Source organism: Vibrio sp. 2304 (assembly GCF_033339475.1).
GTDB lineage: Bacteria > Pseudomonadota > Gammaproteobacteria > Enterobacterales > Vibrionaceae > Vibrio > Vibrio alginolyticus.
Window position 1 is genome coordinate 57,672 of record NZ_JAWOUQ010000013.1, and the last position, 57,671, is coordinate 115,342.

Here is a 57,671-nt window from a genome sequence, read left to right on the forward strand (position 1 = left end):
ATATGCGATACGAGTCATGAAAGCGCCACGGTCGCCAGTTAACTGTTCATACACCAAATCAGAGATACGGTGAGCGTACTCACGCATACGAGGCCCTTGAACAGTGGCTACTTTATTGAACAGCACATGATCTTTTGACAGGACTAATTCACCGTCACTACCAAGCGCCTTACTCTTCCCACCTGTTAACTGACCACGCACAATATCAACAAGTTGATAGTTGATAACGTAGTCACCTTGGTCGTTTTGCTTGATTGAACCAGTCAATAGCGCATCCACACCTAAATTGGTCCAAGCATCAAAATTAACTTCTGATTCACTGAACGGTGTTTGTGGCATTTTGCTCGTTGGAACTGGGCTGAATTTACCACTACGTTGTAAATCCGAGGCGATAACAGCAGAAACATCCGTTGGAAGCGCTTGTGTGCCCTCCCACTTAAACGGAACAACAGCAATTGGTCGTGCTGAATCAATACCATCGGTAATGACCAACTCTAATGCGGCATTCGCCACATTTGTCATACTGCTAAACAGTACAAACATTCCTAGTAAAAGGCGTCTAATCACGTCTTATTCCTTTTAGTCCAAAGCAACAGTTATGTTGATGTCTTTTAGTCTTTCATTGACCGCTGATTCTGAAGATTTAGGGAACGTCCCTACCTGAGCTATTGCTCGCTTCGCCGCAGCACATACTCGAGTATCGCCACTCAAAACGGTAACACCAGAGACCATCATATCAGTTCCTGTCGGAATCAATTTGATGTTTACCCTACACTCCTTTCCCAGCAAGTAGTCATCCTTAATCAGCTTTTGCTGAATATTTTGAGTATAGATGGATGACATACGAGAAAGTTCGTCGTCAATAAATTGATTGCGCGCAGCACTGTTTTTACTGACCTCATCCTCGAGACCCGCAAAAATATCATCTAACGCGGCTTCTTGAGCTTTACGCTCACGCTCGGCACGCTCAGCTGCTTCTCTCGCTTTACGCTCTCGCTCCGCTGCCTCTTTTGCCGCTTTCTCTTTTGCAATGCGCTCTTGTTCAGCTTTTTCAGCAGCTTCACGCTCACGACGTGCTTTTTCTTCCGCTTCTTTTGCTGCTTTTTCACGAGCCAAACGTTCTTGCTCAGCTTTTGCTATAGCCGCTTCTTTTGCTAAACGCTCCTGCTCAGCTTTACGCACGGCTTCTTCTTTTTCCTTGCGCTCTTTTTCTAGCTTAGCAGCTCGCTCTTTTTCTTTGCGAACACGTTCTTCTTCCTGCTTGCGCTCTTGCTCTTTTTTCTTACGTGCAGCTTCTGCTTCTCGCGCCGCTTGAGCATCTTTCGCTTGCTGCTCTTTCAACTTGCGAATTTGCTCTTCTTCAGCTTTGCGGTTTTTTTCTAGCTGCTCTGCTTCGCGTCTCAGTTTATCAAGACGCTCTTGTTCTTTTTTCGCTGCCTTTTCGCGTTGCTGGCGAATTTCTTTCGCTTGTTGCTGCACAAGTTTTGGATCGATGACAACAGCTTGAACCATTTGCCCTGTAGGCTCTGGTTTAGACATGTTGAAGTCCGTCCCCCAAAGCAGGGCTGCAACTAGAATTGCATGCAAACCAACCGATATTGCTATCGGTTTGGCGTATTGGTTGGGTTTCTTCTTGTGATCTTTCATAGATAATTGATGTCTATTCCCTGATATCGGTCATTAGACCTACCTTAGGGATACCAGCTCGACTTAGTTCATCTAGCAATAGAACAACATCGGCATATGGTGTTGCCGCGTCGCCACCTACCGCAACTGGTGAATCCGGCTTAACCTCTCGCTCCGCTTTCACTCGCACAATAACATCTTGCAACGACAAACCTCGCTGAACTTCTTCATCATTTACGCTTAGGCCTAAATTACCCTCGCTATCAATTTCGATGATAATAAAGCTACTGTCAGTCTCGCCAGCAAGGTCTTGCATAGATTCTGCGGTCGATGTTTTCGGAAGATCAACGTCGACGCCTTGAGTCACAAATGGAGCGGTCGCCATAAAAATGATCAACAGTACGAGCATTACGTCGATATACGGAACAACGTTGATCTCCGCTGTCATTTTTCGCTTTTTAGGTTGATAACCCGCCATGCTTTATTCCTTATCCGCGCTGTCTCGGCCAGCCATCGCTTGACGATGAAGGATGCTGTGGAATTCTTCAGAAAATGTTGCGTAAGTGTGCTCTAGTTTACTCACTTTATTGCTTAGGCGGTTGTACGCCATTACTGCCGGAATAGCCGCAAATAGCCCCATCGCTGTCGCGATAAGTGCCTCGGCGATACCCGGTGCAACCATAGACAACGTAGCTTGCTTTACTTCACCCAGCGCAATAAAGGCGTGCATGATGCCCCAAACGGTACCAAATAGGCCGATATAAGGGCTTATAGAACCGACTGTTGCCAAAAACGGTAAGCTTGTTTCTAGCTCATCTACTTCACGAGAAACAGCAACGCGCATTGCGCGGCCAGTGCCTTCCATGATGTAAGCTGGTGAATTTGCGTTGCTCTTACGTAGGCGAGCAAACTCTGTAAAACCTGCGTAGAAGATTTCTTCTGTGCCTTCAATTTCGTCTTTACGCGCTTTTACTTTTTGGTAAAGCTGAGAAAGATCAGTACCCGACCAAAATTTGTCTTCAAACTGCTCTGCATTTTTTGATGCTTGAGAAAGCACTTTGCTGCGCTTGATGATCATTGCCCATGACACAATTGACATGCCAAGCAACGTCAGCATCACAAGCTTTACCAACAGACTGGCCTGAAGAAAGAGATCTAAAATGGAAATATCAGCAGTCACTATTTGTTAGCTCCGAATTTATAAAGGTTGGAATAGCTATTGGTTTCATTTTCTTATTATCGATACATGCTACCTTAACCGAGGCCTTGCACAATATCTTGCCTTGATCATTGACCAACTCTTGACAGAATTGCAGAGAAGCACGTTTTATTTCTGACACTCGGGTTACGACTGTCAGATGCTCGTCCAGCCTAGCGCCTTGGTTGAAATCGATATCCATGTGTCGGACAACAAAGCCGATATTTTGTTCCAGTAACACATGTTGAGAAATGCCTTTAGCACGTAACATCTCTGTCCGTGCGCGCTCAAAGAATTTTAGATAATTAGAATGATATACAACACCGCCCGCATCAGTGTCTTCATAGTACACAGTGATCGGCCAGTGAAAGAGATTTGATGTGCCTTGCAAGGGAGTACCAATATATTCAATTCTTTAAAGTAATTACTATAACTGAAGCGACAGCAATTGGTACCGAGCTAAGGAAATATTTTTGAAATTTGTAGAAAAAATAAAAGCTAGGCGAGATACCTAGCTTTTATTCGGTGATTTAGTAACCGACTTTATTACAGCATATTTCAGCCTAAATGAAATAAAGTGCCGTTAGATAAATTAAGATAGCTAACGAGAAATAAGGACTAAACAAAACTTGCCAGTACCAGTTTCTTGGCTTGAAGCCCACCCCATACACCATGCTTGAACATACAGACCAAATCAGTGCTGGTGCGATGATTGAGTTAAAACCACCAATTGCTTGATGGTAAGCTTCAGGGTCCCACATCACCAATCCTACGTGCATAAAGCCAAGGATGAGAGATAAGACTCGTAGCAGAGTCTTATCCATTGGTGCGTGAAGTTTCGCTACCTTATCAGCGAGGTTACTCACTGTCTTTATCCATCATTTCTGAGTGCTCTAGCCAAAGAGCGTTGATGATACCGAATGCACAAGCAAGTAGTACACCTAGAATCCATGCGAAATACCACATAGTAAATGCTCCTTAGTAAAGTGAGTTTTTGTTGTCTTCAATGTACTGGTCATCAAGGCGACCAAACATCTTGTAGTAAGTCCAAGATGTGTAACCAAGGATGATTGGCACCATAACAAACGCAACGCCTGTCATTAGGTTCAGAGTCAGCTCAGATGACGTTGCATCCCACATTGTTAAGCTGTGGCTTGGCATTAAGTCTGAAGGCATGATGAATGGGAACATCGCAAAACCTGCAGTAAAGATAACACCAGCAACACCCAAGCTTGAAGTAATGAACGAAATCGCACATTTTTCAAGACGAGATGCCAATACAGCGAGAAGCGGCATTGCAACACCTAGTACAGGAGCAGCCCATAGTAGTGGGTAGTTTTCAAAGTTCTTCATCCACGCACCAGCTTCACGGATAACCTCTTTGTTTAGAGGGTTAGAAGCAGCGTTAGTGTCGATACCGCCAACAATGACGTAGCCATCGATATTTTGGATCCAGAAACCAGCCGCTACAAACGCAGCAACCGTCAGTAAACCAGCCAACTGAGCAACGTTGCGCGCACGCACATGCACTTCGCCTGTTGTTTTCATTTGTAGCCAAGTAGAACCTTGCATCAAAATCATGAACAAGCTTACTAGACCACACAACAGTGCAAATGGGTTTAGTAGACCAAAGAATGAGCCATGGTATGTTGGCATCAAGAACTCACTCAATTGGAATGGTACACCTTGTAGAAGGTTGCCAAACGCTACACCAAAGATGATTGGCGGAACAAAACCACTGATTGAGATACAGATATCCCAGGTATTGCGCCATTTTGGATCTTCGATTTTAGAGCGGTAGTCTAGGCCCAGAGGACGAAGCCATAGCGCTGCTAGTGTCAAAATCATCGCTAAGTAGAAGCCTGAAAATGACGTTGCGTAAACCAAAGGCCAAGCTGCGAACAGTGCACCACCAGCAGTGATAAGCCAAACTTGGTTACCATCCCAGTGAGGAGCAATTGAGTTAATCATGACACGGCGTTGCGTGTCGTTTTTACCGATGATAGGTACAAGCGCGCCTACACCCATATCGAAGCCGTCTGTTACTGCAAAACCAACTAGTAGAACACCGATTAGTACCCACCAGATGAGTCGCAAGATTTCGTAATCAAACATCTTGTTATCTCCTTACCTTACGCTTCTACTTGGCGACTAACTTTGTCTTCAACAGAGTCAGCATTTTGCTCGAAGTGGTAGCGACCCGTTTTCAGGCTACTTGGGCCTTTACGAGCGAATTTCAACATTAGGTAAACTTCTGCAATCAGGAATACCGTGTATAGCGCCAGAATTGCGAAGAGTGAAGTCCAGATTTCACCTGCAGTTAGCGCAGAAGCTGCAACATGCACTGGTAGAATTTCACCTACAGCCCAAGGCTGACGGCCGTACTCAGCGACGAACCAACCCGCTTCAATTGCAATCCAAGGTAGTGGAATGCTAAATAGTGCAGCTTTTAGAATCCATTGTTTCTGTTCAATCTTCTGACGACACGTTTGGATAAACGCCGCACCAAAGACAAACAACATGATGAAGCCACAAGCAACCATGATACGGAATGACCAGAATAGCGGCCATACTGTTGGGATTGAGTCGTCCGCAGCAGCTTGGATTTGCTCTTCTGTTGCATCAACAACATTGTCTGTGTAGCGTTTTAGAAGTAGACCGTAACCTAGGTCACCTTTCACTTCATCAAACGCAGTCATGTTTTCTTCTGACTTGTCGCCCGCACGAAGCTTCTCTAGAAGTTCATAAGCGTACATGCCGTCACGAATACGATCGACGTGTTCATCACGTAAATCACGAAGACCTGTTACTTGCTCATCAAAAGAACGTGTCGCGATAATACCCATTACGTAAGGGATCTTAATTGCGTAATCGGTATGCATCGTTTCCTGGTTAGGAACACCAAATAACGTAAATGCGGCAGGTGCAGGTTCAGTGTGCCACTCTGCTTCAATTGCAGCGAGTTTCACTTTTTGAACTTCACCAAGCTCGTAGCCAGATTCGTCACCAAGAACGATGGTAGATAAGATAGCTGCAATACCGAAAGAAGCAGCAATAGCAAACGAACGACGAGCAAACGCAATGTCACGACCTTTTAATAGGTAGTATGAACTGATGCCTAGAATAAACATTGCGCCACAAGTGTAACCAGAAGCAACCGTATGCACGAACTTAACCTGAGCAACTGGGTTTAGTACAACCTCAGAGAAGCTCACCATTTCCATTCGCATGGTTTCGAAGTTGAAATCTGCGCCTACTGGGTTTTGCATCCAGCCGTTTGCGATAAGAATCCAAAGAGCAGAGAAGTTAGAGCCTAGTGCCACAAGCCAGGTAACCGCTAAGTGTTGGCGTTTAGATAGACGATCCCACCCGAAGAAGAATAGACCAACAAAAGTTGACTCCAGGAAGAATGCGACAAGTGCTTCGATCGCTAGCGGTGCACCGAAGATATCACCTACATAGTGGGAGTAGTAAGACCAGTTCGTACCAAACTGGAACTCCATGGTAAGGCCTGTCGCCACACCAAGTGCAAAGTTAATACCGAATAGCTTACCCCAGAACTTGGTCATGTCCTTATAGATTTGCTTGTTCGTCATTACGTACATCGATTCCATAATGGCCAGAAGGAAGGCCATACCAAGGGTCAATGGTACGAATAGGAAGTGATACATCGCTGTCAGTGCAAACTGCAACCGCGATAGATCAACTACGTCAATCATGGTAACTCCTATGTGTCGGCTGAATGACACTCTCTACATATTGCAATCCATATTCAGGTGTTATTTACACTTGAAAAATGTTGAATTATCACAACTCATTGTTGCAAAAATGTGCTTCATTGGTTAGTTAATTGTTAAGCATCAGCTAATATAGCTGGGGCTAATATTACTTGTAAAAACAGATTGTTTCAAAAGGTTTATAGCCGTAACGCGCTTTGATATACATCAATGTTTATGCGCGGAATTTGCACAAAAATCCATCACATTGATCTAGATCAACCAGTATTGGATACGGATGTTAAGAGAGAGTAATCAGGAGAGAAATTAACCAGTTGCAAGCAAACATCGAGTTAACAATCAATGCTTTTTACTTACTAAACCAGTATGAGAAAAAATTCAAAAAATGTGAGTTTGGTCAACTTTAATGAAGCGCTGGGCAACAAAGGCCCAGCGAGGGAATCTTATTTTTCAATTCCGAAATGCAAATACGCACGATCTGTCGCGATTCTTCCACGCGGAGTGCGTTGTAAATAACCTTGCTGAATAAGATAAGGTTCAAGAACGTCTTCAATAGTGTCCTTTTCTTCACCTATCGCCGCTGCCATGTTGTCGAGCCCGACAGGACCACCACCAAATTTTTCCATAATCGCGAGTAGTAGCTTACGGTCCATGTAATCGAAGCCTTCGGCGTCCACATCAAGCATATTCAACGCCTTATCGGCAACATCGGCACAAATGTGACCATTGCCTTTTACTTCCGCATAATCACGAACACGGCGTAGCAAACGGTTAGCAATACGTGGTGTGCCACGCGCACGTCTTGCCACTTCCAATGCACCTTCAGGTTCCATTGATAAACCTAAACAATCCGCGCTTCGCTGCACAATATCTTGGAGGTCTTTTATCTTATAAAACTCAAGGCGCTGAGTAATACCAAAGCGATCGCGCAATGGTGACGTCAAAGAGCCCGCTCGGGTCGTCGCACCAATTAACGTAAACGGTGGTAAATCGATCTTAATAGAACGAGCGGCCGGACCTTCACCGATCATAATATCCAGTTGATAATCTTCCATCGCCGGATATAGCACCTCTTCAACCATCGGACTCAAGCGGTGAATCTCATCGATGAACAACACATCGTTTTCTTCAAGGTTGGTTAACAGCGCGGCCAAATCGCCTGCTTTCTCAAGTACAGGGCCTGAAGTAGTGCGAATGTTCACTTCCATTTCATTGGCAACGATATTCGCAAGTGTGGTTTTACCCAAACCTGGGGGACCAAAAATCAAAAGGTGATCAAGTGCTTCGCTACGTAACTGAGCAGCTTTAATGAAGATCTCCATTTGGTCACGGACATGGTCCTGACCTTGGTAATCCGCTAATTTTTTTGGCCGAATAGCACGATCAATGACATCTTCATCACGAAAGGCAGGGTTTTCTGGCGCGATTAAACGATCGGCTTCAATCATCTTTTTACCTTGAAAAATGGTTACCTGAGAGAATAATGCCGCTCGTTTAACAGCAAGTGGCATATTTCTATATCTCGTCATCCTGTACAGCGACGAAGGAGCGTGATACAGGATCTTCTATCCGAGCGATTTATGGTCAAATTGTTTCATTAACCGCTCAGCGTGCTGCTATTAGATTCCCAGTCTCGCCAGGCTCGCTGGAATGACACAAAAAACATCGTTAAGCGATTGGCATTAACCTTAGAGAATGAGTTATCTTGAACAAATATTCACTGTGCAACCAGCGTTACACCATTGATTTTAGAGCTTCACGGATCATTTGCTCACTGCTCATGTCCGGTTTAGCGATCTGAGATACCACTTTCGACGCTTGAGTCGGCTTGTAACCTAGAGCTAGAAGCGCACTGATTGCCTCTTCTTCCGCGTTGTTGGATGTCGCACCAGAATCCGCAGGAGCAGCATCCGTAAATGGTGTAAATAGATCGCCAGCGCCCCACCCTTTCAAGCGGTCTTTCATTTCAACAACCAATCGCTCTGCGGTTTTCTTGCCAACGCCTGGAAGCTTAACCAGCGTAGAAACGTCTTCATGTTCCACACAAGTAACAAATTGCGTTGCTGTCATACCAGAGAGAATACCAAGACCGAGTTTAGGACCAACGCCATTGGCTTTGATCACTTCACGGAAAAGTGCTCGTTCTTTTACCGTGTTGAAACCGTATAGCAATTGCGCATCTTCACGGACAACAAAGTGAGTATAAATAATGGCTTCTTCGCCAACATTTGGCAGTTCGTAAAAACAGCTCATTGGCATCTGGACTTCATAGCCAATGCCATTAACTTCAATTAATACTTCAGGTGGTTGCTTTTCAATCAGTATGCCACGAAGACGTCCAATCACTATAAATACTCTTTGGAAATGAATTTGCGACAGGATAATAAAGAACTGGATAGACATCCAGTTAATTTTAACGGTAGCGCCCTTTTCTGGCACTGGTTGCTTTGCCCGCTAACGCAACGAGAGTCTTGTTAGTATTGGCATGACAAATCGCCACACCTAAAGCATCGGCTGCATCCGCTTGAGGCTTGGCGGGCAATTTAAGCATCTGCTGAACCATATGCTGAACTTGCGCTTTGTCCGCGCCACCAGTGCCGACGACAGCTTGCTTAATAAGACGAGCCGCGTATTCAAATACCGGCAACTCCGCATTCACCGCAGCAACAATTGCACTGCCACGAGCTTGGCCAAGTTTTAGCGCTGAATCCGCGTTTTTGGCCATAAACACTTGCTCGATCGCGAAAACGTCCGGTTGAAACTGGGTAATGATTTCCGTGACGCCTGCATAAATCTGTTTAAGCCGACCCGGAAGTTCTTTTTCTGAAGTACGAATGCAGCCACTACCAAGGTATTGCAAGTGGCGTCCATTTTGACGAATGACCCCATAGCCGGTAATGCGCGAACCTGGGTCAATGCCCAAAATAATTGACATGAATGTTCCTAAAAATGAGGCCTAATTCGGCCTCAGTCTTTTTATTATTACTTGCTAACTTCGGAGCAAATACCGCTCCCGACACCTTGAGTTTAATCTAGCGTAGCCGCAACGTCGTCAGAGATATCACCATTGTGATAAACCTCTTGAACGTCGTCCAGATCTTCCAAAGCGTCAATCAAACGAAGTAGTTTTGGCGCAGTATCCGCATCCAAATCTGCTTTCGTAGATGGGATCAGCGACACCTCAGCGTTCTCTGCCTCAAACCCTGCGGCATCAAGGGCATCTTTTACGAGTCCAAAATCGCCTGGGGCCGTGTAGACATCAATCGAGCCATCTTCTGCCGTTTCAATGTCATCAGCACCACTTTCTAATGCTACTTCCATTACCGCATCCTCATCTAAACCTGGGCCATATGAAATCACGCCTTTCTTGTCGAAAAGATAGTTGACGCTACCATCCGTCCCCAGATTACCGCCTGACTTTGAGAATGCATGGCGTACGCCAGATACCGTACGATTTCGGTTATCCGTCATACATTCGACCATGACCGCCGTACCACCTGGACCATAACCTTCATAGATCACGGTTTCCATGTTGTCGTCGCCTTCACCACCAGCACCTCGGCTGACAGCGCGGTTGACAGTGTCACGTGTCATGTTGTTAGACAGTGCTTTATCAATTGCTGCTCGCAAACGTGGGTTATTTTCTGGCTCACCGCCCCCCTCTTTTGCCGCAACAACGATTTCACGTATTAATTTAGTAAAGATTTTGCCGCGCTTCGCATCTTGCGCTGCTTTACGGTGACGAATATTCGCCCATTTACTATGACCAGCCATAATTCACCTTTTAATGTATTTTGACGCTTAATAACAAAACATGTTCTAAAAGCGTTGCTTGGGAAATTGCTTTGGAAGTTTCTTGGGTTTATTTAAACAAAAACTCCCGCAGTTGCGGGAGTTTTCTTCAAATGTTGTGCGCTTATTCTGCGTCTTTTTCTTTCGCTGCAGTTACTGCGATTGCTAGCTCTTCTAGCGCTGCTGTGTTCGCAATACTTGGTGCGTCTGTTAGTAGACACGCCGCTGCTGTTGTTTTAGGGAACGCGATAACATCACGGATGTTCTCTGTGCCACATAGCAGCATTACTAGACGGTCTAGACCAAATGCAAGACCAGCATGTGGAGGCGTACCGAATTTCAGCGCATCAAGCAGGAAGCCGAACTTAAGCTGTTGCTCTTCAGGTGTGATGCCTAGAATATCAAATACGGCTTCTTGCATATCTGCGTTGTGGATACGAACAGAGCCGCCGCCCACTTCGTAGCCATTTAGAACCATATCGTAAGCGTTAGAATTTGCCGCAGCAGGGTTTGCTTTTAGCTCTTCTGCAGTCACACCTAGAGGCGATGTGAATGGGTGGTGCATCGCGTGTAGGTTGCCTTCGTCATCTTCTTCGAACATTGGGAAGTCAACAACCCATAGTGGAGCCCATGCAGACTCATCCGTTAGCTCTAGGTCTTTACCTAGTTTCAAACGTAGCGCACCCATTGCTTCTGCAACGATACCCGCTTTATCAGCGCCAAATAGAATAATGTCACCAGATTCCGCTTGAGTACGATCTAGAATGCCGTTGATCACGTCTTCATTTAGGAACTTAGCGACTGGAGATTGGATACCTTCCATGCCCGCTGCACGGTCATTAACCTTCATCCAAGCTAGACCTTTCGCACCGTAGATGCCAACGAATTCACCGTAGCCATCAATTTGCTTACGAGTCAAAGATGCACCACCTGGAACGCGAATAACGGCAACGCGGCCTTTTTCATCGTTTGCTGGACCTGAGAATACTTTGAACTCAACGTCTTTCACTAGGTCAGCAACGTCTACTAGTTCCAGTGGGTTACGTAGGTCTGGCTTGTCAGAACCGAAACGACGAATCGCTTCGCTGAACGGCATTACTGGGAATTCACCTAGGTCAACGTTTAGTAGCTCTTGCCACATTTCACGAACCATTTTCTCAGTCGTTGCACGAACTTGGTCAGCCGTCATGAATGACGTTTCGATATCGATCTGAGTGAATTCTGGTTGACGGTCAGCACGCAAGTCTTCATCACGGAAACACTTAACGATTTGGTAGTAACGGTCAAAACCAGACATCATTAGAAGTTGTTTGAATAGCTGTGGAGACTGAGGAAGCGCGTAGAAGCTGCCTTTGTGAACACGGCTAGGTACTAGGTAGTCACGAGCGCCTTCTGGAGTCGCTTTTGTTAGGACTGGTGTTTCGATGTCTAGGAAACCGTTGTCATCTAGGAAACGACGAACAAAGCTAGACGCTTTAGCTCGTAGCTTGATGCGGTCGCTCATTTCTGGACGACGTAGATCTAGGTAACGGTACTTCAGGCGCTGCTCTTCAGAGTTCTTTTGGTTGAAGTCTAGAGGCAGAACATCAGAACGGTTGATGATTTCAAGACCTTTCGCAAGGATCTCAACTTCACCTGTTGCCATGTCTTTGTTTGCTTGGCTCTCTGGGCGAACGCGCACTTCACCCGTTAGTTTGATACAGAATTCATTACGAAGTGTGTTCGCCACTTCATACGCATCCGCCATATCTGGATCAACAACTACCTGAACGATACCTTCGCGATCTCGCATATCAATAAAAATAAGACCGCCTAAATCACGACGACGGTTAACCCAGCCGCAAAGTTCTACAGTTTGTCCTGCAAGGGACTTGTTCAGGTGACCACAGTAATGGGTACGCATAATGAAATTCCCAATCTCTCAAATGTTGTTAACTACACTCTGTCAGCCTCATTGCTAAGCAGAGTAAAGATTCAGTTATACGCTGAATGTCCACGAAAATCGACTACTCAACATACAATTACGTGTGTTTTATCATTCACTGGTGCTTTTTAGTACAACAAATGTTCAAAAGCGCACCAAAGCGAAAAAATTGGGGAGGATTATAGCGTGAAATTACCTATTTCAGCAAAACTCTCGTAAAGTATTCACACGAGTAGCAAGCAGTAAAGAATAATGGATAACTTACCTCTTCGACTTGGATTGACGATGTGGTCGCACAATCAATGGCAACAAAGTTTTTACGGCAGCGGGACAAAGCCCGCTGAACGTTTAGAAAGGTATGCGCAAGTGTTTCATACCGTGGAAGGCAACACGACATTTTATGCCACACCGACGCTCAATACAGTGCAAAACTGGAGAGCCGCAACCCACGATGATTTTCGCTTTACTTTCAAACTTCCTAAAGCCATCACTCATGAGCAAATGCTAAGAGGTTGCAGCGAACAACTGAGAGACTTCATGAAAGTCATGGAGCCTTTGCATGACCGTGTGGGCCAATGGACAATTCAATTACCAGCCGCATTTGGTCCTGAGCACCTTGATCGGCTGAAAAAGTTCTGTGCGAACTTTCCACCTAACTTCCCTCTCGGTGTTGAGGTTCGCCATATGGCATTTTTCTCCAAAGGCGAAGAAGAGCGAGCACTTAACCAATGGTTAGTAGAGAATAATATTGACCGCATTATTATGGATAGCCGCCCAGTCTTTGCCGCTAAGCCCGACAATGAGGCGATTATTGATGCACAAATGAAAAAACCACGAGTCCCTGTTCACGCCATTGCTACCGCTTCACACCCTTTGATTCGCTTTATTGGTCATCCAGAAGAACAGCAAAATTACGAGTTTTTTAAACCATGGCTCAACAAGTTGCCACAATGGATTGCCGAAGGTAAACAGCCATATGTCATGATCCATACCGCAGACAATATAATTGCGCCAGAGTTGGCCGCAAACCTATATAAAGACATACAAAAGCGTATCACACTCCCTGAGTTATCACCTTTCCCAGCTGACGATGGCAACTCGCAGTTACAGATGTTCTAACGCAACACATGACAGAGGCGCGAAATTCCCATAAAATACGCGCCTTTTTTGGTGCCTGACATTTTCAGGCGGCTTGTATGCAGAGACTTAGTTATGAACCCTAAGAGCAATCCAGATACTATTTTTTCGGCTCCAATCGATAAAATTGGGGATTTCACGTTCGATGAACGCGTAGCGGAAGTATTTCCTGACATGATTCAACGATCGGTACCGGGTTACAGCAATATCATTTCTGCAATCGGTATGCTGGCAGAGCGTTTTGTAAAACCTCACTCAAACATCTATGACCTTGGCTGTTCTTTGGGTGCTGCAACATTGTCTATGCGTCGCCATATCAAACAAGAAGGTTGCCAAATCATCGCAGTGGACAACTCTCCTGCGATGGTTGAGCGTTGTAAACTTCACGTCAACGCTTACCGCAGTGACACTCCTGTGGATGTAGTAGAAGCAGACATTCGCAATATCGAAATTGAAAACGCGTCAGTGGTGGTGTTGAACTTCACTTTGCAATTCCTCTCTCCAGAAGATCGTTACTCCTTGCTCGAGAAAATTTACGCAGGCCTGCGTCCAGGCGGCATTTTGATTCTATCGGAGAAGTTCGTCTTCGAAGATGAAGTTTCGAACGAACTGTTAATTGACCTTCACCACGACTTTAAACGTGCGAATGGTTATAGCGAACTAGAAATCAGCCAAAAGCGCAGCGCGATAGAAAACGTAATGCGCCCAGATTCAAAGAAAGAACATAAAGAGCGTTTCGCTAAAATTGGCTTTTCTAGCTACGATGTTTGGTTCCAATGCTTTAACTTCGGCTCCATGTTCGCGATTAAATAGACCATGCATACAAAGCCTGAACCATACCGATTTCGGCTTTTGTTAATAATTTATACCCATCAACTCAGCGATTAACTAACTATGTTTAACTTTGCAAATTTCTACCAATTGATTGCCCAAGACACCCGTCTTCAACCTTGGCTTAATGTGCTTCCACAGCAGCTAACGGATTGGCAAAATGCAGAGCACGGTGACTTTGGTCGCTGGTTGAAAGCCCTGAACAAAATCCCAGCGGGTAGACCGGACAACATCGACATTGTTGATTCTGTCACGATTTCAAACAATGAGCCGATGCCTCAAGGGGAACTTAAAAAGCTAGAAAGCTTACTTCGTACATTCCATCCTTGGCGCAAAGGCCCATACCACGTACACGGCATCCATATTGATACTGAGTGGCGCAGTGATTGGAAATGGGACCGCGTGCTTCCACATATTTCTCCATTAAAGAATCGCAGCGTACTCGATGTAGGTTGTGGTAACGGCTACCACATGTGGCGCATGCTAGGCGAAGGTGCACGCTTAACTGTCGGTATCGATCCATCTCACCTGTTCCTGATTCAGTTCGAAGCAATTCGTAAACTAATGGGCGATGACCAACGTGCACACCTACTGCCATTGGGCATTGAACAACTACCTAAGTTGGAAGCGTTCGATACGGTATTCAGCATGGGCGTGCTTTACCATCGCCGCTCGCCTCTCGATCATTTAGTGCAACTAAAAGATCAATTGGTATCTGGAGGTGAACTCGTATTGGAAACACTCGTGATTGAAGGTGATGAGAATGCAGTACTGGTCCCGACTTCTCGTTACGCGCAAATGCGTAATGTCTATTTCTTCCCTTCAGCAAAAGCCCTAAAAGTGTGGCTAGAATTGGTCGGTTTTGAAGATGTTCGTATCGTTGATGAAAACATCACGTCCGTAGACGAACAACGTACCACAGATTGGATGACGCATAACTCTCTACCTGACTACTTAGATCCGAACGACCCAAGCAAAACTGTAGAAGGCTATCCTGCCCCTCGCCGCGCGGTTCTTGTCGCTCGCAAATCATAATTCGCTGAGATTCCTGACATTGTCTTAACTCATTTTACGAGTTAAGACATTACCCTCTTTCCTCGTAATGAGCGAGTTTGTTTTTTGAATCCATTTTTCACGTCAAAATATAAGCACGCTCTAAATAAGGATGCGCTTTTATGTCCTTGATTTTTGGCTTTTCATCACTATTCCTCAAACAATAAGTAATAGAGAAACATTCTTACTTGTGAGGCTTTATCGATATAAGCTAAACTCCTAAAAAATAAACAACTTAATCCAATCCCAAGGTTTTCAATGTTATTACGATTGACCCCGATTGTTGCCATCGCCTTACTATCTGGATGCTCACTAACCAAAGGCGAACAGTACCACCAAGAAACGTTAGCGGCGATTCAAAATTCAGAAGCGAATGTCAATAATCGCATTACCAACCTAGAGCTACAGCTCAGCAACCAATCGGACTATATCGACAGCCTTGAAGAACAAGTCGATAAACTACAGGTTGAACTTCTTACATTTCGCGATGAAGCAATGGCAGAAGTAAAAAAACCGAAAGAGCCGATTATTGTCCAATCTCCCGCTCCTGTGGAACCAACCCCAACTCACGATATTGTCCTTGGCTCTATCGAAAAGGTCACTGTAGAGTCGATTAAGCAAACTTTTGATGCACGTATCGACACTGGTGCCGCGACGTCGTCTTTAAATGCCGTTGATATTGAAGAGTTCGAAAGAAATGGCAAAAAATGGGTCCGATTCCACTTAGCAGACACCAGTAAATCCGAAGAAGAGAAAAGTACTTGGATCGAAGCTCCTGTCATTCGCTACGTCAAAATCCGCCAGGTTACCAGTGAAGAGTTAGAACGCCGCGCTGTGGTAGAACTTTGGGTGCGCGTTGGAAAAATTCATGAAAAAGCGCAATTTACGTTGGCAGATCGCTCACATATGAACCATCCTATTTTACTGGGTAGAGAATTTATGCGCGACATAGCACTTGTCGATGTAAGTCGTACCTATATCCAAACGGACGAAGATAAAAAATAATAAGGTAGATTATGACGTCAAAAATACCGTTTTACCTTTCTATCATCTTATTGGTGATTGCGGGCATTGCTCTGAGTGTTTTCAGACATGAAAACTACGGCGTGCCTTGGACGCCAGGCGAAACTCGCCAGGTGTGGGATGTAGAAGCTCGTATTGAGTTCAATGCTAGCGGCAACGAAGTAAAAGCGTCACTTGCAGCACCTCATACACAAAGTGGTTACACACTTATCGGTGAATCTGCTTCCTCATCAGGTTATGGCGTTTCCTACATCAATGACGATTCAGGCCGTCGTGCAGAATGGTCAATTCGCCAAGCTCAAGGGCCACAAACCATATACTACAAAGCTCAGTTCTTAGTAGACCCTCAGGCTAAAGTCACTCCTTTACCGCCAACGGAAGACATTACGCCACCAACGCTTTCAGCACCACAAGCAGCAGCGGCAAATGCCCTTATCGAACGTGCGATGAGTCGCTCAGCCGATAATGTGACGTTTACTCGTGAGCTTATCAAAGCGCTTAATGACCCTGATAGCCAAAACTCGTCGCTACTACTGAACGATTTCAGCCGTACTGACGCACTGCATAACATTTTGCTTACCGCAGGTATACAGAGCAAAACCGTCGGTGTTATCGAACTAGAAGATGGTCGTCGACGCCAAACAATTCAACCAATGGTTCAGGTTTGGTCAGGTAAAGATTGGGTACTGTTTTCGCCAAAATCCGAACAAAAAGCAGTGAAACCCAACTTGTTAGTGTGGGATGAATCAAACGTATCCTTACTTGACCTTGTTGGTGGTAAAAATAGCCAAGTGCATTTCTCGATGATTAAGCAAGAAATGACACCACAACAAGCTACAAACAACAAAATAGAAGCAGATGGATTACTGAATATTTCAATTCATAGCTTACCTTTGGAAGAGCAAGCGATGTTCAAAACCATTATGCTCATCCCTATCGGTGCTCTGATCGTTGTGTTCTTGCGTGTGATTATCGGCCTGAAAACATCCGGTACCTTCATGCCTGTGTTGATTGCCGTTGCTTTTGTTCAAACTCAACTATTAACGGGTATTGTCGGTTTCTTGCTAATTGTAGGTACAGGCCTGATTATTCGAAGCTATTTGTCTAGGTTGAACTTATTGCTGGTAGCAAGGATATCTGCGGTCATTATTACCGTTATCATGATCATCTCGGTGTTCACCGTTGTTGCGTTTAAGATGGGCTTAACGGAAGGCCTAACAATTACCTTCTTCCCTATGATCATCTTGTCTTGGACGATTGAACGTATGTCAATCCTATGGGAAGAAGAAGGTGCGAAGGAAGTTGCTCTGCAAGGTGGTGGTTCATTGCTGACAGCGGTATTAGTTTACCTTGCAATGACGAACTCATACATTCAACACTTAACCTTTAACTTCATTGGTCTACAGTTGATTGTTCTGGCCGGTATTCTATTACTAGGTACTTACACAGGTTACCGCCTCACTGAGCTACGACGCTTCAAACCACTAGCGGAGGACTAAACGATGTTCGAAAGTTTTACTTCGCCGTCTAAGCTTCGCCATAAAGGCATTATGGGGATGAACAAGCGTAACCACAGCTATATTGGCCGTTACAATGATCGTTCTAAATACCCACTTGTCGATGACAAGCTAAAGACCAAAATTATTGCACAGGCAGCAGGAGCAACAGTTCCTGCCCTGATCGGTGTCATTCATAACCAAGCTGAAGTTAAGACTATCCACAAAATGGTTGAGAACTGGCCTGGTTTTGTGATCAAACCTGCACAAGGTAGTGGCGGTAAAGGCATTCTGGTTGTTACGTCTCATAAAAACGGGGTATATACCAAACCCTCCGGCTCTACAATTGGTAGGGATGAGGTCGAGCGTCACATTAGTAATGCGCTTGCTGGCCTTTTCTCTCTTGGTGGTAAAAATGACGTTGCTGTGGTTGAAAACTTAATCAAGTTTGATGACTGTTTTGATGGCTTCAGTTATGAAGGCGTACCAGATGTTCGGATCATCGTATTTAAAGGTTATCCAGTTATGGCGATGATGCGCTGCTCTACAGCGGCTTCCGACGGCAAAGCAAACCTTCACCAAGGTGCGGTAGGAGTAGGCATTGACATCGCGACAGGTAAAGCCGTCAGAGCGGTGCAGTTCGATCATCCAGTGACTCATCACCCTGATACAGGTAAAGACCTTTCGACCCTTCAAGTACCGCATTGGGAGCGCTTGCTGGAGCTTGCGTCAAGTGCCTGGGAAATGACAGGTTTGGGATACATGGGTACGGATATGGTGCTGGATAAAGATGAAGGACCTATGGTTTTAGAGCTTAACGCTCGCCCTGGTCTGGCAATCCAAATCGCTAATGGTGCAGGCTTACTTCCTCGTTTGAAACACATAGAGAGCCTTGGCACACCTGCTGAGTATCCAAAACCGATTGAACGCGTCGCTTACGCGGCAGAGCAGTTCGGTGTGAAGCCGTTGTTCTAACCCTCCGACATAATGTTCGTTATTACTCGCCAGTAATTGTCATGATTACTGGCGTTTTTGTTCCCGCATCCAAAAACCTTGCACTTACTCTCCTTATTAAACACATCCTTCTCATATATAAGTTGAATCAATGATCGAGCTAACAAAATCAACATAGATCGTTTCTTTTCTACTTTGCCTTTTGAGTATGATGAGAGCTCCCCTTACTCAACTTGAGAGGTTGGGAAATGCTAATAAAAGAAACAAATAATGATGAACCAGAGCTTGAAGAACAAGAGAGCTTAGACCAACACCTACAACGCTTGTCTGAGCTTTCTGTCCAAGCACTCGAAGAGCTTGCTGAAATGATCGAAGTCAGGGACGATATTCCAGAGGAATAAACGTCGCTTCCTCGTGAAGTTCCGCTAATAAGCCGAGACTGCCGTCCTACAGTCTCGGCTTGTCTTATGTTGTTCGAAGCCTACCTCGTAAATAGATACAAAAACGCCCGCGTTCATTGCGGGCGTTTTATTAGATTCGGAGTTTACGATTCAAACTCTTCAATCATCTCTTGCGCTTCAGTCTTAGGCTTATCCGTTTGACCAAAACCACGCAGACCAACTACGTGTACGTGCTCGTGGTCTTTAAATACCTTACGCACCAGTTTGTAGGTCGTACCTTTCTCTGGGCTGATGTTTTCTGGTGCCGCGATAAGAAGCTGCATATCCAGACGGTCACACAATTCGAACAATGTTGCGATCGATTTCGCATCCAGACGCGCGGCTTCATCCAAGAAGAGCAGACGACAAGGCACAATGTCTTTACTGCGCAGGCGGCGTGATTCTTCTTCCCAGCTTTGAACAACCATCAGTAGGATTGACTGACCAGTACCGATCGCCTCACCTGTTGATAGCGCGCCAGACTCAGCCTGTAGCCAACCATCTGTACCACGGTTCACTTCTACACTTAGCTCTAGGTAGTTACGGTAATCCAGTAGCTCTTCACCCAGAACCTGAGGAGAACGTTGACCCATATCGATGTGTGGGTTCACGCGTTGGAACAGCTTCGCCATTGCTTCAGAGAAGGTAAAGCGAGTCGATTCAAACAGATCTTTATGCTGCTCTTGTTGTGTCGCTAGGCCGTTCAGTAGCACTTCGTGACTTTCGCGGATCTTCACGTTTAGACGTACGCCCTTCACCTGACCAAACGAAATGTTCGACAGGCCTTGGTTCAGCATACGAATACGGTTTTGCTCACGCTGAATCGTCTTCTTGATGATGCTCGCTACCGACTCAGAGCTGATCGCTAGACGGTTTTCACGTTGCGTTAGCTCTTCCGTTAGACGCGCCAGCTCGACTTCCATCTCTTCGATTGCTTCAACTGGGTCATCAGTACGGATGATATCCTGACGAATACGCTCACGAAGGTGTTGGTATACAGCAATATAGAACAGAACTTTACGCTCTGGACGTGCATTATCTTCTGATAGACGCAGCGCATCACGCAGGTCGTCATTGTTCGCAACCGCTAGACGCAGCGCACCCAGTGATTTATCCGACATCGAACGCAGTTCATCCGCTGACATGTAAGCCAGTTCACGCTTGTGTAGACGACGCTCAACATCATTCTCACGCGCCAGACGAAGTACTGAACACCAGCCAGCTTTCGCAGCAACCACGAACGTACGCAGCTCAACGTATTCTTTCTGAACTTTCTTCAGACGTTTTGCCAAGCCTTTCATCTCTAGTTCAGTAGAGGTGATCGTGCGCTCGTATTCGCTCTTACGGCTGCGAGACGAGTGTAGACGCTCGTGCAGTTCGTCACGACGACGCATTGCGCGCTCTTCCGCACCTTCGTCAGCGTTCACGCCAAACTCTTGAAGTTCTTGTTTGAACTCTTGAACCGTTTCCAGTTTCGCTTGGTGTGAACTCTTCAATGATGCCAATACTTGGTTGTATTGGTTCATTTGACCTTGCGATTGCTTCAACTCTTCACGAGAGCGAGTACGCATTTGTTCAGCTTGAACCAGTTTAGCTTTTAGCTGCTCGCTCAGTTCGCTGCTCTTGTTCAGTAGGTCTACTGAATCTGAGTAAGCGAAGTAGTGACGACGTTCAACGAGATCTGAGAGTGCAAAGATTTGCTTCTTAAGATCTTGTAGCCGCTCGTCTGCCGCTTTGTATTCTGCTTCTAGTGCATCGAATTGCTCTGGGTCAGCATCAAGCGCAGACGCAATATTCTCTAATTGCGTGACGGCTTTTGCATGGTTGTTTAAGAAGTTTTTTGCCTCTGCAAGCTGAGCGATTTTCTCTTCTAGCTCATCAAAACGCGCTTGCAATGACTCATCTTCAACAAGCACCATGTGTGACGCTAGCTTGTCCAGAGAAGACAACGCTTGCTTGCTGGTTTGAAGCTGAGAACGTTGTTGTTGCTCTTTCGCATCCAGATCCGCCAACACGCGAGCAATTTGGTTACGCTTATCACGAATAGTTGCCAGTGCTTGTTCTGGATCGGCGTCAAAAGCAACCTGAATGTGGTTAGACACAAATAGGTTAAACGCTTGGTACAAGCGCTGCATTTTCTGAGAATCAAACGCCGCTTTCGCGTGTTTCTCTACCACTTCTTCTCGTTCGTTACGCAGCAACTCTAGACGCTGCTCACGTGCCGCACGGCCAAACAGTGGGATTTCAGGCAAGCGAGAGTAACGCATTTGGCGATCGTTCATACGAACGCAAACCGCGCCCTCTAACTCTTCTGCATCGAACGAGCTGTCATCAAAGGCATCGATGTCACCTTCAATGATGTACAAGTCTTCTGGACAGTCGTCTAGCTCTACCAGTTTTTCTTCGATGCCTGACAAGTCAGAAACAACGATAGCGTGACGAGCCGGACCGTACATCGCACTGAAGTAAGGCGCGTCATCAATCGTGATGTCATCGTAGATCTCAGACAGCAATACACCGCCCAGCGTATCTGCCAAACCTTTCAGGCGAGGGTCGTTTGAACCACCAGGAGAAGCTAGGCGCTCAATCTCAGCGTCTAGCTGGCTACGGCGCTCAGCAAGCTTATCTTTAGCTAAAGACAGCTCCCTTTCTTGTTCAAGGACAACTTGCATGTGGTTCATTACCGCATGGCGATCCTCAAGCTCTTCACCGCTCTGCTCTCTCAGTTTCTCTAGCGCATCGTTCGCCGCAATCCAAGCTGGTGCTATTGCTTCAAGCTTACTGATTTCTGCCGCCGCGTTTTGCTCTAGACGGCGCTGTTCACCACGCTGATCACGAACTTCTTCTTGAGCTATCTCTAGTGATTCGATTTGCGTCGCATGACGTTCACGTTCTTGTTCAAATGTAACCTCATCGGTTAGTTCAACGTGATATTGCTTTTTGTATTCAGCAACCAGTTCACGTGCTTGACGCTGCTGGTTAAGGCTGCGTTCGAGATCACGGTGTTGTGCTCGCCATTGCTGTTCGTTTTGCGCGATTTGTTGTGACTCACGCGCTTTCGCGATTGCAGTTTTCGCATGTTCAGACGCGTCTTTGCGCTCAACTTGACCAACGATGCTTTGTACCAGTTTAAGCGCGGTTTCAAACTGCTCTGCCGCTGCAGAAGACATGTCCAGTTTGTGCTTAACCGATAGCAACGCATTGGTGTTTTCTGATTCTTTGCTCTTAAGCTCAGAGACAAGCGCTTGTGCCGATTCTGCCGTTAGGCTGTCATCGCCAAGTAGCTGCTTCGCTTTCTCCAGCGCTTGAACTGCTTGTTGATATTGAAGGGCGCGAGTTTGCTGAACGTCAAGAGCTTGCTGGTAATCAGCAAGTTGCGTCTTAAGGCTATCCACCTCTTCTTCTGCAACGGTAGCTTGCTCTTCAGCCATCATCACGCGTTCTTGCGCTTCTTCGACTACCATCATTTGTTCTTCAAGACGCTCGCTCAGCTCTTCAAGATCTTCTTGGTAGCGTTCGATCTTCTCTTGCTGACGCAGCGCGTTTTGCACCAGTTGCAAGTGATCAGAAGCCGCTTGGTAGTCTTGCTCTAAAGAAGATTCTGACTCGATCAGCAGTTCCAGCTCTTCTTGAACGCGGTTAAGCAGATTGTTTTGCTCAATCAAGGTCTCGCGAGAACCAAATAACTCTGAACGCAAAGACAATGTCTGTTCTAGTTTTTTACGACGCTCGTTAGCATGGCGCATATAGTCCGCTGCCACGTAGTTGGTCGACTCTGTAATCAAATGTTTGAACAAGTCACGGTCTGCTTGCGTGGTTTTGATCGCTTCTAGCGTCATGCGGTTTTCACGCAGCGCCGATTCCATATCTTGGAACGCTTTCTTCACGCCGCCGTTTTGTGGCAGAAGGTAGTCACGTAGCGAACGGGTAATCGCACTTGAGATACCACCGTAAAGCGATGCTTCGATCAGGCGGTAGAATTTAGAACGGTCACCAGAGTTACGCAGTTTCTTCGGAATCACACCGAATTCGAACATCTGCGAGTGGTAATCCACGATAGAAGAGAACGCTTTGAATTGAACGCCTTCAAATTCTGCGATTGATTCTTTTACTTCATTGATTTGACGTACACGAGCTTGAGTCGCAGATACGCTTTCAACCAAGATATCCGTTGGTTTCACATGGCTTGGAAGACCTTGGATCACAAACGGTTTGATGTCTACTTTCTTATCACGACCCGCAACTTGCTGTAGTTTTACTGCAAACAATAGGCGTTGGTTACGTGAGTTCACCACGTCTAGCGCCGCATAACATGCGCCCGGCTGTAGCTTACCGTACAAACCTTTGTCGCGAGACGATTGGCTGCTGCCCGCTTCTGTCGTGTTACGGAAGTGCAGTAGCGTTTGGTCAGGAATCAATGCGGTGATGAACGCCGCCATTGTGGTTGATTTACCTGCACCGTTACCACCTGATAGCGTGGTGACCAGACCATCGATGTCAAACGTACGGGCAAAGAAGCCGTTCCAGTTGACCATGGTCAGCGATTGGTATTTACCGCGTTCAATCATGCTCATGCTTCACCCTCTTCTGTTGTTTCTTCTTGGGCTTGGTCGTCTTGATCTTCTTCAGACAATAAGCTGCCTTGGCTTGGCTCTTTGGTGTGCACTACTGCTTCACCATCACGGATCAGACGCAGCTGCGCTTCACGCATGTCATCGCCAATACGTACATCGGCACCAAAGCGGAATACCGCTTCACTGATGCTGAATTTACCGGTTTCACCGATGTTGATGATCATGCCTAGGCGACGCAGACGACGAAGTGACGTACGTACTTTTTCAAACAGCTTTTCTTTATCAAGGTCAGAACCGGTAGCACGGTTCGTCACTAGCTTCATCAGCTTATTTTCATCTGCTAGAGCAAGCAGTTCGTCGTACAGCTCTTGGTTAGTGAAGATGCCTTCGTGCGCAAGACGCTCTGGGCTTAGGTAAAGGAAACACAGTACCTTACCCACCAGCATATCCAGTTCAGAAAGAACACTACGGCCAATCAGAGATGTTGAACGTGGACGAAGGTAGAAGAAACCTTCTGGCGCTTTCACCAATTCGGTGTTGTAGCGTTGGTAGAAAGAAGAAAGCTCAAGTTCGAAATCCGACAACAACGCGTGGTTGTCTAGATCTTCACTTGAGATATGACGCCCTGCTCGAAGCATGCTGTCTAGCGCTGGGAACAGAGGGTTAGAAATTGCTTTTGCCAGATTCTCTGACATGTATTCATTAGTATCGGTCGATGACATTCGCTTGTACCTTTGCCCCAAATTCGTTGATTGCTTTCCAGTCTGGTTGAATCGCTTGGTAATCCGATTCTGAATACCCTAGACGTACAGCTTGATCGACGATAATGCGAGCTAAATCAAAATGATGAGTGTAAGGGTGCTGTGCAAGGTAATCTCGCAGTACCACACTCAAATCGATTGGTGTGCCTTGATCTTTATGCGCTTTTAGCATGTCACCAATTCGTTCAGACAGCTCATCATTGACTTGTTGAAACTCTTCGTATTCTACTTCCATCGGAACTTGACCCGTGACCTCGTCATCACGCAGTACTAGGGCCTCATCACGAAGGTCAGAAAGCCTCTCCGCATCTGCATAAGTCAGATACCAAGGCGCATCGAAGTAATCTTTGACGGATTGACGCAGACGCGAGCTAAACGCACGGTTCTTATCCATATCGATTGCAGTACGAATAAACTTGTGCACGTGTCGGTCATAACCAATCCAAAGGTCGATAGCTTGCTGGCCCCAGCTTGTGATTCGGTCTAGTTTCATTTGCAGACCAAACAAGGCTTCTTCGATAAACTCCAGCTCAGGGTCACCGTAAACAATTTCTTGAATATCGAGGATCTGAGTTTGCAGTTCATCACTGGCGGCTTGCAGCGTATCTTGAAGTTCACGCAACGTGCTTGATGTTTCTGACAGAAGTGCTTCACAGTTGTTGATCGCTTCGCGCCAGTCTTTGTTAAGCAGGTCAGCAATCTGTTGCTTCACTGACTGTTGCTGCTCATCCATAACACGTTGGTTGAGGTCAATTTGATCGAAAATTTCGCCTACAGAATATTTTAAAACACCGTATACGTTTTTCTTCCAGTGACCCGGTGTGCCACCTTTTTGTGCTGCCTCAATCGCTTTCGCCATTTCATCCGCTACCATGGATAGCTGGATAGAAAGACGCAGTTTCGAGAACTCACGGTGACGCACGTAGTAGTCGGTTATTCCTATCGCTAATGGCGACAAGCGGTAAATGCTCGCTCCGTCAGTAATCTCACTGACAAAACGGCTCATAAGACGCTGCTTAACCATCTCGTTGATCGCATTGTTCGCACGAAAAGCGGAGGCTTCGCCGGTCTCATCAAATAGTCGAGTGACGATGGCAAATGCATCATGCAGTTCACCTTCACCCAGTTCTTCATCGAACCTTTCATTACTCAGTACGGCAATGGCTATCAAAAATGCCAATCGCTCTGTGGTCAGGTTCAACGAGAAATCGTGCTGCTTAACCCAGCCAACCAGCTCATCGATTGGTTGCTCTGCAGCATTGAGAGTCATCTCACTCATTGTTATTCCTGTTTATCGTTCTTTTTAGCCCACACATGAATGTAGCGGCCTAATGAGAGGTATGGCTCTTGTCGACAAAGTTGTTTTTCTAGCGCCAACACATCTTCAAACTCGTAATCACCCATGTATTCCATATTGCCTATGTAATCACTAAATGAGCGAATACCAGATTTGCCACAAATATTAAAACCTGAATTTTCTATCCACTGGTAGACTTCTTCAGGTTTTAAGCCTTTTTGCGGCTGTAGTTTAAATCTTTTTCGGTGAGGCATGCCGTCTAATATATGAGGAATGTTGCCACAAACCACGTTTTTATAGACTAAACCGTGGTGGTTGTAGAACATGACTGATGCGATACCTCCCGGTTTTACTTGTTCAAGAACTGTTTCAAGTGCGGCCTTAGGATCAACCAGCCACTCCATCACAGCGTGGAACATAACCAGATCGACCTGTCCATCCATATGTTCACCGATGGATTGGACAGGCGAATGAATCAGGCGATACTGCTCAAGCAAACCGTTTTTTTCAATATCCTGCTTAGCCAACTGCAGCATTTCCGAAGATAGATCACATAAAGCGATTCGATGTCCGAGCTTAGCAAGCTTTTGCGACATTTGTGCCAAACCACCACCAGCGTCTAACACTTCTAGGGGTTGCTGGTCAGCATCTAATTCACTTAGAATCTGTAGAAAATCTTCCCACACAATGATTTGGCGGATCTCCCCTTTATCGGAGCCGTAAATATTTTTTGCAAATTTGTGGGCGATATCGTCGAAATTGCGGTCTTCTGTCACTTCTGCTGAGTTATCATAACGGATTGTGCCGCTATTCTGGCACAAGGAAAGCAGGAATAAAGAGGGATACCCTCATTTTTATTATCAATTGATGTTTTTTCGGACTATTTATGTATGTTTGAGCTGAAAAAAGTAGTGTCAGCCATGCTTATGCCCCTTCCGGCATTGCTGCTGATAGGCTTGTTGGGTCTTGCTCTCATTAGTTTTACTACAAAACGTAAAACTGGCTGCTTCGTTGTTCTATTCTCTTTTGTTGGCATTTTTCTTGTTGCCTTCCAACCTGTTTCAACCAAGCTTCTTATGCCGTTAGAGCGAGAGCATAAAGCCTTTTTGCCAGTTTCTGGCACCATCGACTACGTGATGGTTTTAGGGAATGGTCATGTTATCGATGACGAAATTCCACCCACCTCGCAGTTAAGCCGTGCAGCATTAATGCGCTTAACTGAGGGCATTCGTATTTTAAGAATGTATCCAGGCGCGAAATTAATCTTATCCGGCTATGCTGGCGGATCTGAAATTAGCCACGCGCGAATGATGGCGAACGTTGCCCTTGCGTTGGGAGTCGCGAAATCCGATATCATTTTATTAGAAGATGCGAAAGATACGTGGGAAGAGGCGCGTCAAGCGGCTGCATTCGTTCAACAAAAGGAGATTGTGTTAGTCACTTCTGCGAGTCACATGAGCCGTGCATTGTATGAGTTCAACGCAGCAGGCATTAAACCAATCCCAGCCCCGACCAACTTCTTAGCTATTAGCGAGATAAGTCAACCTTGGGATAAATACTCACCTAAAGCGCGTTACTTAGAACAAACAGAGCTTTATTGGCATGAGTACTTGGGCAGTATTTGGCAAAGGTTGCGTGATACTGTCGGCCAAACACCAATGGTTGAAGCAAACTAGTATTATCTTGAAGCCACAAAAAAGGAGAGCCGAAGCTCTCCTTTTCTTTTTACGATTGAGTTATGTTCAAACTAGTCACCAGCAAACATATAGCCTTCGCCGTGCACCGTTACAAAAATCTGTGGGTTCTTAGGATCGAACTCCATTTTTGCGCGCATACGTCGAATAAGAACATCAATGGTGCGGTCATTCGGCGCATCCACTCGATGGCTGATCATGTTCAAAATACGCTCACGACTTAACACCTGGTTAGGGTAAGACGATAATGCCACCAAAAGTTCATACTCTGCTTTAGTTAGTTTTACTGGCTCACCGTTGCGGCTAAGTGCGCGACGTTGAATGTCGAATGTCCACTCCCCAAAGCGCACAATGTGCTCTTCACTGGTTTCATTCGCTTTCGAGCTGCCACTGCGCGCTGCTGAAATACGCCACAGCAAGTTTTTAACGCGAACTAACAGCTCTCTCAGTTCAAAAGGTTTTGTCACATAATCGTCAGCACCCATTTCTAGGCCTACGATTTTATCAATGCTATCCGTGCGTCCTGTTACTAATATGATACCAATATCCGATTGGCTACGTAACTCACGAGTAAGCATCAGGCCGTCTTCACCAGGCAGGTTAATATCCAGCATGATCAGGTCTACATCGCCCGCTTGCAAAACTTCACGCATTTCTGCGCCACTCTCTGCTTCGCTGACTTGGTAGCCCTCATTTTGGAAATATCCCGCAAGCTTACTACGAGTTACAACATCATCTTCTACGACTAATACGTGATAGCTCATTTACACCACTTTTCTGTCTTCTTATTATCCAAGACGTATTCTATTCATAACTAGTAACATTTCTAGTCATAGATACATTAAAACGCAAGATTTAGCGTTTTTATTGATTCAAAACAAGCTTGCCCATTGCTATTAATAAACGGTCATTTTTGACCATAAAACATAACAATTATAGTTACTGCTATTCATTTTAATTGATTACACTTAGGGGATATCCCTAATTGACTTTGTGATGCATGACTTGAAGCATCATTCAGGAGCCCAAAATGCAAGAAGTGAAAGCTTTTAATGAAAAACGCGCTGAAATTTACTGGTGGTTTTCGAGCTTGTTCGCAAAAGAACTAACAGAGAAAGAATTGGAAGCCTATCACAGTGTTGAAATTCGCAGTTTTCTCGCAGGTTTAGGTGAAAATGAGTCGCTAAAACCAGCCGTTGATAGCCTAGTTGATGCGCTGAATCGGTTACAAGATCGTGAAGATGCACAACTAGAGCTTGCAGCTGACTTTTGTGAACTGTTTTTGAAGACAGAAAAATACGGCGCTCTTCCTTACGCATCCATGTACATTGGTGAATCAGGTTTACTGAATGACAAGCCAGCTGAGGAAATGGAAAAGTTGATGGCTGAATTTGGCGTTCAAGTAGACGAAAACCTAAAGGAACCTGCGGATCACTTAGCCGTTGAGCTCGACTTTCTCGGGAACATGATTATCCGCTCAAACGAGCTTGAACAAGAAAAACACATGGAAGAAGCCTTCGTTAAACAAAACGACTTTATCCAGCAGCAATTGATGTCTTGGTTACCTCAGTTTTCAGACAAATGTAAAAAATTCGACGAATTTGGATTTTACTCGAGTGTCGCGAAACTATTAGTTGCATTTTGTAAACTAGACAGCGCCTACCTTCTTGGTGAATAATTGCCGCCTATTTTTAGGGAGCCTGCCTATCGGGCTTCCTGTATGCCTGAAAGTGACCAATTGTAAGTAACTTGGGTATAATATTCGTTTGCCTTAACTTAGCGCAAAGACGCTTGGTTATTTAGCAGTCAAAATGTGACTTCAAATACACAAATCTCTTGCTGAAAACATTGCTAGTCAGTCCACATAGGGCTAAAATGTGAGCGCAAACGATTAAATATGATTTATATGTAAACCGCTGAAATATAGCGGTTTTTGTGTTTTCTTAACAGGTTGATGGCAATTTCTCATCAGATAGAAAAAAGATAAAATTCATCGACCGATGCTGCTACGTACCCTTTTGTCGCACTTGGATCAACCGCTGCCGAGACACTTAGCGCCAATTTTATATTGCTAGGTGTGAAACCATTAGAGCATCAGGTACATCCAATACGACATATTTCAGTAGCTCGATACAGGACACCATTTATGGCCACGATAAAAGACGTTGCTCGCTTAGCCGGCGTTTCCACTACGACAGTTTCGCACGTTATCAATAAAACGCGTTTCGTTGCAGAAGCAACGCAAGAAAAAGTAATGAAAGCCGTTGACGAGCTGAATTACGCGCCAAGTGCCGTTGCACGCAGCCTAAAATGCAACTCAACTCGTACGATTGGCATGTTAGTAACTCAATCAACTAACCTATTTTTCTCAGAAGTGATTGATGGCGTTGAGAGCTACTGTTACCGCCAAGGCTATACTCTGATTTTATGTAACACAGGCGGGATTTACGAAAAACAACGCGATTACATTCGTATGCTGGCTGAAAAGCGCGTTGATGGCATCCTAGTGATGTGTTCTGACTTAACCGAAGAACTAAAAGAGATGCTTGACCGTCATGCGGACATTCCTAAAGTGGTCATGGATTGGGGCCCAGAGAGCTCACAAGCAGACAAGATCATGGATAACTCAGAAGAAGGTGGCTACATTGCAACCAAACATCTGATTGACAATGGTCATACGGATATCGCTTGTCTAAGCGGTCATTTTGAAAAGCTTGCTTGCCAAGAGCGCATTGCAGGTTTCCGTCGCGCAATGAGCGAAGCGAACCTAGCTGTAAATGAAGACTGGATCCTTGAAGGTAACTTTGAATGTGATACGGCCGTATTAGTTGCAGATAAAATTACCGCAATGGACAAGCGCCCGACGGCGGTATTCTGTTTTAACGACACAATGGCTCTAGGCCTAATGAGCCGCTTGCAACAAAACGGGATCAAAATTCCTGAAGATATTTCAGTGATCGGCTACGACAACATCGAGCTTGCGGAATACTTCTCTCCACCGCTAACGACTATCCACCAACCTAAACGTCGTGTTGGTAAAAATGCATTCGAAATTCTACTTGAGCGTATCAAAGATAAAGAACACGAAAAACGAATTTTCGAAATGCAACCTGAGCTTGTAATTCGAAATACTGTGAAAAAAATGAACTAAATTTCACTGTATTTAACCGTGTTAAATAAGCGCTCTACAGGGGCGCTTATTTTTTTGGAAAAATTAAGCATTCTCTAATACTTCACACCACTCTAATAACAATTGACTAACGTTAACTCCCTGTTTTATATAAATGTAATATATATTAAGAACTCCTTTTCAAAGGCCAATTTGCACCTTTCCATATGCAAAATAGAGCATTCAATCTATCATTTTTATTGAACCGAAATCACACTTTTAACGCTAAACCGTGATGTTAATTCAATATAAGAAGTATGCTCATTGTGTCACGCACAGGGCAAACCATTCGAAAGAGTGGGACGCAAAGCCTCCGGCCTGAACCATATTACGATATGGAAGGTAGCGGGGTTACCGATGGCAAGTGTGTAAGCAATGACTTTACTCTGTAATGACATTGTTTTTACGCATGTTTGCTACTCTCTCGGACCTGACTTTTGGTGGCGTAATATTAATTACACCGAGATAACAAAACATGGATAAACCGATACTCAAAGACTCTATGAAGCTATTTGAGGCACTTGGTAATATCAAGTCGCGCTCAATGTTTGGTGGCTTCGGACTATTCGCTGATGAAACAATGTTTGCACTAGTGGTAAATAATCAGCTTCATATCAGAGCAGACCAAAAAACTTCATCTGACTTCGAGAAACAAGGGCTAAAGCCTTACGTTTATAAAAAACGTGGCTTCCCAGTCGTTACAAAGTACTACGCTATTTCCAGCGATTTATGGGAATCAAGCGAACGCTTAATCGAAGTAGCGAATCAATCATTGAAAAAGGCAAAGCTTGAGAAAGAACAGCAAGCAAGTACAAAGCCTAACCGTTTGAAAGATTTGCCTAACTTACGACTGGCTACCGAGCGCATGCTAAAAAAAGCCGGCATCGAATCCGTAGAGAAGCTTGAAGAGGAAGGTGCGCTTAACGCCTATAAAGCGATAAGAGATACGCACTCTGCAACCGTCAACATTGAGTTGCTATGGGCACTAGAAGGTGCTATCAACGGCACTCATTGGAGTGTGGTACCTCAAGCTCGCCGAGATGAGTTGATGAACGGCCTCCAATAAAAGTCGGCCTAAAAACTATCTTGTAAAACCGCAGTCTAATCTGCGGTTTTTTTGTGAAATTTTTTCGGTTTTCCTACTGTCTTATTACATATATCCCAAATTGGAATCAAAATTATGAATAAGAAACTGATTTTAGGTCTCATCCTACTAGCGGCTATCGTCTTTTTAGGTATTAACTTTGGCCAGTATTTAACCTTAGAGAATGCAAAAGCCCAACAAGAAGCACTAACTACATACATCGATCAGAATTTTGTATTCTCGGCTGCGATTTACTTTTTTACCTACATTGCAATTACCGCTTTTTCTATCCCAGGAGCGGCAGTAGTCACCTTACTTGGTGCAGCCTTATTTGGTTTTTGGACAAGCTTGCTACTGGTTTCTTTCGCTAGCACTATGGGGGCAACACTGGCCTTCTTGAGCAGCCGATACTTATTGCGTGACTGGGTACAAAACAAATTCGGAAATAAACTCAACGCAATTAATCAAGGTGTCGAAAAAGACGGAGCTTTTTATCTATTTTCCTTGCGTCTAATCCCTGTATTCCCTTTCTTTCTAATCAACTTACTGATGGGCTTAACACCGATGTCTGTAGGTCGATTTTATCTCACTAGCCAAATAGGTATGCTGCCAGGCACAGCCGTATATCTGAATGCAGGTACTCAATTAGCAACAATTGAAAGCCTATCGGGCATTGTTTCACCCGCAGTATTAGCGTCTTTTGCGCTATTGGGACTATTTCCAATCATCACTAAATGGGTTATGAATAAAGTAAGGCCGACACCAAGTCAGCAAAACTCGTAATTGGTGAAGTGGGTATTTTGATGAAAATATTTATCGCTAAAAACCCAGCAGAAGCACACATTGTATGTGAGCTGCTTAAAGTGGAACAAATTTACTGTGAAGTTCGCGGAGAAGGTATTTTCGGCTTAAAAGGAGAACTGCCGTTTGGTGATGATACCGATCCTTATGTGTGGCTTTTTGACACGGCACAAAAGATGAAAGCTGAAGAAATAGTAAAAGCATATCGAAAACAATCCGATAGGCATGAGTATCAAGATTGGCAATGCCCAAAATGTCATGAAATAAACGAAGGGCAATTTGGTGCATGTTGGCAATGTGGATATCAACTAGGAGAGCTATAGCGGCTCTCCTATTCAGTGGATGCACTCAGTTTTAAGCACATACAGCTTGCTGTTTAATAAACTCGATGGAGTGTTGATTGAAGTCTTCTGGACGCTCTACATTGCATACATGACCACAATTCGGGATTTCTCGTAGAATGCTGAGCTTATGTGCTGCAACCATTTCTTTGACAGGTTTAATAAACATGTAATCCCTGTCGCCCATTAAGTAAAGAGTCGGAATGGGTAACTCTCGATCTTTAAAATATTTCATTAACGGATTTACATCAGCGGCAAGAATAAACCAACGTTTAAATTCTTTTTGGCAAAGCTTCTTGGCTTCGCGAATAAAAAGGTGGCGAGATTCTCGTTGGCTTCTTTGAGGCATAACAATATAAGCGAACAGTTTGTAGAGCCACATGTACGGTAGGATATGCTTACAAAAATTACCTAATTTCACCAATATCTGAGAACGAGTGTTAAGCCTTGTGACAGCACCGCCGAGCACCATCGAACGTACGCGCTCTGATGACAATTCAGCAAGGTTTCGAACAATAATTGTACCAAGCGACATACCGACAAAATGAGCGGATTGGATCTTTAAATGGTCCAACACTTTCAAAATATCTTGGGTAACTTCCGTAAAGGTATAACGGCTAGCAATGAGCTCTTTAAGTAACTGATTTGACTTTCCATGACCTCTTAAATCGATCAGCAATAAGTTAAAGTGTTGCTTGTAAGCTTTAATTTGCTTGAACCAGATAGAAGAGCTACCACCAGCACCGTGCACAAATACAACCCACTCATGACTAGTAGGGTGCAAATAGGTTTTATGAAAAAGTAGCGGCTGGGTCATATTGAGTATCAAAAAGATCGTGCTATTGAGTAAAAAGCCATCCTACCACACTCCCCTTACTCAAGATAATAAAGGCACCTCATTCGGTGCCTTTCGTTACAGTTTTAAGTCAAACTAACGCTGAGTGGTAAAGCTGCAAATAAGATTCTGCGGCCTTTTGCCAACAAAAGTCTTGTTGCATCGCGTGCAACTGTACTTTATTCACTTCAGGCTCGTTTTGAGCGTAGAGCAACAGTGCCCTTAGCATCGTTAACAACAATGCCTGCGGTGTCGGTTCGAAAAAAACAAACCCCGTTGCTTCAGATGGGTTTACATCATAATCGCTAACGCTGTCCTTTAAGCCACCAACACCGCGTACTATCGGTAATGTCCCATAAGCCATACTATAGATTTGGTTTAAGCCACATGGTTCAAACTCAGAAGGCATCAAGAAGAAATCAGAACCAGCTTCAACGATATGCGCAAGTTCATTGTCATACGCTTCTACAAAGGCAAATTTGCTAGAAAACTGCGCGGCAACCTCTCGTAGCTGAGCGGCAAGAATAGGGTCTCCGGTCCCAACGACAACTAGCTGAACATCGTGCTTCAAAAAATCGGCCAAAGCAGGCAACAAGTAATGAACGCCTTTCTGCTGGGTCAATCGACAAACCATACCGAACATAGCTACATTTTTTTCGGGCAAATTTAGTCGTTGTTGTAATGCTTTTTTACAAGCTTTCTTCCCTTGCGACATACTTTGCTGGTCGGCGCAGTAATTAACTGGCAAGTAAGTATCCGTTTCCGGGTTCCAAGCACTGTAATCACAACCGTTCAAAATACCAACTAAGTCCTGCGCGCGTTGCTGAAACTCCCAAGCCATTCCATGACTGCCAAGCTCTGTTTTGAGTTCCTCTGCGTACGTAGGGCTGACCGCGTTTATCTTATCTGCATTCATTACACCAGCTTTGAGCATCGTAATATGCGTTGCACTCACCGCAGCATCGGGAACGTTTCTACAATGAAACTCTGGCAAACACTGCACGTCTTCATAACTAAATACGCCTTTAAAGACCGCATTGTGAATTGAAATGACGCTTTTAGTATGAGCAAAAAACGGATCATTGCCATACCTGTGCTTGAGCAAAAATGGAACAAGACCTGTGTGCCAATCGTTCGCGTGTATGATATTAGGTTGAAAGGCGAGCTTGGGTAACATGTCGAGACATGCTGCACTAAAAAACGCAAAGCGCTCGCCGTTATCAGTATACGCTTGGTTGTTCTCCGCATACATTGATGGTCGATTGAAATACGGCGGACAATCAATCAGGTAAACAGGATTTTGACCTAACATGAGCCGCAAAACTCGATACTCCGTATGCGGCCATGATGTTAATTCTGTTTCTAATACAACTTCTGCGTCTGCGAGTTTATCAATACTGCTGTACGCAGGGATGGTAATTCTTACGTCTTGCTGTAGGTTTTGAAGGGCTTCCGGTAGTGCCTTGGCAACATCTGCCAAGCCACCACTTTTAATGAGGCCTTCAACCTCAGAAGCTACAAACAGAATAGATAAGTTGTTAGTAGCCAACTCGAGCTCCTTTCGGAATAACAACAATGCCCTCCTCAGACACGTGGAAGTGTTTTTTATCTTCTTGAAGATTCACACCAATCTGAGTACCAGGAGCAATATCGGCATCCTTGTCGACAATCACACGACGTAAAACACAGCCTTCGCCAATTTTTACGTCACCAAGAAGTATACATTCGCTGATATCGCAAGCAGAAGCAATATTACTGCGAAAACCAAGCACCGACTTTTCGATTCTTGAGCCTCTAACATAGCTGCCATTACACACTAAACTATCTATTATCTGCACACGACCATTATCAGAGTCGGTAAATGTCGCAGGTGGCAATGGTGGGTAGTAGGTGTGCAATGGCCATTTACGGTTGTACAGCGAAAATGGAGCATCTTTTTCTAGCAGATCCATATGCGCTTGCCAGTACGCATCAATAGTTCCGACATCACGCCAGTACACCTCTTCTTTTTCGCCACTGATTTTGTTGGTACTGAAGTCATACACGAACACATCACCTCTAGGGAACATCTTTGGAATGATGTCCTTTCCAAAATCATGTGATGAAGCTTCATTATCCGCATCTTCGACCAACTCTGAGAACAGTACCTGAGCTTCAAAAACATAGTTACCCATTGAAACTAAAGCGTAATCAGGGTCACCAGGAATCGACTTCGGATTTGCTGGTTTTTCTTCAAAGCCAATCATACGACCTTCACTATCGACTTCGATAACCCCAAATTGCGACGCCTCTTTTAGTGGCATGCGCAATGCAGATACCGTCAGAGAAGCCTTCTTTTCTGAGTGGAAGTTCAGCATTTGTTTGATATCCATCTTATAGATATGGTCAGAGCCAAAAATACAAACTTGCTCTGGTTCCTCTAATTCCATAAAACGCAGGTTTTGATAGATCGCGTCCGCCGTCCCTTCGTACCAACGTTTACCAGTACGCATTTGAGCGGGAATAGGATCGATAAAGCGGTCTGTAATGCCGTTGATGTTCCACCCCTTTTTTAAGTGATGGAATAAAGATTGAGATTTAAATTGGGTTAGGACGTAAATGCGCATCAGATCCGCATTAACAAAATTGTTTAGAGCAAAATCGATCAATCGATAACTACCACCAAACGGTACCGAAGGTTTACTGCGAGATTCCGTTAAAGGTCTCAAACGAGAGCCTTCACCGCCAGCAAGAATCATTCCCAAAACACCAGCCATTTGTTGTTCTCCATATCGTTATAGCTTGGATTTGGTACTCGCTTGAATGAGTCATACTCGGGGAGTCAAGCGAATACATTTAGCAACCGTCTCTGAGTTTCTGTGAACTCTTACAACACGGATAAAAAAGCTACGGCACTTCCAGTATGCAACGTCCACTCTTTCCTTATTTTTTGACGCAAACAATGCACACAGTTGCACTAATTTTTGTAATAAATTATCTAAGCGGGTTCTAAATTACAATTTTTAATACGCCATTCTGTGTACCATACAGCTCTTGCGTACTCAAGACGATATCTAGATCACACATGGAAAAGCAAACGATTACATTGTGAAAACAATTTACGAACGGATTCACTACACCGCCGATTTTTTAGCCCAATGTATAACAAATATGTGAATGCAAAATGAAAGTTACAACGAATATTTTTTACATAAAAAATACATCAGCGACTACGAAATATTGATGCAGGGATCTTCTTGCGTCAGCAAAACTCAGTCAAAGCAGCAAAGATCTATACGAACAACACAGTGGCCTTTACGCAAAAACAAAACGCAAAAAAGGCAGCGATATCGCTGCCTTTTTACATTACTTAGATCGTACGTTTTTATGCTTTCGCTTTTTTACGCTTATCAGTGACTTCCCACTTACCGTCAACAAAGAGCGCTGTCCAACCAGATGGTTTGCCATTCTCTTCCGAACGAACGTAGTTCTCTTTTGTTTTGCGACTAAAGCGTACGACTGCAGGACGACCATCAGGATCTTCTTGCGGTGCGGTCGCTAGGTATTTGAACTTCTCAGGTAAACGCTCTTCAAAACGTGCCAGTTCAGCAACCAAAGGAGCACGTGTCTCGCGCGATTTCGGGAAGTTGCTTGCCGCCATAAATAGACCTGAAGCACCATCACGAAGTACGAAATACGCATCTGAGTTTTCACATGGCAACTCGGGGAAATGAACAGGATCTTCTTTCGGGGGCGCGACTTCGCCATTCTTCAAGATCTTACGAGTGTTCTTACACGTTTCGCTCGTACAATCCATGTATTTACCAAAGCGACCGTTCTTAAGCACCATATCAGAGCCACATTTGTCACATTCAACAACTGGACCATCGTAGCCTTTTACTTTGAACTCGCCGTATTCAACAAGGTAGCCTTCACAATTCGGGTTATTACCACAAACATGCATCTTACGCTTGTCATCAATCAGGTATGCGTCCATCGCTGTTTCACAGATCGGACAACGCTTTTTAGCGCGCAGAGCTGCGGTTTCAACGTCTTCTTCTAGAACGTTAATAATACCTTCTTCGTCACCCAAGTTGATGGTTGTCTTACAACGCTCTTTTGGTGGTAACGCGTAACCTGAACAGCCTAAGAACACACCTGTCGAAGCAGTACGGATGCCCATTAGACGGCTACACGTCGGACACTCGATATCCGTCATGACGATGTGATTTAACTTCATACCGCCTTCTGACTCATCTAGCTCCGCTTTTTCAAGATCGCCAGTAAAATCAGCAAAGAAGTTGTCTAACACAGCTTTCCAGTTCACTTCACCTTCAGCGATTTGGTCCAATTTCTGTTCCATACGCGCAGTAAAGTCGTAGTTCATCAAATCGTTAAAGCTGTCATCAAGGCGGTCAGTAACAATTTCACCCATTTTTTCAGCGTAGAAACGGCGCTGATCAACTTTCACGTAGCCACGATCTTGAATCGTAGAAATGATCGATGCGTAAGTCGACGGACGACCAATGCCTCGTTTCTCCAGCTCTTTAACCAGTGCTGCTTCAGTGTAGCGCGCAGGTGGCTTTGTAAAGTGCTGTTTAGGGTCAAGTGACTCTAAGCTTAGCTTATCGCCAAGTTGTACCGCTGGAAGGATTGTATCCTCGTTTTTGCCCATTGGACGCTGTACACGAGTCCAGCCGTCAAATTTAAGGATACGGCCTTTCGCTTTAAGCGTGTATTCTGCCGCTTTTACGCTAATGGTTGTTGAATCGTATTCTGCTGGCGTCATTTGACACGCTACAAACTGATTCCAAATCAAAGCGTAAAGTTTGTGCGCATCAGCATCGACACCTTGCAGGTCTTCCGCCTTAACACCCACATTTGAAGGACGGATCGCTTCGTGCGCTTCCTGTGCTCCTTCTTTGCTACCGTACGTCAATGGTTTCGCTGGTAGGTACTTATCACCAAACTCAGAACCAATAAAGTCACGTACAGCGTCCACAGCCTCGGCACTTAGGTTAGTCGAGTCAGTACGCATATAAGTGATGTAACCGGCCTCATAGAGGCGCTGAGCTAGCATCATGGTCTTTTTCACGCCGTAGCCCAGACGTGTACTTGCTGCCTGTTGAAGCGTAGAGGTGATGTAAGGTGCTGAGGGCTTGCTCTTTGTAGGGCGGTCTTCACGCTTACATACTTCGTAACTTGCATTCTCAAGTACAGACATCGCTGCTTTGGTTTCTGCCTCATTAACTGGCTTAAACGCAGAACCGTCTTTCTGAGCAACAAGCAGTTTAAAGTCCGCTTTGTCTTTCGTTTTCGTATTCGCATGAATGTCCCAGAATTCTTCTGGTACAAACGCGTTAATCTCACGCTCGCGCTCAACTAACAGTTTCACCGCAACAGACTGCACGCGACCAGCAGATAAACCACGAGCCACTTTTTTCCAAAGTAAAGGTGAAACCATAAAACCAACGACACGGTCCATGAAGCGACGTGCTTGTTGGGCATTTACACCATCCATGTTCAGCTCGCCAGGTGTCTGGAAAGCTTGTTGGATCGCGTTTTTCGTAATTTCGTTAAAAACTACACGTTTGTATCGCTCTTCATCGCCACCGATGATCTCACGAAGGTGCCATGCGATTGCTTCCCCTTCGCGGTCCAAATCGGTTGCGAGATAAACGCAATCTGCGTCTTTGGCGAGTTTTTGTAGTTCGTTGACAACTTTTTCTTTGCCTGGAAGGATTTGGTAATTCGCTTCCCAGTCATGATATGGGTTAATCCCCATCTTTTTGATCAACGCTTTGCGGTCTTTCTCTTTTTTAACGCGCGCTTTCTCTTCCGGACTCATCCCTTTAGTTGAGATGGCTGCGGCTTTTTTCTCACCAGTGCTTTGACCGGCCGTAGGCAGATCACGCACATGACCAACACTAGACTTAACAATAAAGTCTTTACCAAGGTACTTATTTATCGTCTTTGCCTTGGCTGGTGACTCCACTATAACGAGTGATTTACCCATAACTGACTCTAACGTCCTTCATAATAATGCGGGTAGAAACCTTGTTTAAAGGCCACCCGCATAATGTTCTATTTCATTGCTTCTTTTTTTACTATTGTGCGAGATGAAAAGAAGATCAACTGCTTTTTTGAAATTCAGATCCGATTGGTTGACAATTCATCGTCTTTATACTTCAAAGAGACAGGGTTCTGAAAGGTATTGAGCGGCATATCTAAACAGGCAAACTTAGCATCCGCTAATCCAATGCAATAAATTTTGTTACCCATCACAAAATAGTTTGGTTCAATGCTCTGCCATCTTCCTCCGCATCATGCTTATACTCTAAAAATTGATCTGTTTAGTCTTACTGAACGATTGACTGAATTAATCATGCAAACCCATTTTAGTTGTAGGTATACTCAGCGTTCTTAACTGAATAGGATGGTAGAAAGAATATGTCTGATAGAACGTTTATCGAAGAGTTCGACCTTCTTTTGATCGCTAACCAAATCATCCAAGAGCACGATGATTACATCGAGGGGATGCGAGCAACAAGCGTAGAAGAAAAAGAAGGTGTTTTAGTTTTTAAAGGTGAATACTTCCTTGATGACAAAGGTTTACCAACTTCAAATACGACTGCAGTATTCAATATGTTCAAATACTTAGCGCATCACCTTTCTAAGGAATTTACGCTGGTTAAATAGTATTGGGAAACAAAAAAGCCAGAGTGTTATTCACTCTGGCTTTCCTGTTTTAGGTCAGAATATTTAGCAACTTAAAGCCTTAAGTTTGTCGAAGTAGTCAGGGAACGTTTTCGACGTACACTTTGGATCGTTAATCGTCACAGGCGTATCACTAAGTGCCACCAGCGAAAAACACATCGCCATACGATGATCATCGTAAGTATCAATCGCTGCATGCTTTAACTGAGAAACAGGTTTGACGATGATGTAGTCTTCCCCTTCTTCCACTTCCGCACCAACTTTACGTAACTCAGTCGCCATAGCTGACAAACGGTCTGTTTCTTTTACACGCCAGTTATAAACGTTACGAATAGCGGTAGTGCCTTCGGCAAATAACGCTGTTGTCGCGATGGTCATTGCAGCATCAGGGATATGGTTGTAATCCATATCAATGCCTTTTAATTGACCAACACGTGAAATTACGTAGTCATCACCCCATTCAATTTCTGCACCCATTTTTTCAAGCGCATCAGCAAATTGAATATCACCTTGAATGCTGTTTTTACCGATACCCGTTACTTTAACTTCTCCACCTTTGATGGCTGCCGCCGCCAAGAAGTAAGAAGCAGAAGACGCGTCACCTTCAACCAAGAAATCACCTGGAGCGATGTATTGCTGACCGGCTGGAATCACAAACTCTTGATAGTCGTTGTTGATCACATCGACCCCAAACTGCTTCATAATATGCAGGGTGATATCGATATAAGGCTTAGAAACCAAATCGCCTTCGATGTTGATGCGAATTTCACCTTCAGCCAATGGCGCAGACATTAAGAAAGCGGTCAAGAACTGACTTGAAATGGACCCATCGATAGAAACTGTACCTGCTTTTAGGCCAGTACCAATTATTTTGAGAGGTGGAAAGTTCTCGTTTTCCATGTACTCAACGTTCGCACCAGCATCTTTCAGTGCCGTGACAAGGTGGCCAATTGGACGCTCTTTCATACGAGGTTCGCCCGTCAGTACATACTCCCCTTCTCCAAGACAAAGAGCCGCAGCTAATGGTCGCATCGCAGTGCCAGCATTGCCGAGAAATAATTCTACTGGTTCTGAGACAGAAAACGGACGCCCAAGGCCTTCAACGAGACATTCTGTTTTATCTTCGGAAAGTTGGTATTGAACGCCTAGTTTAGTCAGCGCATTCAGCATATGACGAATATCATCACTGTCGAGGAGATTAGTAAGGCGAGTTCTGCCTTTAGCAAGAGCAGCAAGTAAAAGAGCTCGATTAGAAACGCTTTTAGAGCCAGGAAGGTTCACTTCCCCTTGAATTTTATTGATAGGTTGTAACGTTAGGCTTTCCATTAAAAGTTGATAATCCTTTGTGCCCTCAACATACGATTTTTTATGAGGGCTAAACAATTCTTCGTGAATTCAGACTACCCAAAAAAACACGACAAAACCAGAGTAAATCGGTGCTAATTTATGAATATCCTCAAGCAGCCTAAAGATACAGAATTAAAGGCATTGCCAGCGATGTAAATCAGAGCGAAAGAAGCACGGCGAAACAGCAAACTATTTCGACTTTATTTGACGATAAGCTAGCCCGACTGTACATGCCTGATTAGGCTTCGTTAGGCTAAAACAACCTAGGGTTAATAAGTGATATCAACCCTGACTCCATCATCAAAATATAAAATACGAACTTCATCCCCTCGACTAAATAACATATTTTTATCAACATCTTGGATGACATTAATTAGCTTATCACCCTTCACTTTGATGAGTAGCTCAACTAACTTATATTCAACCGTGTATTGGTAATTACTTTGGTTTTGAGCAACTGCGGCACCTGCAAGCGCACCCACTGCCGTCGCGACTTCTCTTCCCGTACCGCCACCAAATTGATTACCGACTAAACCACCGATAGTGGCACCAAGTAGTGTCTTCCAACCGTTACTTTTCGATTGAACAACCTCTTGTTGAGTAATATAACGGACAGAGTCAATCTTCCCGTAAACTACTTCATTAACTGGCTTGGCAACATTTCTTTCATAGGCTGCGTTGGCGGCAAGTGGTAAAAACAGTATGATCCCAAGCCATACTTTTACGATATTTCTTAACCAGGTCATCATAAACTCCTCTGACTCCAATGTTGGTAACGACTTCTTATGGCTATTTATTTAACTGAACTCGATGAAACGTTCAACTTTCCCTCACCCTATAAAGCACTCAGCGACCCCAATGGTTTGCTGGCTTTTGGTGGTGACTTAAACCCCATGAGAATCCTCAATGGTTACTATCAAGGCATTTTCCCTTGGTATGGTCCTGGTGAACCTATTTTATGGTGGAGCCCTTCTCCGCGCGCTGTGTTTGACCCATTGCAGTTTAAGCCATCTAAAAGTCTCAAAAAATTTCAGCGTAAACATAACTATAAAGTAACACTCAATTTCGCGACAGAAGAAGTGATTAGACTATGTTCTTCAACACGCCCTGCAGAGGAAACATGGCTCAACGAGGAAATGCAAACTTCCTACATTGAGTTAGCCAAACTTGGTCACTGTCACTCTGTAGAAGTATGGCATGACACCAACCTGATTGGCGGACTATATGGCATCTGCGTGGGCCAACTTTTTTGCGGAGAGTCGATGTTTAGTCTAAAAGATAACGCATCCAAAATTGCATTGTGGTACTTATGCAACCATTTGGCGTCAAAGCAAGGTCAATTAATCGATTGCCAAGTTATGAATTCTCACTTGGCATCACTTGGCGCATTTGAACTTGAGCGTGACGAATTTATGCAAAAACTACTATCTTTAAGAGAAAAGCAAACACTATTTGATGCCTATCAGCCCCAAGTTTTGCAGGATTCAGTATGAGTACGGATATACAACATATTCGAATAGGGTTGACGAATAATCACCCTTGTAGTTATTTGCCTGAACGGCAAGAGCGGGTTGCGGTGGCGCTTGATGAAAGGCTGCATACTGAAGAAAATTACCAGTTGCTCATGGCTAACGGTTTTCGTCGTAGCGGAGATACCATATATAAACCGCATTGCGAGCATTGCACCGCTTGCCAGCCAATTCGAGTCTCGATTCCAGACGTTAGACTATCAAAAAGTCAGAAGAGGCTGCTTAATAAAGCACAGTCTTTACGCTGGGAAATGAAACCTGAAATGGATGAGGAATGGTTTGAGCTTTACAGTCGGTACATCGGCAAACGGCATAAAAACGGCACTATGTACCCACCAAAGCGTGATGAGTTTGCTCGATTTGCTCAAACCAGCTGGCTGACAACGTCGTTTTTACACATTTACGATGAATCAGATCAATTGCTCGCCATTGCAGTGACAGATTTGATGCCACAATGCTCGAGTGCTTTTTATACTTTCTTTGACCCTGACTACGAGTTATCTCTTGGCACGTTAGCGGTGCTTTATCAAATTAAATACTGCCAAGAAAACAAACAACAGTGGCTATATTTGGGATATCAGATTGATGAGTGCCCAGCAATGAGCTACAAAACACGCTTTCAACGCCACCAAAGGCTAGTAAATCAGCGTTGGCGAGGGTAGAATACGCCTCAACTTTACATAATTACTATTTAGCGGCAGAATATAGCCCGCTAATATTGCCTAATTTCTAAAGAGGATTAAATGGCTAAAGAAGACGTAATCGAGATGCAAGGCACAGTCCTTGACACTCTACCAAACACTATGTTCCGTGTTGAACTTGAAAACGGTCACGTTGTGACTGCTCACATCTCTGGCAAGATGCGTAAGAACTACATCCGTATCCTAACGGGTGACAAAGTAACTGTAGAGATGACTCCATACGACCTGTCAAAAGGCCGCATCGTCTTCCGCGCTCGTTAATCTCTGATTTTCGGATGCAATAAAAAACGGAGCAAGCTGCTCCGTTTTTTATTGCATAATTTTTTCCGATTTAGTTCAGATAAAAAAGCGCACGATCTTCTCGTGCGCTTTTGCGTTTGTTACCGACTAACGATTAATGCATCGCTGTCTCTTTCTCACTTAAGTATTCAAACTCAAGCGTATCGTTGACCAGCGTTACCTTCACTGTACCGCCGTCAACTAAAGATCCAAACAACAGTTCGTTAGCCAAAGGCTTCTTAAGCTGTTCTTGGATAACACGCCCCATTGGGCGAGCCCCCATAGCTTTGTCATAACCTTTATGTGCTAACCAATGGCGAGCGTCTTGCGATACTTCCATTGAAACGCCTCTCGCATCAAGTTGCACTTGCAGTTCAACAATGAACTTATCAACCACTTGATGGATAACGCTTTCATCAAGGCTGTTAAACCAGATGATGTTATCAAGACGGTTACGGAACTCAGGAGTAAACACCTTCTTAATTTCCGCCATTGCATCGTGACTGTTGTCTTGTTGAATCAAACCAATTGATTTCTTCTCGGTTTCCGCCACACCTGCGTTAGTTGTCATAACAAGAATGACATTACGGAAGTCTGCTTTGCGACCATTGTTGTCCGTTAGCGTACCGTTATCCATGACTTGCAACAACAGGTTAAAGATATCAGGGTGCGCTTTTTCAATCTCATCAAGTAATACGACTGAATGTGGGTGCTTAATAACAGCATCGGTTAGCAAACCACCTTGGTCATAACCGACATAACCAGGAGGCGCACCAATTAAGCGACTTACGGAGTGACGCTCACCATACTCAGACATATCAAAACGAAGTAGTTCGATACCTAGAAGCTTAGATAACTGCACCGTCACCTCTGTTTTACCAACCCCTGTTGGGCCTGCAAACAAGAATGAACCAACAGGTTTGTTGTCTACACCTAAACCTGCACGTGTCAGCTTGATCGCCTCGGACAATGCATCAATCGCATTATCTTGACCGAATACCAACATCTTCATTTTGCTATCTAAGTTTTTCAAAATGTCTTTATCTGAAGAAGAAACCGACTTCTCTGGAATTCGCGCCATTTTGGCAACCATTGATTCGATATCAGCCACTCCGACCGTTTTTTTACGACGGCTTGCAGGAGCAAGACGACTACGAGCACCAGCTTCATCAATGACATCAATAGCCTTATCTGGTAGATGGCGTTCATTAATGTATTTAGCCGACAATTCTACCGCGGCACGCAGTGCTTTATTGGTATAACGTACTTCATGGTGAGCTTCGTACTTCGGCTTCAAGCCCATCAAGATTTTAGTTGTATCATCCAATGAGGGCTCTACAACGTCTATCTTTTGGAAGCGGCGAGACAACGCACGCTCTTTCTCGAAAATGTTGCTGTATTCTTGGTATGTCGTCGAACCAATACAACGCAACTTACCGCTACTTAAAAGAGGCTTAATAAGATTTGCTGCATCGACTTGACCACCAGATGCCGCGCCTGCACCGATGATGGTATGTATTTCATCGATGAACAAAATGGCATCTTCTTCTTTTTCAAGTTGTTTCAAAATCGCCTTGAAGCGCTTTTCAAAATCACCGCGATATTTGGTACCAGCGAGCAAAGAACCAATATCTAGTGAATAAATCACGCTGTTTTGAATAACCTCAGGGACCTGCCCTTCGACAATTCGCCATGCAAGACCTTCCGCAATGGCTGTTTTACCAACCCCTGCCTCACCCACTAGTAGTGGATTATTCTTGCGGCGTCGACAAAGTACCTGAATAGTGCGCTCTAACTCTTTATCACGTCCAATGAGTGGGTCGATGTTTCCATCTTTAGCGACTTGATTAAGATTCGTCGCAAAGCTTTCTAGGCGTTCTTCAGAATTAGGCTCTTCAACACTTTCTGAGCTAAACGAGTCTGATGATGAATCCTCACCTGCACCTGATGCTTTAGTAATACCGTGGGAGATGAAGTTAACAATATCTAATCGGGAGATGTCATTTTTCTTCAGTAAGTAAGCGGCATGCGACTCTTGTTCACTGAAGATAGCAACAAGCACGTTGGCGCCTGTTACTTCATTACGACCAGACGACTGTACATGAAAGACGGCGCGTTGTAGTACACGTTGAAAACTCAAAGTCGGCTGCGTTTCACGCGTCTCATCACTATCTGGGATAAGAGGCGTAGTTTGATCGATGAAAATATCGAGTTCGTTGCGTAAAGCGTCAAGATCCGCCTTACAAGCTAGAAGGGCTTCCTTAGCTGCATCATTTTCCAACAATGCAAGTAGGAGGTGTTCGACAGTCATAAACTCGTGGCGTTTATCTCGCGCCCGAGCAAATGCACCGTTAAGGCTTGACTCTAGTTCTTTATTTAGCATAAGTACCTCCCGAAAAAACAACTGGGGTTGTTCGAGCAAGTCTTCTTTGTTTACGCTTGCTCCATAGTGCAAAGTAGCGGATGTTCATTTTCCCTTGCGTACATCGTAACTTGCGCTACTTTTGTTTCGGCAATTTCTGCGCTGTATGTGCCGCAGATTGCCTTTCCTTCATAGTGGACCTGAAGCATGATTTGAGTTGCTTTATCAATATCATGTGAGAAAAATCGCTCAAGCACCTCTATGACGAAATCCATAGGTGTATAGTCATCATTATTGAGTACGACATTGTACAGCTTAGGTGGCTGGACTTTCGTACTTTCTCGCTCCAGAAGATCAGAGTCCGGAGTGACCCATTCAAAATTTTTACTCATGGCAATCTAAAGATATCGTATCAAAGGGTTGATGTTTTCGACCTATAAAAACAATCTACCACAAGCGTGCAGCGCGGTGTAGTGAGTTATGGCACCGAATTCGATCTTTGATCGATAAAAGTTGCTACCTAATATAGAGACTAATGCACGTCTTGATACGGCGCAAATAAAAGATGCTTGTCGATAAGTTACACATTTTTTCTTATAAAAGAACTTTCTATTTATTGCTTTCGGACTATTGCAAACCACCCCATCATCTTCTATCTGGATCACACTTCCTCATTGAGAATACGGTAATTATCACGAAAACTTCATTTTTTATTCAGTTAGAGGATTCTTCTCCCATAAGCAACACGGACAGTATGGCTTTTTCAGTATGAGCCACTTCATAGGCAAATTGACTAAACTTCTGCGTATATACGAAAAACTGTTTGCAAATTTGTTAATCTCAAAAGTGATTTGTTTTCAATTATGTTTCTGTTTGTTGCTCACTGCTATTGACTGTCGAAATTCATTGACTACAGTGGAAAGTGTCGATGCATAAATCATCATTTTGAAACTTCTCTTCTTTAAGTGGTTTGATGAATGTGACTTATCATTGATTTGACGTTTGTTGGCATTCGCTGACAATGGTAGTACCAAGTTAAAGGTATAACTTGGTTGCAGTAACAACATCAGTAAAAAATGCATGAGGGATGTAAAGCATGGCTACAGGTACAGTAAAGTGGTTTAACAATGCCAAAGGATTTGGGTTTATTTGTTCAGATGAAGAAGAGGGAGATATCTTTGCCCACTACTCAACTATCCAGATGGACGGTTATCGTACACTGAAAGCAGGCCAACAAGTCTCTTACGAGATTGAAAAAGGTCCCAAAGGCTGTCACGCGAGTAGCGTCGTGCCTCTTGAAGGCCAAGCCAAATAATTAGAGCGCCGTCGAAATATAAAAATATTGCTCTCGAAACGCCACGTTGATGTTTTGAAGAGAAAAATAAACCCGCCAAGATAGCGGGTTTCTTACTATTTAGAGCACGTGTTACAAAAGGAACACTTACAACGCACTTACAGGATAGGAAACACGCCGAAAACGACGTGTTTTTACACTAACTTACTTGTTAATGATTGCGTTAAAGGTTTCGCTTGGACGCATCAATTTAGAAACCAATGCATCGTCTAGTAAGTAGTAGCCTCCTAGCTCACCTTTCACGCCTTGCGCATTATTTAGCTCAGCAACGATCGTTTCTTCCTGCTCTGACAGCGCTTTTGCAATTGGTGCAAATTCAGCAGCAAGATCCGCATCACCCGTTTGCTCTGAAAGCGCTTTCGCCCAGTAAAGTGCAAGATAGAAGTGGCTTCCACGGTTATCTAGCTCACCCACTTTGCGTGACGGAGATTTGTTGGTGTCTAAAAACTCACCGGTCGCTTTATCTAGTGTATCTGCGAGAACCTGAGCCTTAGGATTGTTTGTCGCTACACTTAAATGCTCTAACGAAGCTGCAAGCGCTAGGAACTCGCCCAAAGAATCCCAACGAAGGTGATTCTCTTTTTCTACTTGTTGAACGTGCTTAGGAGCAGAACCACCAGCGCCTGTTTCAAATAGACCACCACCATTCATCAATGGAACAATAGATAGCATCTTAGCAGACGTACCTAACTCTAGAATTGGGAACAAGTCTGTTAGGTAGTCACGAAGAACATTACCTGTAACAGAGATAGTATCTAGGCCCGCTTTCATACGCTCTAGTGAGTACTTACAAGCTTCAACAGGAGATAGGATCTTAATCTCTAGACCGTCAGTATCGTGATCTGGTAGGTAGGCGTTTACTTTCTTGATGAGCTCAGCATCGTGCGCGCGGTTTTCATCTAGCCAGAATACAGCTGGAACACCTGTTGCACGTGCGCGAGTCACTGCTAGTTTAACCCAATCTTGGATTGGTGCGTCTTTAACCTGACACATACGGAAGATATCACCTTCTTCAACCGCTTGCTCTAACAGTACGTTACCTGAAGCATCAACAACGCGAACAGTACCCGCAGCGTCTAGAATGAATGTCTTGTCGTGAGAACCATACTCTTCAGCTTTCTGAGCCATTAGACCAACGTTAGGTACGCTACCCATAGTGGTTGGATCAAATGCGCCGTGCTCTTTACAGAAATCAATAACCGCTTGGTAAATACCTGCGTAGCTACGATCTGGAATCATCGCTTTGGTGTCTTTTTGTTTACCATCTGGTCCCCACATTTGACCCGAAGAGCGAAGCATTGCTGGCATAGAAGCATCTACAATAATGTCACTTGGTACATGTAAGTTTGTGATACCACGATCAGAGTCAACCATCGCAAGTTCTGGTTGAGTTTGGTAAACCGCTTGAATGGCCGCTTCAATTTCTGCTTTTTGCGCTTCAGGTAGAGACTCAATTTTTGAGTAAACATCACCGATGCCATTGTTTACATCAACGCCTAGCTCTTCAAACAGCTTACCGTACTTATCGAAAACGTCTTTGTAGTAAACTTTTACGGCATGGCCGAAAATGACAGGGTCAGAAACTTTCATCATCGTCGCTTTCATATGAAGAGACAGCAGCACGTCTTGTGCTTTCGCTTCAGCAATCTCTTTCTCGAAAAATTCAACCAACGCCTTCTTCTTCATTACTGAAGTATCAATGACTTCTTTATCTAGTAATGGGAACGCAGACTTAAGCTCTTTAACTGTACCATCATTACCGACAAACTCGATTTTGACCTCTGTTGCACCAGAGATAGTTGTAGACTTTTCGCTACCAAAGAAGTCATTGTCTGACATGCTCGCAACATGAGACTTAGATTCTGCTGACCATGCACCCATTGAGTGTGGGTTTTTCTTCGCGTAGTTCTTAACCGAAGTCGGAGCACGACGGTCTGAGTTACCTTCACGAAGTACTGGGTTAACCGCACTACCTTTGATTTTGTCGTAAGCCGCTTTAATCGCTTTCTCTTCGTACGTGCTCGGCTCTTCTGGGTAGTTTGGTAAATCGTAACCTTTCGCCTGAAGCTCTTTAATCGCCGCTTTAAGCTGAGGAACTGAAGCTGAAATGTTAGGTAGCTTGATGATATTTGCTTCTGGAGTTTGAGCTAGTTCACCAAGCTCAGTCAACGCATCGCCAATGCGCTGTTCTTCTTTTAGATGCTCTGGGAAGTTAGCGATAATTCGACCTGCTAGTGAAATATCACGAGTATCTACATTGATGCCAGACGATGCTGTGAATGATTGAATGATTGGTAGTAATGAATAAGTTGCTAGCGCCGGCGCTTCATCAGTGATGGTGTAGATAATTGTAGGTTTTTCTGTAGGCATGAAATTTCCCTATTTTTTAATCAACTTGTTGGCTGATCAACTCAGCGTCTGAGTTGGTTTAATTGACGCATTGCTGCACGTTAGCAGTACATGTCTCCTCACTAACGCCACATGCGGTTCGCACTCTTTGTTGTAGTTTGAAGCTCTAAGCTCTGAATCCATGAGTGCACTGATATAATTAAACAAATAACACGAATTAGTCTATCATTCTGTGCGCGTTTGTTAGTTTTAGGCGCGCAAATCATATCCGATCATGAGAAAACTTAAAACTTTCAAACACAGTTCATTTACATTTTTGCAGGGTAGTTAACATGTCATCTCGTACAGGTCAGGAAAAAGGTCGCAGTCGTAACCAGTCTAAAACGGGCCATTTTAAACACTCAGGAGCTCGCAATGGCTCGAAGACTCGTACTCAGCAAGACCGCCGCCCTAATCGCCCAACAAAAAGCCAAAAGCCAAAAGTGGCCCCTAAAGATCGTAAAGTCATTATTTTCAATAAGCCTTACGATACGCTCAGTCAATTTACCGATGGCGATGGTCGCAAAACGTTAGCGGACTATATCCCAATCAAAAATGTCTATGCGGCTGGCCGATTGGACCGAGACAGCGAAGGTTTGATGGTACTCACTAACGATGGCATCTTGCAGGCGAAGCTAACGCAGCCAAAGTCAAAATCGCCGAAGACTTATTGGGTTCAAGTTGATGGCGCTCCTCAGGAGCAAGATCTTGAAAAATTGAGAAAGGGAGTAGAGCTAAAAGATGGTATGACTCTACCAGCCGAAGTTGAAGTTATTCCAGAACCACAAGTCTGGGACAGAACGCCTCCGGTCCGTTTTCGCGCAAATATCCCTACCACTTGGTTAGCCATTACCATTATTGAAGGAAGAAATCGTCAGGTGCGTCGCATGACTGCGCACATTGGCTTCCCTACTTTGCGCCTCATTCGTCATTCGATGGGTGATATCGTCCTTAACGACCTAATGCCTGGTGAATGGAGAGAAATCTCTCTCTAATAAGCAGAAAAGATAAAAGCAGGCTTAAAGCCTGCTTTTTAGATTCGTACTTTTTCAGTTAAGCCCTACCTAATGAACTAAGGGATTACTGCTCAGCAAGCCAGTTTTTAAAGGCCTCTTTTTCCGCCGGAGACGCTTTCTGGTACATCGTCTTTAATACATCAACCATTGGGCTGTCGTTTGATGCGGCTGTTGAACGGGTATCACTACTCTCAACTCGAGGCTCGATATCACTTACTGATTGTTGATGCTGATTCACAGTTACATAACTAACGGCAACACTCGCGATACCGCCAGCAATGTTGTAGTTACGAGATTCTTGAGGGTAATTACGACCAATTTGAACACCATCTGACTCTAATACATCTTCGACCAAAGCAATAGGTTGGCCTTTGGTATCCAGTAATTGCCAATCTAGAGGCGAGATGTTGTTTTGCGCTTGGCGAAGAGTTTTAAACTCTGGCAGCTCAAACGTTAGCTTTTCGTTTTCAGCATCAAATTTAGCAACGATTACATCACTGTAAACCGTCTTAAGGTTTTCGTTTGTTTCAAAAGCAGGTTGATATTTGAAGACAATTTGGTTAGTTCCGTCAGGGATCTCAATTGTCTTCTCACTAGAGAAAAGTCCCCCCTCAAGTTTTGGCTTCTCCATGTTGACGGCCAATAACTTCACGTCTTCTGGAACCACTAAAGTCGTTGCAGCATAAAGGTTTGTACTGGCAAGAATAGACAACGCCATTGCCACTTTTAATGATAACTGCATAGAATTTTTCATCCTTATCTTCATAGTAAAAGACCCAGCATATAGCTGGGTCTTACAATATCAAACTGGGTATTGATTACCAGTAGAAACGAGCACCAACACCGAAGTTAGTTGCGTCGTCTGTGTCTTTGTTGTCGAAGTCAGTACCTTCGAAAGTGTAACCCGCTTCTGCGAATACACGTGCCCATTTAGAGAACTTGTATTCAACACCAGCGTAGAACCAAGAAGAGTCTGCGTCTACTTTACCTGCTTCATCAGTAGACTGAGCTAGGTACTCGTAACCAGAGTATAGAGTTGTTTTAGGAGCAACAGCGAACATACCAGCTACAACGATGTAGTGTGAATCAACTGTTGATTTACCTAGCTTATCTTCGTTTTCGTTGTAGTAGTACGTAGCACCTAGAGTGTGCTCGTTTAGTGCGTACTCAGCAGTTACTTCAAAAGATAGGTTTTCGTTATCAGTACGCTCTGTGTGAGAAACTGTTTGCTCTACACCATTAAGAACTAGTTTTTTCTCTTTAGTTACGTTGATGTCGTTGTTCGCAGTAAGTACACCAGCGTGTAGAGATAGGTCGTTGAAAGATTTACCAACGAATACTTCTAGTACTTCTTCGTTAGAATCTTTTTCGCCTAGCGCGTAACCAGCTTTTAGCCAGAATGCGTCATTTTCGTAAGCGTATTTGATTTGAGAATCGTTGTTCCAAGCGTGACCGTATGCAGTTTCCGCTGCGTTACCACCGAAGAAGTAAGAGTAATCTGCGAAGTATACGTCATCAGCCCAAGTACCTTCTTTACCGAAGCGAAGAGTACCCATATCACCCATATCAAAACCGATGATGTGGCGACGTACGTATACAGAGTCATCTGTACGCTCGCTTGAATCAGCACCTGCGTCGTAATTGTCACCTAGAGCAACACCGATTTCAACTTCACCCAGAACTTTTAGGCTTTCGTCAACAACGTAAACCGCGTTCACACCAGTACGAGAAGAGCTAGTGTTTAGCTCTGCTGTGTGATCAGTTTTTTCTGTGAATAGAAGAGTTGGACGTAGCTGACCGTAGAAATCTACAGAACCTTCTTCAGATTTGAATACTTCAGCTGCGTTCACTGAAGTTGCAGACGCAACTACAGCTAGTGCTAATAGAGTTTTTTTCATAATTAATCCACTGCCTTTTCTTAGTTCGGGATATCCTTGTCCGGTTCCCTTTTTTTATATGTTTGAGGTAGAGCGTTAACAAAACGTTATACAGCACCTCCTCAAAATCTGGAGCTAAGAGTGCAAAAGATTATTCTGGCTGTCAAATTTTCTAAATACCAATGTAAAAAAAACAAAATTCCATTACAAAACAACAACTTAATAGGCTTACCTTTATTTATTCGACGAACATCTAACCAATCCCCATTATTATTTGTAATTTACAAAATTATTAACAAATGGTTTTTTAATCCAATAAGTAAATTTTAAAAAAACAAAAAAAGAATAAAAACCTACAAATAAGACCAATTTGGAGTTTTATATTTTTCATATCATGAAATTAATTTCATTAAGATAAGGTTCAATATTTTTTTGTGAAGGAGATCTACATTCCTTATAAAAGCATTCCGTTTTGTGAACTACTGTACAACTAGTGATGTGTGCTACTATTCGCCTCCAACGCATTTGAGGCCCGTATGCTGACCAGTAACATTCAAAAATCGATTCGTAATAGCTATCAAAACCTTCAAGATCAACTTGATAACTTTGTGCCTAGAAGAGCACAAAACTACCTTGTTGCAGAGATTGCAAAAACGCTGTGCGGTCAGTATCACAAATTTAACCGAATACTCGTTGCAGAAGCAGGGACTGGAATTGGTAAATCGCTCTCCTATCTAATGGCGACCATTCCCGTGGCTGTACATAACAATAGAAAAGTGGTTATCTCAACAGCGACCGTCGCTCTGCAAGAGCAGCTCATAAATAAAGACCTCCCTCTTTTTCGTCGGATTACCGACCGAGAGTTTTCTTTTATTTTGGCAAAAGGCCGTCAACGCTATTGTTGTGCAGAAAAGCTCGCCACTGCTAGCGGTGCTGATGGTGGCCAGTTAGCCATGTTTGAAACCAAACCTAAGCAAAAAGATATAGAGCTGTTAGAAACAATGCATCGCTCTCTTGCGCAAGGTAAATGGGACGGTGACCGTGATTCTTGGCCTAAACCCATCGACGATAAGCTTTGGCAACTGATTGTCAGTGATAAACACAGTTGCAATAACAGTTTACCAGGCCACCGCGGCTGCCCATTCCAAAAAGCGCGCTCAGAGTTGGATAAAAACGATGTCATCATTGCTAACCACTCTCTCGTCATGGCAGACGCAGATTTAGGTGGCGGCGTGATTTTACCTGAGCCAGAAAATACAATATACGTCTTCGACGAGGCACATCACTTACCTCACGTCGCTCGTGACCATGCTTCAGCATCTGCGAGTTTAAAAGGCGCGGCAGCATGGCTTGAGAAGTTAAATCAGTCGATTAGTAAGTTTTCATCACTCGCAGACGAGAAACGCGTAGCTCGATTTCGCAACGACCTTCAAGACGCGGTTCAGAACTTGATACCGGCACTGACTCAATTACCCAAACAGTTCGACCCAGCTCAATTTGAAGAGGGTATCTACCGCTTCGAACACGGTGAACTACCGGAGTGGCTAGAGAACCAATCCAAAGAACTAAAACAGTTCAGTAAAAAAGCAAATCAGAGTGTGGCAAAAATTGCCGACCTTATTGCGGAAAGAGTAAAAGACGGGGAGCTTGCGACAAGGTTGGCTGAACCAGCGCTTGCAGAGCTCGGTTTCTACATTCAAAGGTTAGAAAACCTAGCGCAAGTATGGCATTTAATGGCTGAACCAACTCGTGAAAAAGGTGCGCCTTTAGCTCGCTGGTTAGAAACCCACCCCGATCGCGAGGGTGATTTCATTGTGAGTGTTTCGCCACTTGAAATTGGATGGCAACTCGACCAACAGATTTGGAGCAGATGTATTGGCGCCATTTTGGTTTCCGCAACGATGCGTGCATTAAACTCTTTCCATTACTTTTGCCATCAGGTTGGTATTGATGGAAAACCAGAATCAGGCACTCAGTTTTTAGCGCTTGCGTCACCATTCGATTACCAAAACCAGGCAGAATTGCTCATCCCTGCGATGAAATATGAACCACCAGCGCCTCAATTTACTGAATATCTTATCGAGATATTGCCTAAGTACTTGGAAGACAAGAAAGCCAACTTAGTATTATTCTCATCCTATTGGCAGATGAACCAAGTCGCGAAGGCACTCTCTTCGGAGTTCATAAAAAAAGGCTGGGCGTTGCAAGTTCAAGGTGAAAGCTCACGTCAAGAAATTCTAAAAAAACATAAAAAGCTAATAGAATCAAATAAAACCAGCGTCTTATTTGGTACTGGCAGTTTCTCTGAGGGGCTAGACTTACCTGGCGAATTACTTGAAAACTTGGTGATTACAAAAATTCCATTTGGCGTTCCAACCTCCCCTGTTGAGCAGGCTCATTCCGAATACATTGAGAAAAAAGGAGGAAACCCGTTTATGCAAATAACTGTACCAGACGCAAGCAAAAAGCTGATCCAGAGCGTAGGTCGCTTACTGCGTAAAGAGAGAGATTCTGGTAGAGTAACGATTCTTGATCGACGCCTAGTCACTAAGCGATACGGACAAGCCTTAATCGACTCACTACCTCCATTTAAACGTAAAATAGAATATTAGAAGAATCACCATTTATGGAAATGATTGAGCCAACCATGCTGTTGGTGTTGGCGCTTGTCGCTTTTGTCGCAGGATTTATTGATGCAGTTGCCGGTGGTGGTGGCATGCTTACCGTACCTGCTCTACTTTCGCTAGGCTTGCCGCCTCATATTGCACTAGGCACCAATAAACTTGCCGCTACCTTTGCTTCTTCTACTGCAGCATTTACGTACTACAAAAAACGTCTATTCAAACCTCAATGCTGGAGGCGCGCATTCGTGGCAACACTCGTCGGAGCGACATTAGGTACGCTATTTGTAGATGCGATTAGTACGGATTGGCTGGAAAAAGGATTGCCGCTTGTTATTTTGGCGGCAGCGTTGTATACCGTTTTTCATAAAACACCCCACTCTGCTCATCAAAGTCCAATACCCGAGCCTTGCCCCAAACTTCATAAAAAACAGTACATACAAGGCTTATCAATCGGATTCTACGACGGACTCGCAGGGCCTGGAACTGGGGCTTTTTGGACAGTAAGTTCAATGGCGCTCTACCGGCTGAATATCTTGCTCGCCTCTGGCTTAGCAAAAGCAATGAACTTTACCAGTAACTTTACCTCTTTGATCACTTTTGCATTCCTCGGACATATCAACTGGGTGCTAGGCTTAACAATGGGAGTATGTTTAATGGCTGGTGCTTTTGTTGGCGCGCACTCCGCTATTAGATTTGGTTCTAAATTCATTCGTCCTGTATTTGTTACTGTCGTCAGCATACTAGCCATTAAATTGGCTTATGACGCATGGTTTGTAGGTTTGTCATGAACATTTCTCAACTCCAGGAAAATCTAGAACAAATGGCGAAGCAAGCCGCTGTTCTTGACCGTCAAAGAGGCGAACATCATGTTCCGCTTTTTGATGAGCGTTTATTTGGTTGCCGCTCTCGCTTACTTACTCCTTGCGTAAAAGAAGCAAAAGCCACGCTGGATGCGATTGTGCGTGAGCAAAATGAAGGTAAGCTCACCGCTTTGCGTGCTGAGTACCTCACTGAACGGTTAGTGGCGCAAATCGGTGCGATTCAACGCGAGATTTCTACCACTAAAATTCGTAAGAATGAAATCAAACATAGCAGCCATTTCCGTAAGCCTATCAACGTGCTTTATCAGGAGCTCGCTCAACACCAAGAGTGGGCAAGACGCTTGCGCGAGATGGTGTTAGAAAAAGAACGTGCTGTCGAAAGCGCTCCGAGTTTTATGCGTGCCGACGCTCAAAAAGTATTACTAGCAACCGAGCAACGTTTAGCGCGTTGTGAAGCAGCACTTCTTAAGCTAGAGAACCAAATTACACATAGGGAAAAACATCAATAATGGCTGACCAACCAACCTCGCCTTTAGATGACGCACCTGAAGAGATCAAACTGGCTGTCGATTTAATCTATTTGCTTGAGAGCAATGAGATAGATCCAGAAGTTGCGCTTAACGCTTTAAAGATCGTGCAAAACGACTTAGAAAACAAATTAAAAGCAAAGTAGCTCAGAGCGTTTCACTCCTTTCACCGAGACTCGTTTTCAGTGCTCTTACACAATGATACTATTCATAAAAAAGTACGCCCCCAAAAGGATAAATAATGAAAGTAATCAGCTTTAACATCAATGGACTACGTGCCCGACTGCACCAACTCCAAGCGCTAATCGACAAACACCAACCTGATGTGATTGGTCTTCAGGAAATTAAAGTTCACGATGAAGCATTCCCGATTGAAGCTGTCG

Annotated in this window: 54 protein-coding genes and 1 riboswitch (2 of these 55 cut by a window edge); of the genes, 24 read left to right on the forward strand and 30 right to left on the reverse strand. The window is 44.3% G+C overall.

Annotation, left to right across the window (positions count from 1 at the left end; translation table 11 throughout):
* The 14 genes from tolB to aspS form a co-directional block, all read right to left on the reverse strand.
* Positions 1 to 567 carry the 5' portion of a Tol-Pal system beta propeller repeat protein TolB gene (gene tolB / locus R7P64_RS20375; protein ID WP_005387925.1) on the reverse strand. 786 nt of this gene lie to the left of the window's left edge, so 567 of the gene's 1,353 nt are visible here — the first part of the coding sequence; it begins with the start codon at positions 565 to 567; the stop codon falls past the left edge of the window.
* 12 nt (positions 568 to 579) lie between these two features.
* Positions 580 to 1,647: a cell envelope integrity protein TolA gene (gene tolA, locus R7P64_RS20380; protein ID WP_042522108.1), complete on the reverse strand. Its 1,068-nt coding sequence runs from the start codon at positions 1,645 to 1,647 to the stop codon at positions 580 to 582.
* A 13-nt stretch (positions 1,648 to 1,660) separates the two neighbouring features.
* Complete coding sequence (locus R7P64_RS20385; protein WP_005378298.1) at positions 1,661 to 2,104, reverse strand: ExbD/TolR family protein; 444 nt, start codon at positions 2,102 to 2,104, stop codon at positions 1,661 to 1,663.
* A 3-nt stretch (positions 2,105 to 2,107) separates the two neighbouring features.
* Entirely contained in the window at positions 2,108 to 2,806 is a 699-nt protein-coding gene (tolQ, locus tag R7P64_RS20390; RefSeq protein WP_005378301.1) for a protein TolQ, read from the reverse strand.
* Complete coding sequence (gene ybgC / locus R7P64_RS20395; RefSeq protein ID WP_017820044.1) at positions 2,796 to 3,215, reverse strand: tol-pal system-associated acyl-CoA thioesterase; 420 nt, start codon at positions 3,213 to 3,215, stop codon at positions 2,796 to 2,798. Before ybgC ends, tolQ begins: the two co-directional genes overlap by 11 nt.
* Before the next feature lie 172 nt (positions 3,216 to 3,387).
* A complete protein-coding gene (gene ybgE, locus R7P64_RS20400) occupies positions 3,388 to 3,690 on the reverse strand; it encodes a cyd operon protein YbgE (protein ID WP_005378304.1) in 303 nt (100 codons plus the stop codon).
* Entirely contained in the window at positions 3,683 to 3,790 is a 108-nt protein-coding gene (gene cydX / locus R7P64_RS20405; protein ID WP_000270284.1) for a cytochrome bd-I oxidase subunit CydX, read from the reverse strand. Before cydX ends, ybgE begins: the two co-directional genes overlap by 8 nt.
* Positions 3,791 to 3,802: 12 nt before the next feature.
* On the reverse strand, positions 3,803 to 4,939 hold the full coding sequence (gene cydB, locus R7P64_RS20410; RefSeq protein ID WP_006742909.1) for a cytochrome d ubiquinol oxidase subunit II: 1,137 nt from the start codon (positions 4,937 to 4,939) through the stop codon (positions 3,803 to 3,805).
* A gap of 17 nt (positions 4,940 to 4,956) precedes the next feature.
* Entirely contained in the window at positions 4,957 to 6,543 is a 1,587-nt protein-coding gene (gene cydA, locus R7P64_RS20415; protein ID WP_005378311.1) for a cytochrome ubiquinol oxidase subunit I, read from the reverse strand.
* Between the two features lie 461 nt (positions 6,544 to 7,004).
* A complete protein-coding gene (gene ruvB / locus R7P64_RS20420) occupies positions 7,005 to 8,009 on the reverse strand; it encodes a Holliday junction branch migration DNA helicase RuvB (RefSeq protein WP_005378312.1) in 1,005 nt (334 codons plus the stop codon).
* Positions 8,010 to 8,295: 286 nt separating this feature from the next.
* Positions 8,296 to 8,907, reverse strand: a complete 612-nt coding sequence (ruvA, locus tag R7P64_RS20425) for a Holliday junction branch migration protein RuvA (protein WP_005378313.1) — start codon at positions 8,905 to 8,907, stop codon at positions 8,296 to 8,298.
* Between the two features lie 67 nt (positions 8,908 to 8,974).
* Positions 8,975 to 9,496, reverse strand: a complete 522-nt coding sequence (ruvC, locus tag R7P64_RS20430) for a crossover junction endodeoxyribonuclease RuvC (protein WP_005387909.1) — start codon at positions 9,494 to 9,496, stop codon at positions 8,975 to 8,977.
* Between the two features lie 92 nt (positions 9,497 to 9,588).
* On the reverse strand, positions 9,589 to 10,335 hold the full coding sequence (locus R7P64_RS20435; protein WP_005378402.1) for a YebC/PmpR family DNA-binding transcriptional regulator: 747 nt from the start codon (positions 10,333 to 10,335) through the stop codon (positions 9,589 to 9,591).
* 142 nt (positions 10,336 to 10,477) lie between these two features.
* Positions 10,478 to 12,256, reverse strand: coding sequence for an aspartate--tRNA ligase (aspS, locus tag R7P64_RS20440; protein WP_318123911.1), 1,779 nt, complete (start codon positions 12,254 to 12,256; stop codon positions 10,478 to 10,480).
* Between the two features lie 273 nt (positions 12,257 to 12,529).
* Here aspS and R7P64_RS20445 point away from each other — a divergent pair, with 273 nt between their 5' ends.
* The 7 genes from R7P64_RS20445 to R7P64_RS20475 all read left to right on the forward strand — a co-directional run bounded on the left by R7P64_RS20445 (position 12,530) and on the right by R7P64_RS20475 (position 19,172).
* Complete coding sequence (locus R7P64_RS20445) at positions 12,530 to 13,396, forward strand: DUF72 domain-containing protein (RefSeq protein WP_042522110.1); 867 nt, start codon at positions 12,530 to 12,532, stop codon at positions 13,394 to 13,396.
* Between the two features lie 93 nt (positions 13,397 to 13,489).
* On the forward strand, positions 13,490 to 14,227 hold the full coding sequence (gene cmoA / locus R7P64_RS20450) for a carboxy-S-adenosyl-L-methionine synthase CmoA (protein ID WP_017635063.1): 738 nt from the start codon (positions 13,490 to 13,492) through the stop codon (positions 14,225 to 14,227).
* Between the two features lie 81 nt (positions 14,228 to 14,308).
* Positions 14,309 to 15,280 carry a tRNA 5-methoxyuridine(34)/uridine 5-oxyacetic acid(34) synthase CmoB gene (gene cmoB, locus R7P64_RS20455; protein ID WP_005387902.1) on the forward strand — a complete coding sequence of 324 codons (972 nt, stop codon included), beginning with the start codon at positions 14,309 to 14,311 and terminating at the stop codon, positions 15,278 to 15,280.
* A 276-nt stretch (positions 15,281 to 15,556) separates the two neighbouring features.
* On the forward strand, positions 15,557 to 16,303 hold the full coding sequence (locus R7P64_RS20460) for an ATP-dependent zinc protease (protein ID WP_005378391.1): 747 nt from the start codon (positions 15,557 to 15,559) through the stop codon (positions 16,301 to 16,303).
* A gap of 11 nt (positions 16,304 to 16,314) precedes the next feature.
* Positions 16,315 to 17,820: an inactive transglutaminase family protein gene (locus R7P64_RS20465; protein ID WP_318123913.1), complete on the forward strand. Its 1,506-nt coding sequence runs from the start codon at positions 16,315 to 16,317 to the stop codon at positions 17,818 to 17,820.
* A 3-nt stretch (positions 17,821 to 17,823) separates the two neighbouring features.
* Complete coding sequence (locus R7P64_RS20470; protein ID WP_005378387.1) at positions 17,824 to 18,792, forward strand: alpha-L-glutamate ligase-like protein; 969 nt, start codon at positions 17,824 to 17,826, stop codon at positions 18,790 to 18,792.
* 227 nt (positions 18,793 to 19,019) lie between these two features.
* Positions 19,020 to 19,172 (forward strand): hypothetical protein, encoded by a 153-nt coding sequence (locus R7P64_RS20475; protein ID WP_005378381.1) that lies wholly within the window; start codon positions 19,020 to 19,022, stop codon positions 19,170 to 19,172.
* A gap of 143 nt (positions 19,173 to 19,315) precedes the next feature.
* On the opposite strand, the gene mukB is transcribed toward R7P64_RS20475, so the two are convergent.
* The 4 genes from mukB to cmoM are packed head-to-tail and all read right to left on the reverse strand — an operon-like array spanning position 19,316 to position 26,619.
* A complete protein-coding gene (gene mukB / locus R7P64_RS20480) occupies positions 19,316 to 23,779 on the reverse strand; it encodes a chromosome partition protein MukB (protein WP_213960444.1) in 4,464 nt (1,487 codons plus the stop codon).
* A gap of 2 nt (positions 23,780 to 23,781) precedes the next feature.
* Positions 23,782 to 24,507, reverse strand: coding sequence for a chromosome partition protein MukE (mukE, locus tag R7P64_RS20485; protein WP_005378379.1), 726 nt, complete (start codon positions 24,505 to 24,507; stop codon positions 23,782 to 23,784).
* The gene (gene mukF, locus R7P64_RS20490) at positions 24,488 to 25,825 is read right to left on the reverse strand and encodes a chromosome partition protein MukF (protein ID WP_017634722.1); all 1,338 of its coding nucleotides are present in this window, start codon (positions 25,823 to 25,825) and stop codon (positions 24,488 to 24,490) included. The genes mukE and mukF overlap by 20 nt, the downstream gene beginning before the upstream one ends.
* A 2-nt stretch (positions 25,826 to 25,827) precedes the next feature.
* On the reverse strand, positions 25,828 to 26,619 hold the full coding sequence (gene cmoM, locus R7P64_RS20495) for a tRNA uridine 5-oxyacetic acid(34) methyltransferase CmoM (RefSeq protein WP_025766915.1): 792 nt from the start codon (positions 26,617 to 26,619) through the stop codon (positions 25,828 to 25,830).
* Positions 26,620 to 26,733: 114 nt separating this feature from the next.
* Here cmoM and elyC point away from each other — a divergent pair, with 114 nt between their 5' ends.
* Positions 26,734 to 27,519 (forward strand): envelope biogenesis factor ElyC, encoded by a 786-nt coding sequence (gene elyC / locus R7P64_RS20500; protein WP_005387893.1) that lies wholly within the window; start codon positions 26,734 to 26,736, stop codon positions 27,517 to 27,519.
* A 71-nt stretch (positions 27,520 to 27,590) separates the two neighbouring features.
* Here elyC and torR read toward each other — a convergent pair whose 3' ends face one another.
* Entirely contained in the window at positions 27,591 to 28,301 is a 711-nt protein-coding gene (gene torR / locus R7P64_RS20505; protein ID WP_005378370.1) for a two-component system response regulator TorR, read from the reverse strand.
* Between the two features lie 266 nt (positions 28,302 to 28,567).
* Between torR and torD the strand changes: the two genes are divergently transcribed.
* From torD to R7P64_RS20530, 5 genes are all read left to right on the forward strand, one after another.
* Positions 28,568 to 29,215, forward strand: coding sequence for a molecular chaperone TorD (gene torD, locus R7P64_RS20510; protein ID WP_005378369.1), 648 nt, complete (start codon positions 28,568 to 28,570; stop codon positions 29,213 to 29,215).
* 468 nt (positions 29,216 to 29,683) lie between these two features.
* The gene (gene purR / locus R7P64_RS20515) at positions 29,684 to 30,688 is read left to right on the forward strand and encodes an HTH-type transcriptional repressor PurR (RefSeq protein ID WP_005378368.1); all 1,005 of its coding nucleotides are present in this window, start codon (positions 29,684 to 29,686) and stop codon (positions 30,686 to 30,688) included.
* A gap of 287 nt (positions 30,689 to 30,975) precedes the next feature.
* Positions 30,976 to 31,065, forward strand: a riboswitch (cyclic di-GMP riboswitch).
* 116 nt (positions 31,066 to 31,181) lie between these two features.
* Complete coding sequence (locus R7P64_RS20520) at positions 31,182 to 31,772, forward strand: TfoX/Sxy family DNA transformation protein (protein WP_005378367.1); 591 nt, start codon at positions 31,182 to 31,184, stop codon at positions 31,770 to 31,772.
* A 114-nt stretch (positions 31,773 to 31,886) separates the two neighbouring features.
* Complete coding sequence (locus tag R7P64_RS20525) at positions 31,887 to 32,573, forward strand: TVP38/TMEM64 family protein (protein WP_005378366.1); 687 nt, start codon at positions 31,887 to 31,889, stop codon at positions 32,571 to 32,573.
* 20 nt (positions 32,574 to 32,593) lie between these two features.
* Positions 32,594 to 32,914: a DUF2007 domain-containing protein gene (locus tag R7P64_RS20530; RefSeq protein ID WP_017820033.1), complete on the forward strand. Its 321-nt coding sequence runs from the start codon at positions 32,594 to 32,596 to the stop codon at positions 32,912 to 32,914.
* A 31-nt stretch (positions 32,915 to 32,945) separates the two neighbouring features.
* Here the strand turns inward: R7P64_RS20530 and R7P64_RS20535 are convergent, their stop codons facing one another.
* From R7P64_RS20535 to topA, 4 genes are all read right to left on the reverse strand, one after another.
* On the reverse strand, positions 32,946 to 33,749 hold the full coding sequence (locus R7P64_RS20535) for an alpha/beta fold hydrolase (protein ID WP_005387891.1): 804 nt from the start codon (positions 33,747 to 33,749) through the stop codon (positions 32,946 to 32,948).
* A 109-nt stretch (positions 33,750 to 33,858) separates the two neighbouring features.
* Complete coding sequence (glgA, locus tag R7P64_RS20540) at positions 33,859 to 35,316, reverse strand: glycogen synthase GlgA (protein WP_033905051.1); 1,458 nt, start codon at positions 35,314 to 35,316, stop codon at positions 33,859 to 33,861.
* Entirely contained in the window at positions 35,306 to 36,523 is a 1,218-nt protein-coding gene (gene glgC / locus R7P64_RS20545; protein WP_005378352.1) for a glucose-1-phosphate adenylyltransferase, read from the reverse strand. The genes glgA and glgC overlap by 11 nt, the downstream gene beginning before the upstream one ends.
* Before the next feature lie 608 nt (positions 36,524 to 37,131).
* Positions 37,132 to 39,762: a type I DNA topoisomerase gene (gene topA / locus R7P64_RS20550; RefSeq protein ID WP_318123915.1), complete on the reverse strand. Its 2,631-nt coding sequence runs from the start codon at positions 39,760 to 39,762 to the stop codon at positions 37,132 to 37,134.
* Positions 39,763 to 40,196: 434 nt separating this feature from the next.
* On the opposite strand from topA, the gene R7P64_RS20555 reads away from it, so the two are divergent.
* Positions 40,197 to 40,445 (forward strand): YciN family protein, encoded by a 249-nt coding sequence (locus R7P64_RS20555; protein WP_005387884.1) that lies wholly within the window; start codon positions 40,197 to 40,199, stop codon positions 40,443 to 40,445.
* A gap of 63 nt (positions 40,446 to 40,508) precedes the next feature.
* On the opposite strand, the gene aroA is transcribed toward R7P64_RS20555, so the two are convergent.
* Together aroA and R7P64_RS20565 are read right to left on the reverse strand one after the other, a co-directional pair.
* Positions 40,509 to 41,789, reverse strand: coding sequence for a 3-phosphoshikimate 1-carboxyvinyltransferase (aroA, locus tag R7P64_RS20560; RefSeq protein ID WP_005387883.1), 1,281 nt, complete (start codon positions 41,787 to 41,789; stop codon positions 40,509 to 40,511).
* Positions 41,790 to 42,079: 290 nt separating this feature from the next.
* Positions 42,080 to 42,556, reverse strand: a complete 477-nt coding sequence (locus tag R7P64_RS20565) for a glycine zipper 2TM domain-containing protein (protein WP_213973495.1) — start codon at positions 42,554 to 42,556, stop codon at positions 42,080 to 42,082.
* Positions 42,557 to 42,595: 39 nt separating this feature from the next.
* On the opposite strand from R7P64_RS20565, the gene aat reads away from it, so the two are divergent.
* From aat to infA, 3 genes are all read left to right on the forward strand, one after another.
* Positions 42,596 to 43,303 (forward strand): leucyl/phenylalanyl-tRNA--protein transferase, encoded by a 708-nt coding sequence (gene aat, locus R7P64_RS20570; protein WP_065274302.1) that lies wholly within the window; start codon positions 42,596 to 42,598, stop codon positions 43,301 to 43,303.
* The gene (locus R7P64_RS20575) at positions 43,300 to 44,001 is read left to right on the forward strand and encodes an arginyltransferase (RefSeq protein ID WP_213973494.1); all 702 of its coding nucleotides are present in this window, start codon (positions 43,300 to 43,302) and stop codon (positions 43,999 to 44,001) included. The genes aat and R7P64_RS20575 overlap by 4 nt, the downstream gene beginning before the upstream one ends.
* Positions 44,002 to 44,082: 81 nt before the next feature.
* Complete coding sequence (gene infA / locus R7P64_RS20580; protein ID WP_001040192.1) at positions 44,083 to 44,301, forward strand: translation initiation factor IF-1; 219 nt, start codon at positions 44,083 to 44,085, stop codon at positions 44,299 to 44,301.
* 133 nt (positions 44,302 to 44,434) lie between these two features.
* Here the strand turns inward: infA and clpA are convergent, their stop codons facing one another.
* Positions 44,435 to 46,702 (reverse strand): ATP-dependent Clp protease ATP-binding subunit ClpA, encoded by a 2,268-nt coding sequence (gene clpA, locus R7P64_RS20585; RefSeq protein WP_005387879.1) that lies wholly within the window; start codon positions 46,700 to 46,702, stop codon positions 44,435 to 44,437.
* Between the two features lie 50 nt (positions 46,703 to 46,752).
* Entirely contained in the window at positions 46,753 to 47,073 is a 321-nt protein-coding gene (clpS, locus tag R7P64_RS20590; protein WP_005378419.1) for an ATP-dependent Clp protease adapter ClpS, read from the reverse strand.
* 704 nt (positions 47,074 to 47,777) lie between these two features.
* Between clpS and cspD the strand changes: the two genes are divergently transcribed.
* Entirely contained in the window at positions 47,778 to 47,996 is a 219-nt protein-coding gene (gene cspD, locus R7P64_RS20595) for a cold shock domain-containing protein CspD (protein WP_005378407.1), read from the forward strand.
* Positions 47,997 to 48,179: 183 nt separating this feature from the next.
* Here cspD and R7P64_RS20600 read toward each other — a convergent pair whose 3' ends face one another.
* Positions 48,180 to 50,405, reverse strand: a complete 2,226-nt coding sequence (locus tag R7P64_RS20600) for an NADP-dependent isocitrate dehydrogenase (protein WP_053349440.1) — start codon at positions 50,403 to 50,405, stop codon at positions 48,180 to 48,182.
* Between the two features lie 311 nt (positions 50,406 to 50,716).
* On the opposite strand from R7P64_RS20600, the gene R7P64_RS20605 reads away from it, so the two are divergent.
* A complete protein-coding gene (locus tag R7P64_RS20605) occupies positions 50,717 to 51,418 on the forward strand; it encodes a pseudouridine synthase (RefSeq protein ID WP_005387874.1) in 702 nt (233 codons plus the stop codon).
* Positions 51,419 to 51,503: 85 nt separating this feature from the next.
* On the opposite strand, the gene R7P64_RS20610 is transcribed toward R7P64_RS20605, so the two are convergent.
* Both R7P64_RS20610 and R7P64_RS20615 read right to left on the reverse strand, forming a co-directional pair.
* Positions 51,504 to 52,181 carry a DUF2057 family protein gene (locus R7P64_RS20610; protein WP_213893678.1) on the reverse strand — a complete coding sequence of 226 codons (678 nt, stop codon included), beginning with the start codon at positions 52,179 to 52,181 and terminating at the stop codon, positions 51,504 to 51,506.
* 76 nt (positions 52,182 to 52,257) lie between these two features.
* A complete protein-coding gene (locus R7P64_RS20615; RefSeq protein ID WP_005378424.1) occupies positions 52,258 to 53,337 on the reverse strand; it encodes a porin in 1,080 nt (359 codons plus the stop codon).
* A 515-nt stretch (positions 53,338 to 53,852) separates the two neighbouring features.
* On the opposite strand from R7P64_RS20615, the gene dinG reads away from it, so the two are divergent.
* From dinG to xthA, 5 genes are all read left to right on the forward strand, one after another.
* Complete coding sequence (dinG, locus tag R7P64_RS20620) at positions 53,853 to 55,928, forward strand: ATP-dependent DNA helicase DinG (protein WP_318123916.1); 2,076 nt, start codon at positions 53,853 to 53,855, stop codon at positions 55,926 to 55,928.
* 14 nt (positions 55,929 to 55,942) lie between these two features.
* Entirely contained in the window at positions 55,943 to 56,728 is a 786-nt protein-coding gene (locus R7P64_RS20625; RefSeq protein ID WP_138940022.1) for a sulfite exporter TauE/SafE family protein, read from the forward strand.
* Positions 56,725 to 57,270, forward strand: a complete 546-nt coding sequence (locus R7P64_RS20630) for a primosomal replication protein (RefSeq protein WP_005378431.1) — start codon at positions 56,725 to 56,727, stop codon at positions 57,268 to 57,270. Before R7P64_RS20625 ends, R7P64_RS20630 begins: the two co-directional genes overlap by 4 nt.
* The gene (gene rsmS, locus R7P64_RS20635) at positions 57,270 to 57,434 is read left to right on the forward strand and encodes a pleiotropic regulatory protein RsmS (protein ID WP_005378432.1); all 165 of its coding nucleotides are present in this window, start codon (positions 57,270 to 57,272) and stop codon (positions 57,432 to 57,434) included. The genes R7P64_RS20630 and rsmS overlap by 1 nt, the downstream gene beginning before the upstream one ends.
* 95 nt (positions 57,435 to 57,529) lie before the next feature.
* Positions 57,530 to 57,671: the 5' portion of an exodeoxyribonuclease III gene (gene xthA / locus R7P64_RS20640; RefSeq protein ID WP_005378433.1), read on the forward strand. Its footprint extends 665 nt past the window's final position; 142 of the gene's 807 nt are visible here — the first part of the coding sequence; its start codon is at positions 57,530 to 57,532; the stop codon falls past the right edge of the window.

Bases quoted from the DNA above. Each gene is read 5' to 3' on its own strand.
- R7P64_RS20565 (WP_213973495.1), bottom strand. From the start codon at position 42,556: ATGACCTGGTTAAGAAATATCGTAAAAGTATGGCTTGGGATCATACTG.
- glgC (WP_005378352.1), bottom strand. From the start codon at position 36,523: ATGGCTGGTGTTTTGGGAATGATTCTTGCTGGCGGTGAAGGCTCTCGT.
- R7P64_RS20530 (WP_017820033.1), top strand. From the start codon at position 32,594: ATGAAAATATTTATCGCTAAAAACCCAGCAGAAGCACACATTGTATGT.
- infA (WP_001040192.1), top strand. From the start codon at position 44,083: ATGGCTAAAGAAGACGTAATCGAGATGCAAGGCACAGTCCTTGACACT.
- R7P64_RS20555 (WP_005387884.1), top strand. From the start codon at position 40,197: ATGTCTGATAGAACGTTTATCGAAGAGTTCGACCTTCTTTTGATCGCT.
- R7P64_RS20385 (WP_005378298.1), bottom strand. From the start codon at position 2,104: ATGGCGGGTTATCAACCTAAAAAGCGAAAAATGACAGCGGAGATCAAC.
- cspD (WP_005378407.1), top strand. From the start codon at position 47,778: ATGGCTACAGGTACAGTAAAGTGGTTTAACAATGCCAAAGGATTTGGG.
- R7P64_RS20625 (WP_138940022.1), top strand. From the start codon at position 55,943: ATGGAAATGATTGAGCCAACCATGCTGTTGGTGTTGGCGCTTGTCGCT.
- cmoB (WP_005387902.1), top strand. From the start codon at position 14,309: ATGTTTAACTTTGCAAATTTCTACCAATTGATTGCCCAAGACACCCGT.
- aat (WP_065274302.1), top strand. From the start codon at position 42,596: ATGGCTATTTATTTAACTGAACTCGATGAAACGTTCAACTTTCCCTCA.
- R7P64_RS20610 (WP_213893678.1), bottom strand. From the start codon at position 52,181: ATGCAGTTATCATTAAAAGTGGCAATGGCGTTGTCTATTCTTGCCAGT.
- purR (WP_005378368.1), top strand. From the start codon at position 29,684: ATGGCCACGATAAAAGACGTTGCTCGCTTAGCCGGCGTTTCCACTACG.
- ruvC (WP_005387909.1), bottom strand. From the start codon at position 9,496: ATGTCAATTATTTTGGGCATTGACCCAGGTTCGCGCATTACCGGCTAT.
- R7P64_RS20535 (WP_005387891.1), bottom strand. From the start codon at position 33,749: ATGACCCAGCCGCTACTTTTTCATAAAACCTATTTGCACCCTACTAGT.
- R7P64_RS20445 (WP_042522110.1), top strand. From the start codon at position 12,530: ATGGATAACTTACCTCTTCGACTTGGATTGACGATGTGGTCGCACAAT.
- cydB (WP_006742909.1), bottom strand. From the start codon at position 4,939: ATGTTTGATTACGAAATCTTGCGACTCATCTGGTGGGTACTAATCGGT.
- cydA (WP_005378311.1), bottom strand. From the start codon at position 6,543: ATGATTGACGTAGTTGATCTATCGCGGTTGCAGTTTGCACTGACAGCG.
- R7P64_RS20615 (WP_005378424.1), bottom strand. From the start codon at position 53,337: ATGAAAAAAACTCTATTAGCACTAGCTGTAGTTGCGTCTGCAACTTCA.
- rsmS (WP_005378432.1), top strand. From the start codon at position 57,270: ATGGCTGACCAACCAACCTCGCCTTTAGATGACGCACCTGAAGAGATC.
- R7P64_RS20520 (WP_005378367.1), top strand. From the start codon at position 31,182: ATGGATAAACCGATACTCAAAGACTCTATGAAGCTATTTGAGGCACTT.
- R7P64_RS20465 (WP_318123913.1), top strand. From the start codon at position 16,315: ATGACGTCAAAAATACCGTTTTACCTTTCTATCATCTTATTGGTGATT.
- topA (WP_318123915.1), bottom strand. From the start codon at position 39,762: ATGGGTAAATCACTCGTTATAGTGGAGTCACCAGCCAAGGCAAAGACG.
- cmoA (WP_017635063.1), top strand. From the start codon at position 13,490: ATGAACCCTAAGAGCAATCCAGATACTATTTTTTCGGCTCCAATCGAT.
- tolA (WP_042522108.1), bottom strand. From the start codon at position 1,647: ATGAAAGATCACAAGAAGAAACCCAACCAATACGCCAAACCGATAGCA.
- R7P64_RS20630 (WP_005378431.1), top strand. From the start codon at position 56,725: ATGAACATTTCTCAACTCCAGGAAAATCTAGAACAAATGGCGAAGCAA.
- elyC (WP_005387893.1), top strand. From the start codon at position 26,734: ATGTTTGAGCTGAAAAAAGTAGTGTCAGCCATGCTTATGCCCCTTCCG.
- R7P64_RS20435 (WP_005378402.1), bottom strand. From the start codon at position 10,335: ATGGCTGGTCATAGTAAATGGGCGAATATTCGTCACCGTAAAGCAGCG.
- dinG (WP_318123916.1), top strand. From the start codon at position 53,853: ATGCTGACCAGTAACATTCAAAAATCGATTCGTAATAGCTATCAAAAC.
- aroA (WP_005387883.1), bottom strand. From the start codon at position 41,789: ATGGAAAGCCTAACGTTACAACCTATCAATAAAATTCAAGGGGAAGTG.
- mukE (WP_005378379.1), bottom strand. From the start codon at position 24,507: ATGTCATCGACCGATACTAATGAATACATGTCAGAGAATCTGGCAAAA.
- ruvB (WP_005378312.1), bottom strand. From the start codon at position 8,009: ATGATTGAAGCCGATCGTTTAATCGCGCCAGAAAACCCTGCCTTTCGT.
- R7P64_RS20605 (WP_005387874.1), top strand. From the start codon at position 50,717: ATGTCATCTCGTACAGGTCAGGAAAAAGGTCGCAGTCGTAACCAGTCT.
- mukB (WP_213960444.1), bottom strand. From the start codon at position 23,779: ATGATTGAACGCGGTAAATACCAATCGCTGACCATGGTCAACTGGAAC.
- cydX (WP_000270284.1), bottom strand. From the start codon at position 3,790: ATGTGGTATTTCGCATGGATTCTAGGTGTACTACTTGCTTGTGCATTC.
- torD (WP_005378369.1), top strand. From the start codon at position 28,568: ATGCAAGAAGTGAAAGCTTTTAATGAAAAACGCGCTGAAATTTACTGG.
- torR (WP_005378370.1), bottom strand. From the start codon at position 28,301: ATGAGCTATCACGTATTAGTCGTAGAAGATGATGTTGTAACTCGTAGT.
- R7P64_RS20460 (WP_005378391.1), top strand. From the start codon at position 15,557: ATGTTATTACGATTGACCCCGATTGTTGCCATCGCCTTACTATCTGGA.
- R7P64_RS20600 (WP_053349440.1), bottom strand. From the start codon at position 50,405: ATGCCTACAGAAAAACCTACAATTATCTACACCATCACTGATGAAGCG.
- mukF (WP_017634722.1), bottom strand. From the start codon at position 25,825: ATGAGTGAGATGACTCTCAATGCTGCAGAGCAACCAATCGATGAGCTG.
- R7P64_RS20525 (WP_005378366.1), top strand. From the start codon at position 31,887: ATGAATAAGAAACTGATTTTAGGTCTCATCCTACTAGCGGCTATCGTC.
- aspS (WP_318123911.1), bottom strand. From the start codon at position 12,256: ATGCGTACCCATTACTGTGGTCACCTGAACAAGTCCCTTGCAGGACAA.
- R7P64_RS20475 (WP_005378381.1), top strand. From the start codon at position 19,020: ATGCTAATAAAAGAAACAAATAATGATGAACCAGAGCTTGAAGAACAA.
- clpA (WP_005387879.1), bottom strand. From the start codon at position 46,702: ATGCTAAATAAAGAACTAGAGTCAAGCCTTAACGGTGCATTTGCTCGG.
- R7P64_RS20575 (WP_213973494.1), top strand. From the start codon at position 43,300: ATGAGTACGGATATACAACATATTCGAATAGGGTTGACGAATAATCAC.
- clpS (WP_005378419.1), bottom strand. From the start codon at position 47,073: ATGAGTAAAAATTTTGAATGGGTCACTCCGGACTCTGATCTTCTGGAG.
- R7P64_RS20470 (WP_005378387.1), top strand. From the start codon at position 17,824: ATGTTCGAAAGTTTTACTTCGCCGTCTAAGCTTCGCCATAAAGGCATT.